Origin of the sequence: Prescottella agglutinans (assembly GCF_004011865.1) — a bacterium.
Classification (GTDB): domain Bacteria; phylum Actinomycetota; class Actinomycetes; order Mycobacteriales; family Mycobacteriaceae; genus Prescottella; species Prescottella agglutinans.
This window is the reverse complement of the sequence record NZ_RKLP01000010.1, coordinates 227,445-277,192: the sequence shown is the minus strand read 5'-3', so window position 1 is coordinate 277,192 and position 49,748 is coordinate 227,445. Positions and strand designations below refer to the sequence as shown.

The window sequence follows — 49,748 nt, the reverse complement described above, 5'->3', positions numbered from 1 at the left end:
CAGCCAAATACAACTCCCCCACCACCCCCACCGGAACCGGCCGCAACCACCCATCCAACACACACTCCCCCACACCACGAATCGGACCACCAACCGTCACCCGATCACCCGGCGTCATGCGCGCACTGACATTCGCCCAGATCGTCGTCTCGGTCGGCCCGTACAGATTCAACATCGACCGACCCCGGGCCCATCGGGTCACCAACTCTGGAGGGCAGGCTTCGCCGGCCACCATCAGATTTCGCAGCGACTCCAAACCCGTTGCATCCGTGGAGCTCGGGGTCGTCGCGGGCACGTCCAACGATGCCAGCAAAGTGGGGGTGAGCACGGCGTGAGTCACGCCCTCGGCGTCGAGCAACTGCACCAGCCCCTCGCCTCCGTACAGGGTCGGCGGGGAGATCACCAGCCGCGCGCCCGAACCGAAGGCCATCATCTGCTCGAACACCGCCGCATCGAAACTCGGCGACGCAGCGTGCAGTATCCGCGCATCGGGGCCCGCCGCGAGCCGTGCGCACTGCTCCGTCACCAGATTGGCCAACCCTCGATGCGTCACCATCACACCCTTCGGGACTCCCGTCGACCCCGACGTGTAGATGACGTACGCCGGATGGTCAGGAGACAGCGCAGCGGTCCGTTCGCCGGCGGTCACCGCGGCCGCGGAACACCCCGCCACTTCCGCCTCGACCGCCGGATCATCGAGTACAAGCCAGCGCGCGGACCCCGGCAAGCGGTCCCGCCACTCTGCGACCGTGACACCCACCGTCACAGCCGAATCCGACAACATGTGCTCGATCCGGCCAACCGGATACAACGGATCCACCGGCACGAACGCCGCACCGGACTTCGCGACCGCCCACGCCGTCGACACCGACTCCAGCGACCGCGGCAGTGCCGCCGCCACCCCCGACTCCGGACCCACTCCGTGACGGATCAGCCACCGCGCCAATCGGTTCGACTGCTCGTCCAGCTCCTGATACGTCCAACGCCGGTCGCCGCACACCACCGCCACCGCGCCCGGATCGCGTGCCGCCCACGCCGCCAACAACTCCGGCAGCACCCGCCCCGCAACCCCCGGCCCACCTGACACCGACAGCAACTCCCGGCGCTCGCCAGGGGACAGAAGCTCGATCTCCCCGACCCGTGTCGAAGGCGAGGAGACGACTTCCTCGGCAATGCGGAGGAAGCGGTCCGCGAGAAGCTGCACCGTGGCCGAGTCGAAGATGTCGGTCGCGAAGCCGAAGGAGGCCGCCATCCCGTGAGGCGCGTCGTCGACGGGGTCGAACTCCTCCGAAAGGCTCAGGTGCAGGTCGTAACGGGCGACGTCGAGGCCGACATCGATGGGCTCGACCGTGAGCCCCGGCAGGGCCAGGTCGGGCGGCTCTACGTTCCGGAACTCCAGCATCACCTGGAAGAGCGGTGAGTACGCCGTCGACCGAACGGGCGCAACGGCTTCGACGACTCGTTCGAACGGGACCTCCGCGTGGACGAGGGCGTCGAGATCACACGTGCCGACCTCACCGAGCAGGTCGGTGAACGAACCCCCGGGCGCCACCGGCGTCCACAGCACGACGGTGTTGACGAACATGCCCACCACGTCGTCGAGCGCGGCCTCGCCGCGTCCCGCCGTCGGTGTGCCCACCGCAATGTCGGTGCTCCCACTCAACCGGCTCAGCAGCACGGCGAGCAGCGCGTGCACGACCATGAACATAGTCGAATGAAGTTCGCGGGCAAGGTCGTGTAGTCGTCGATGTAGATCCGCGCCGATCTCGAACCGAACGCTGCCTCCCTGCGTCGACCGCCACACCGGACGTGGTCGGTCCGTCGGCAGTTCGATGCACGGCGGCATCCCCGCAAGCGTCGACCGCCAGTACGTCAACTCGCGCGCGAACAGCGAATCGGGCGCGGACTCGCTGCCGAGAATCCGACGCTGCCACAGGCTGTAGTCGGCATAGTCCACCGGCAAAGGCGCCCAGTCCGGTGCCCGTCCGTGCAGGCGGGCGGCGTATGCCACCGCCGCGTCCCTGGCGAGCGGCACCATCGACGAACCGTCAACCGCGATGTGGTGCATCACGATCGCCAGCACGTGCTCATCCGGACCGATCCGGAACAGCCCGGTCCGCATGGGTATCTCGTCGGTGACATCGAAGCCGGCGGCGGCACGCCGCACAAGGTGCGCACGCAATTCCGCCTCCCCGAAGACCGATACCGGCGTCAGGTCAGGATGCACCCGTTCCATCGGAACCACTACCTGGCGGGGTCCGTCAGCAGACTCGGGGTAGACGGTCCGGAGCGTGGCATGCCGATCCATGATGTCGGCGAGCGCCAACCGCAGAGCATCGATGTCCAAGGCGCCCGACAGCCGGAGCGCCAGGGGAATGTTGTATGCCGGCGAGGACGTGTCCAGCTGGTTGACGACCCACATACGTTGCTGCGCGATGGAGATCGGTACTTTGTCGGCCCGCGCGCCGGCGGTCAGGGCCGGCCGGGTCGACGATTGACCATCGATGCCGTCGAGTCGGGCCGCGAGCGCCGCGACGGTGGGCGCCTCGAACAGGTCACGGATATCGATGTTCCGATCCAACGCCGAGTTGATCCGCGCGACCGCTTTGGTCGCGACCAGGGAGTTTCCGCCGAGGTCGAAGAAGTGCGCATCGACACCGAGGCGGTCGACTGCGAGCACCTCGGCGAAGACGCCTGCGATTGCCTCCTCGGTCGGCGTGCGCGGTGGCCGGGACTCGGTGCGCCTCGTCCCGAAGTCAGGTGCGGGCAGTGCGGCGCGGTCGAGCTTGCCGACCGGGGTCAGCGGAATCTCGTCGAGCATCGTGATCGCCGCGGGCACCATGTGGTTCGGTACCGCCGCGCGAACTCGTTCCGTCAGCTCGGCGGGATCGGGGACCTGCCCGGCGGCGGGGAGCACGTAGGACACCAGGACCGGGTCGCCGGCCGGTCCCGCACGGCTGAGTGTGGCCGCGAATCGCACATACGGGTGGGCCATCAGAGCCGCATCCACCTCGCCGGGTTCGGTCCGGACGCCGCGGATCTTGACCTGGAAGTCGGTGCGGCCCACGTACTCGAGCTCCAGGTCTCCCTTCCGATCGCGCCGCCATCTGACCACATCACCGGTGCGGTAAAGACGTTGTCCCCGTGGACCGAACGGATCCGCGACGAAGCGAGCAGCCGTAAGCCCCGCCTGATTCCGATACCCACGTGCCAGCGCCGCACCGGTGAGATACAACTCCCCCGCCACACCGACCGGCACCGGCTGCAGACGCCCGTCGAGTACGAACTCCTCGACACCCCGGATCGGGCCGCCGACGGTCACCGGCTCCCCCGGCGGCCCGATATCTCCGAGGTTCGCCATGATGGTCGCCTCCGTCGGGCCGTAGCCGTCGAACATCGAGCGCCCAGGTGCCCACCGCGCCAACAGCTCCGGAGAACACGCCTCACCTGCCACCTCGAGATACCGCAGGCAGGCGTGCCCCCGGGGATCGACTGACGACAACGTCGACGGTGTCAGAACCGCATGGGTGACGCGGCCACGATCGAGCAGGGCGGCCAGTTCGTCGCCGCCGTAGACCGTCGGTGGTGTGATGACCAGGCACCCGCCGGACGCGAACGCCCACACCAGCTCGAAGACCGACGCATCGAAGCTGGGAGAGGCGAAGTGCAGGACCCGCGCACCAGGTCCCGCGGCGTAACGGTCGCGTTGTTCGGCGGCCATGTTCGCCATTCCCCGATGGGTCACTACCACCCCCTTCGGCACCCCCGTCGACCCCGACGTGTAGATCACATACGCCGGATGATCCGGATACAAGGCAACGGCCCGTTCACCATCGGACACCACCCCCGCAGCACACCCCGCCACCTCCGCCTCGACCGACTCGTCATCGAGTACCACCCACGGCACAATCCCCGGCAACTCACCCGCCAAGCCCCCCACCGTCAACCCCAGCACCGCACCCGAATCGGTCAACATGTGCTCGAGCCGAACCGACGGATACCCCGGATCCAACGGAACGAACGCCGCACCAGCCTTCGTCACCGCCCACACCGCCAACACCGACTCCAACGACCGCCGCAAACCCACCGCCACACACGACTCCGGCCCCACACCACGACCGATCAACCACCGCGCCAACCGATTCGACCGCTCGTCCAACTCCCCGTACGTCCAACTCCGGTCTCCGTACACCACCGCGATCGCATGCGGGTCCGTGCCCACCGATGCGGCGAACAGTCCCGGCAAAGTCGTCGCGGGCAACGCCTCCGCGCCGGACACCGGCACCAGCTGATCGCGCTCCTCGGGGGCAAGCACATCGACGTCGCCGACCGGGGCGGACGGATCTGCTGCCGCGTACTCGAGAATGCGCACCAGCCGATCCGCGAAGGCCTGCAGTGTCGCCGGATCGAACAGATCGGGGGCAAACGCCAGATCGACCGACACCCCGGCCGGTCGACCGGAGTCGGTGAAACTCTCGCCGACGGTCACCTGCACGTCGCAGAGTTCGGGACAACAGGCTTCGGGCGACGTCACCGATACGTCGGTCACTGCGGTCGGCTCTCGGCGATCTGGTCCGAGGATCACCTGCACCAGCGGCGGGCCGTCCGGGGCGCGTTCCGGGGCGACGGCCTCGACCACGCGTCCGAACGACACCCCCGCATGGGCGAAGGCGTCGTGTTGGCACTGCTTCACCCGGTCCAGGAGAGCCGCGAACGACCGTCCTGGATTCACGTGGGTCCGCAACACCACGGTGTCGATGACCGCCTCCGCCCCATGGTCCAGCGCGGCATCCCGTCGGGCAATCGGCGCACCCACCGCAATGTCGTCGGATCCGCTCACCCGGGCCAGCAGTGCCGCCAGCGCCGCATGCATCGCCATGAACATCGTCGAGTCGTGCTCGTGGGCGCGCAGCTGAAGCATGCGATGTCGTTCTGCACCGAGAGCGATCCGCAAGCTTCCGGGTTCTGCGGACCGCGGTGTCGGAGACGGCTCTGTCTGCCGCCGCCGATCCGTCGGCAGCCCGCCCCGGACCGGCATCCCCGCCAGCGTGTGTCGCCAGTAGTCCAGGCAAAGCACTTCGGCACGCCGACGCTCTCCTTCCCTCGCACTCTCGCGGTGGATCGTCGTCAGCGGCGACGCTGGACCGGACATCAGGAAGCCCTCGATCACACCGACGAACCGCTGCTGGTGGATCTTCAGCTCGTCGAGACGGTAGCGGGCCGGGTTCCCCCGGAACTCGACGAATATCTTTGCGGGGGAACCTCTTTGGTAGACATTGATCAGCAGGTCCTCGATGGGACCGGAGGTGAGCACATGAAATTCGCCGGTCACCGAGCCGAACTCGAGTTCCTGACGGAAGAGCATCACGTTGACAATCGGCGCAGCGGCCAGGTGAGCGTCGGCACCGACACTCGCCTCTCGCGCAATCTCGGCGAGGTTGGCGCGCTGGTGTCGCAACGCGCCCATCAGTTCCAGACTGACCCGCTCGACCAGATCGCCCACGGTGTCGCCGGGACCGACCCGGATTCGCAGCGGAACGACGTTGACGAACATCCCACCCGAACGCCGCAACACCGCAGTGGTCCGCCCGGAGACGGGGACATCCACCCGAACCTCCGGCCGGCCCGCCATCCGCGAGAGGTAGCAGGCGAACGCCGCGATGATCACCGCAGCGGACGTGCGGCTCGTCCGCCCCTCGGAGTCCTCGAGCCGAGCGGCTGTGTCCTCGTCGAGCGATCGGGTCACCAGCATGTCGCGGGCCACGGCAGCCCGGTCTCGGTCTGCCAGACTCACGGGTTCCGCCAGCGCCCGGAACCGCTCGATCCAGTACGCGCGGTCCGCCTCGAAACGGCTCGAGGCACGATACCGACAGTCGAGTTCGTACAGCGTTCGCAGATCAGCAGCCCCGCTGGGTTCCGGTTCCCGGCCCGACACGGCAGACGAGTACAGAGCTGCTACGCGGTTGACCAACGTCATCGCGGCGTACCCGTCCAACGCGACATGGTGAGCGCGGCTGTACCACAGGTACCGTGCATCACCGACCTGCAATATCGTCGACACGCCCAGGTCGCGCATCGGGTCCACCGGGTTCGACCGGTCCTCGCGCATCCACGCATCCGCAGCCGCCACCGGATCGTCCTCGCCGCGAAAATCAATGAACCCCACTGAGTTGTCCAATGACGGGTCAACGACTTGCCTTGGCTCCCCGTCGACCTCGATCAACCGGAGGAAGGCGCACTGAACCTCACGCCCCGCGGTCACCGCCGTCGATCGGAGCAGGGCGAGATCGAGGTCTCCCTGGAACTCCACGTACTGCGCGATGCAGTACGGAAGGTGTGGGGCCAGTTGCTGCGCGAGCCAGACCTCGTACTGCGCCGATGACAACGGAAAAGGTTCCGATGCAGCAACTTCCATAGGAATGGCTACCAATCCGGTTCACGTCGACTCCGCGTGCTCGGCCAGCGGAGCAATCTGGTCGTGTTGCGTCAGGCGGCACGTCCCGAGGGACGAACCGCACGATGCTGCCGACGTGCTCGGCGAGTGCCCGATAACGGAGCAGCGGTGGATTCTTCTCGCTCGAACATGCCGACCGCGCCACCGGGTCCGGGGTGGTGGAATGACGCCTACGGCGTCCTGGGCCACTCGGTGGCCGCTCATCCATCCTGCCAGAGCGACTCGAAGGGTGCCAACCGACCGAAGTGCTCCGTGCCGACGACGCCCGACGTGGCTAACCTGGAAGCGACTGGTGCGGCGACAAGCCGTTGGAGAGACCTGAAGCCCATGAGCGAACGACGATTGGTCCATGTGTTCGAGGAGCTGGCGGACGCCCTCGTACCCGGCTTCGACACCGTCGACTTTCTACGCACCCTGACCGATCGAACCGTGGAAATGGTTGCGATCGACGCCGCAGGCATCCTGCTGGCCGACGAACACGGGCACCTCGATTCGGTGGCGTCCACCACCGAGCCGGTGCACACCCTCGAACAGTTGGAGATCACGAACGCGCGCGGCCCCTGCCACGACTGTTTCACCACCGGGCGTCCGATCGTCAACCTCGGCCGCGACGCGGCCTCGGCGCGCTGGCCACGGTTTCAGCACGCGTCCGGACAGATGGGTTTCGGGGCCGTCCATGCCGTTCCGTTGCAGCTGGCAACCCACGTGATCGGGTCGCTGAACATGTTCTGCGTCGCCCCCGGCAGCCTCCCAGCGGAGGACATCGATACCAGCCGGGCGCTGGCACGGATCGCCACCATCGGTCTGCTGCACAAGCGCGCCACGCGCATCGCGCAGGAAGAGGCCGCTCAACTGAGACAGGCGCTGACCAGCCGGGTCATCATCGAGCAAGCCAAGGGAATGCTCGCCGAATCTGCCGGATTCACCCCGGCCGTGGCATTCGAAGCCCTCCGCCATTACGCCCGAACCCATGGACGCCCGCTCCACGACGTTGCCGCCGAAGTCGTCGACGGCACCCTGACTCCGACGTCCGACTGAGCTGCGCGGCGCGTGCGCCGCCGTTCCGGCCGCTACCGGGCCGGCGATGCCGTAGCGTACGCGAGCACCTACGCCTAGATGCCGTTGATCATCGGCGGCAACCGCATGACGGTGCCCTGCCGCCCTCGGGCTGCGCCAGGTGCGCGGTCGAGGCGTTGCCCGCGAGGTCCGCGCCTCGACCGCAAATCCGTTGTTACAGAATCGAACCCGGGGTGTAACGAGCGGCGTCGGGATTGGCGTCGACGAGCTTCTGCACCTCGGCGACCACCGAGTCGACCTGGGCGCCGGCGGCACCGACGAACGCGGTGCGGTCGGCGAGGGCCTCGTCGAGCGCGGCACGGTCGAGCGGCAGGCGCTCGTCGGCGGCCAGACGATCGAGCAGGTCGGGCTCCTTGCCCTCCTCGCGCATCGCGAGCGCGACGGCGACGGCGTGCTCCTTGATGGCCTCGTGCGCGGTCTCGCGTCCGACGCCCGCACGCACCGCGGCCATGAGGACCTTGGTGGTGGCCAGGAACGGCAGGTAGCGGGCCAGCTCGTTCTCGATGACGGCCGGGTAGGCGCCGAACTCGGCGAGCACCGTCAGGAACGTCTCCATCTGACCGTCGATCGCGAAGAACGCGTCCGGCAGCGCGACCCGGCGGACCACGGAGCAGAACACGTCGCCCTCGTTCCACTGCGCACCGGCCAGTTCGGCGGCCATCGACGCGTAGCCGCGCAGCACCACCTGCAGGCCGTTGACGCGCTCGCACGAGCGGGTGTTCATCTTGTGCGGCATCGCCGACGAGCCCACCTGGCCGGGCTGGAAGCCCTCGGTGACCAGCTCGTGGCCGGCCATCAGGCGGATGGTGTGCGCCATCGACGACGACGCGGCACCGACCTGGACCAGCGCGGACAGGACGTCGTGGTCGAGCGAGCGCGGGTACACCTGGCCGACGCTGGTGAACACGTGCGCGAAGCCGAGGTGCTCGGCGACCTTGGCCTCGAGCTGCTCGAGCTTGGCGGCGTCACCGTCGAGGAGGTCGAGCATGTCCTGCGAGGTGCCCATCGGGCCCTTGATGCCGCGCAGCGGGTAGCGGTCGATGAGCTCACGCACGCGGGTGAGCGCGACCAGCAGCTCGTCGGCGGCCGACGCGAAGCGCTTGCCGAGGGTGGTGGCCTGCGCGGCGACGTTGTGGGAGCGTCCGGCCATCACGATGCCGGTGTACTCGGCGGCCCGCTCGCCCAGACGGGCGGCGATCGCGACGCCGTGGTTGTAGACGTGCTCGAGCGAACGCAGCACCTGCAGCTGCTCGACGTTCTCGGTGAGGTCGCGGCTGGTCATGCCCTTGTGGACGTGCTCGTGACCGGCGAGGGCGTTGAACTCCTCGATGCGGGCCTTCACGTCGTGACGGGTGACCCGCTCCCGCTCGGCGATCGAGTCGAGGTCGACCTGCTCGAGGACCCGCTCGTAGTCGGCGACGGCCTCGGCCGGGACGTCGATTCCGAGCTCGGCCTGGGCGCGCAGCACCGCCAACCACAGCTGGCGCTCGAGCACGATCTTGTACTCCGGCGACCACAGCGCCTTCAGCTCGGGGCTGGCGTAACGGTTGGCAAGGACATTCGGGATGCGGCTCACGAGACCCCAGTTTACGGCCGGACCCGAACGCCCTCGTCAGCGCATAGTCGGCGGTGCCAGGTCGTCGATCAGGTCGAGCAGCATCGCCCGGGCCATGGCCCGCGGATCGGGGTCGACCTCGCTGAGCGCCCCCACGACGACCCCGTCCACGACGGCCACCAGCCGGCGCAGCTGCTGCTCCCGCACGGCGCGCCCGGACCGGCGCAGCACCTCCACGAGCAGGTCGTCGAGCTGGGCGCGCAGCCGCAACTGGACGTCGCGCAGTTCGGGGTGGCGGGCCGACGCCACGAACCGCTCGTACCGTGCGATCAGCCGCTCCCGGGAGCCGTCGCCCGCTTCGTCCGGACCCACCAGCAGGTCGACGATCAGGTCCACCGTCGCCTCGACGCCGCGTCGGCGCTGTGTCACGTCGTCGATGCGCTCCCGCATCGCGTCCAACTCACGGTTGCCGTTGTGCTCGACGGCAAGTGCCACCAACTCGTCCAGCGAGCCGAAATAGTAGGTGGTCGACGCCAGCGGAAGACCCGCCCGGGATGCCACGGCACGATGCCGGACCGCGTCGAAACCGCCCTCGAGCAACAGATCCGCCGCCGCGGTGACCAGTGCCTGCCGACGCCTCTCGCCCTTGGGGGTCGCGGCAGAAGTCATCCCCTCATCGTGCCAGCCGGACGCCGCGAACCAGGCCGAATTCGGCGAAGATCGCAAAGCCACCCGGAAGGCCGGCAGCCGACTAACGACCGACTAGCGGGGCAGCCACCGCTCCAGACGGGTGAGGGCGTCCTGGATCTCCGCCGTCGATCCGGCGAACGACAGTCGCACGGTGTGGTCGCCGTGCGCGGTGTCGAAGTCGATGCCCGGCGCCAGCGCGAGGCCGGTGTCGGCGAGCAGCCGCGCGCACCACGACGTCGAGTCGTCGGTGAGGTGCGCGATGTCGGCGTACACGTAGAACGCGCCGTCGGCGGGTGCCAGCTCGGTGAGCCCGAGCTTCGGCAGGCCCGTGAGGAGCAGCTCCCGGTTCACGGCGTAGCGCTGGACGTGGCCGTCGAGCTCGGCGCGGGACTCGTCGCAGAACGCCGCGACGGCCGCGTACTGCGAGATCGCGGGCGGACACACCGTCATGTTCGACGCCAGCCGCTGCAGCGCCCGCCGCAGGTGCTCGGGCACCAGCATCCAACCCAGCCGCCACCCGGTCATCGAGAAGTACTTCGACACCGAGCCGATCACGACCGCCTCGCGCGACGTCTCCCACGCACACGCAGTCACCTGCCCGCGATCGCGATTCTCGGCACCGCCGAGGCCGAACTCGATGCCGTGGTAGATCTCGTCCGAGATCAACAGCGTGTCGTGCTGCTCGCACCAGCGGGCCAGCGCCGCGAGTTCGGCCGGGTCGATCACCGTGCCGGTCGGGTTGGCGGGGCTCGCGACGATCAGCCCGGCGGGCGGCGTCTCCAGCGCCTCGAGCATCGCGACGGTCGGCTGGAAGCGGGTCTCGGGACCGCAGTCGATCTCGACGACATTGCAGCCCAGCGCCGTCAGCGTGTTCCGGTAGGCCGGGTAACCGGGCCGGGCGACCACGACCGTGTCACCGGCGTCGAACGCGGCGAGGAACAGCAGCGTGAAGGCCCCGGACGACCCGGTGGTGACGACGACCTCGTCGGCGTGGACGGAGATCCCGGACCGGCGCGAGTGGTAGTCGGCGACGGCCTCGCGCAGCGGTTCGATCCCGAACGTCTCGGTGTAGCCGAGCAGGTGGCTGTCCAGCGATTCCCGCGCCGCGCGCAGCACCGGCCCCGGCGCCGGGGTCGACGGCTGCCCGGCCGCGAGCGACAGCACGTCACCGTGGGTGCGCTGCCGCTCGTTGGCGGCCTTCCACACGTCCATGACGTGGAAGCCGGGGATGGTCGATCGCTGGGATTCGGTACGCACGTATTCGACGCTAGCAATGCCGTCGACGTACCGGCACCCGGTGCCCCGGGTCAGTCGTCGAGCAGGACACGACGACTCGCGGCGATCGGACTCTGCGCCGTCAGACCACCGTCGAGCACCAGGGTCTGGCCGCTCATGTACCGGGACTCGTCGGAGGCCAGATAGACCATCGCCCAACCGATGTCCTCGGGATCCCCGATCATGTCGAGGGCGTTGTGGTGGCGGATGTCGGCGATCACGTCCGCGGGCAGGTTGTCGCGCAGCGCGGGCGTCATGATCGCTCCCGGCGCGACCGCGTTGCAACGCACACCGCTGCGGCCGTACTGGGTGGCGATGTACTGGGTGAGCCGGACGACGGCGGCCTTCGCGGCGCCGTAGGCGCACTGCAGGGTGTCGCCGGCCAGGCCGGCCACCGAGACGGTGTTGATGATCGATCCGCCGCCGGCGGAGATCATGTGCGGCAGGGCCAGGCGGGAGGCGACGACCGTGCTGCGGGCGTTGAGGACCATCGTCCGGTCCCACTCGTCGAGGTCGAGACGCAACAGGTCGAGATCCTTGCGCGGATTGCTGCCACCGACGTGATTGCAGAGCACGTCGATGCCGCCGAACTCCGTGGCCGCGCGGTCGATCATCGCGGCGACCGATTCCTCGTTCATCACGTCGACCGCCATACCGATGGCCCGCCCCGCCGAAGCACCACCGCTGATCTCGGCCGCGGCACCCGCGGCGGCGTCCTGATCGAGGTCGGCGATGAGCACCTGTGCCCCCTCGTCGACCATGAGTTGGGCCGCGGCACGGCCGATGCCGCTGGCCGCTCCGGTAATGATGATCTTCTTTTCCGAGAGACGATTCATGCCAATCCCTTCGCCTGCGGCCGATCGCCGCATTGATTACTGATCGCCCGGTTCGTGCCCTGTGACGTTCGACGAAACAATCCCTCTGGTCGCTACTGCGGCGAACACCGGTTCTGCACCGAGAAGAAGGCCTTCCGTCACGTTATCGAGAATATGAGCGGGCCTGAAGAAGAATACGACCGGAATAATCCGGTAAACGCAGCCCCCCAATGCAATCCGCCGAAACAGTGCTGCTAATCGAATTGGCACAATTGTCCGAGAAATACGACGACGCCGCGTCCCCGAGCGGGAACGCGGCGTCGTACGAGGAGGGTGCGTCGGGTCAGATGGAGATCCGACCCTCGACCGCGGCCAGGCCGATGTCGCTGCGGAAGTGCCCGCCCGGCAGCTTGATCTCGGCCAGACGCGCGTACGCGTCCTCGCGGGCCTCGGTCAGGTCGGCGCCGACACCGACGACGCTCAGGACGCGGCCGCCGGCGGAGACGACGGCGCCGTCCTCGCGGGCGGCGGTACCGGCGTGCAGGACGCGCTCGGCCTCGGACCCGGTGATGACGTCGCCGGTGCGCGGGGTGGCCGGGTAGTTCTCGGCTGCCAGGACGACGGTCACCGCGGAGCCGTCGCGCCACTGCAGCGGCGGGATCGACGCGAGGGTGCCGGTCGCGGCGGCGTTCAGGACCTCACCGAGCGGGGACTCGAGCAGCGCCAGCACGGCCTGGGTCTCCGGGTCGCCGAAGCGGCAGTTGAACTCGACGACGGCCGGGCCGTTCTTCCCCATCGCCAGGCCCGCGTACAGCAGGCCGGTGAACGGGCAGCCCCGCTTCACCATCTCGGCCGCGACGGGCTTGACGACGTCGTCGACGATCTGGGTGACGGACTCGGCGGGCAGCCACGGCAGCGGCGTGTAGGCGCCCATGCCACCGGTGTTGGGGCCGGTGTCGCCGTCGCCGACGCGCTTGTGGTCCTGCGCAGGCAGCAACGGGACCACGGTCTCGCCGTCGACCAGACAGAACAGCGACACCTCGGGGCCGTCGAGGAACGACTCGAGCAGCACGGGGTGCCCGATCTCGAGGCACTCGGCGGCGTGGTCGCGCGCGGCGCTGCGGTCGGTGGTGACGACGACGCCCTTGCCGGCGGCCAGCCCGTCGTCCTTGACGACCCAGTTGGGGCCGAAGCGGTCGAGGGCGGCGTCGAGGTCGGCCGGGGTGTCGACGACCTCGCTGTGCGCGGTGCGGACACCGGCAGCGGCCATGACGTCCTTGGCGAACGCCTTGGAGCCCTCGATGCGGGCGGCCTCGGCGGACGGGCCGAAGCACGCGATGCCCGCGGCACGAACGGCGTCGGCGACGCCGAGCACCAGCGGGACCTCGGGGCCGATGACGACCAGGTCGGCGGCCTGCGACTTCGCGAGCGCGACGACGGCGTCACCCGACGCGACGTCGACCGCGTGGGTCTCGGCGATGCGGGCGATACCGGCATTGCCGGGGGCACACATCAGCTTGTCGACGCCCGGGTCACGGGCGAGGGCCAACAGGAGGGCATGTTCACGGGCTCCGGAGCCGATCACGAGTACGCGCACAGGTGTCAGCCTACGGCCCGGCCCGAGCCGTCTCGACCACGACCTCGGCCGCCTATTGCCGGTAGGACTCGACCTCGTCGACGGGCCGTGGCGTCGCCGTATCGGCGTCCCCGCCGAACTCGGCGCGCGCTCGCCGCTGCCGCAGCAGATCCCAGCACTGGTCGAGGCGTTCCTCGACGAGCGTCAGGCGGGCCCGGTCCTCGTCGCCGAGACCGCCGCCCGCCGCGCGGGCACGGAGTTCCTTCTCTTCGCGAACCAGTTCGTCGATGTGGTCGATGACGTCGTGATCGGTCATGATGCCTCCCTTCCTGGAGGGTAGGCCCGTCCGGCACGGTCCGTCACCGTTCCGCCGTGAGGTCGTAGATCGTGACCCCGTCGACCGTGGTCGACGTGAAGTTGGCCTGAACCCATTCGGAGATCTGCGACGCAGTGCCCTCGCCTCCCCCACGACCCCCGCCCATGCCACCGGCGATGAAGTAGTGGATCCGGCCGTCCTCGACGTACTGCTGGAACTGCTCGAGGGTCGGCGACGGATCACTGCCGTTGAACCCGCCGATCGGCATCACCGGACGTTCGGTCGCCAACTGGTAGCCCGACGCACTGTTGGAACCGATCGCGGCGGCCACCCACGTGAAATCGTCGGCCCGCTGGCGCAGCAGCGCCGTCAACTCGTCGCCCGGACTGCTGGCGTCCAGCAGTCCCCCGCCCGCGCCGCCGCCGAAGCCACCCGGCAGGCCCGGCATCTCGAACGCGCCGCCACCGCCGTCGCCGCCACCGCCGTCGCCGCGACCACCCGGTCCGCGCGTCCCGTTCGCCGCACCCGGCATCCCCGCCACGCGCGGTACCCCGGCACCGTCGCCCGGCATCTGCATGCCGTTCTGCTGCTCCCACATGCCGCGCATGCCGCCGGGCCCGCCCCGACCCATCTCACCCTCGACGCGCGGGCCGGCCGACGGGATGGATCCGGCGTGCCCGGTGCCGATGGTGTCCGCCGCGTACGCGACGGGTCCGGCGAGGCCGGTGAAGATCGTCGCCGCGATCACGACGACGGCGGCCCGTGCCCGCAGGACGGCCGGCACCAGCATCGCGACGGCCGCGAGGGCCCCTACCGCGACGACGACCCAGCGCAGCCACGCCACGAAGTCGGGGCTGCGCCCCAACAGGATCCACGCTGTCGTCGCCGTCGCGGCGACGGTCACCGCCGCGACGATCCGCACCCAGAGCAGGTCACGGCGGCGCCACAGCGTCACCGCTCCGGCTCCGACGACTGCCGCGACCGCGGGCGCCAGCGCCACCGTGTAGTACGCGTGGAAGATGCCCGCCATGAAGCTGAACACCAGGGCGGTGACCAGCAGCCACGCCCCGAACGCGATGAAGGCCGCTCGACGGACATCGGTGCGGGCGGCGCGCCCGCACAGCACGATCCCCGCCACCAGCAGTATCGACGCTGCGGGCAGCAGCCACGCGATCTGACCGCCCTGGGCGGGCTCGAACAGTCGCGCGATTCCGGTGCTCCCCCACATTCCGCCGCCGGGCCCGCCGCCCGGCATCCCGTCACTCCCGGGGAACCCGCCCGCCACCGCGTCGGTGCCGGGCATTGCGCCCCGCGGGCCGCCGCCCGGGACGACACTCCCCCGCTCGTTGCCGTTGAGTCGACCGAAACCGTTGTAGCCCAGCGTCAGTTCCAGGATCGAGTTGTTCTGCGAGCCGCCGATCCACGGCCGCGAGTCGGCCGGCCACAGCTCGACGGTGAGCAGCCACCATCCGGCGGAGACGATCAGCCCGCCGAGGGCCGCGAACAACTGGAGGATCCGCTTGCCGAGCTTCGGCGGCCCGGCGATCAGGTACGTCAGCGCCAGCGGCGGCACGACGAGCATCACCTGCAACTGCTTGGTGAGGAACCCGAGACCCACGAACACGCCGGTCAGCACCATCCATCGGGTGCGGCCGTCCTCGACACCGCGCAGCGTGGCCCACACGGCCGCGATCATCAGCAACACCAGCAGCGCATCGGGGTTGTTGAACCGGAACATCAGCACCGCGACCGGAGTCAGTGCCAGAACGAGGCCCGCGAGGAGTCCCGCCGCGGCGCCGAAGTACCGCCGCACGGTCGCCCACAGCAACGCGACCGACGCCACCCCGATGAGCACCTGCGGTACCAGGATGCTCCACGAGTTCAGCCCGAACACCCGCGCCGACAGCTCCATCACCCACAGCGACGCCGGCGGCTTGTCGACGGTGATCGAGTTGGCCGCATCCGACGACCCGAAGAAGAATGCCTTCCACGACACCGACCCCGCCTGGACCGCGGCCGAGTAGAACGAGTTGGCCCATCCGGAGGCGCTCAGGTTCCACAGGTAGGCGACCGCGGTCCCGACGAGCAGCGCCGCCAGCGCCCAGTACTCGCGTGTGCGCTTCGGTGCGGCGGCCGGTTGCGGCGCCTGCACCGGGCGGTCGATGGTGACGCTCACGGGGTGACTCCTTCCGCGGCACCGTGCCGGAACACCCAGCGCAGGCCGATGAAACGGGAAAGCGTGGCAATGAGATTCGCGACCACGAGAACTGCAAGTTCGAGATGCGGCGAGGCCCCCGGCGAGAACCGGTGCAGGGCGGCGAGCGATCCGCTCGTGACGCCGAGCCCGAAGCCGAACACGATCAGGCCCTGGAGTTGGTGGCGCCCCGCGTCCCGACGGCCCCGGACACCGAACGTGAACGCCCGGTTAGCCGCGGTGTTCGCGACCGCCGTGACGAGCAGTGCGATCGCGTTGGCCCACTGGGCCCCGAGGCCACCCTGCAGTGCGAGGTACAGCAGCGCGTAGGCCGCGGTGCTGGCGACTCCGACGACCGCGAAGCGCACCAGTTGGCCCAGCATCGCCGGCGACGGTCCCGCGGCGAGGTCGCCGCGCCCGAGGCTGTCCCGCAGCGCCGCGAGCGGCAGCGCACCGGTCACCAGTGCACGCCCCACCCGCGCGACGCCACGCAGGTCCGCGAGCGCGGTCGCGACGATGTCGACACGGCTGTCCGGGTCGTCGACCCAGTCGACGGGAACCTCGTGGATGCGCATGCCGGCCCGTTCCGCGAGCACCAACAGCTCGGTGTCGAAGAACCAGCCACCGTCCTCTACGAGCGGCAGCAGTGCGCGGGCCACGTCGGCACGGACCGCCTTGAACCCGCACTGCGCGTCCGAGAACCGCGCATGCAACGCACTTTTCAAGATCAAGTTGTAACTGCGGGAGATGAATTCACGCTTCGGCCCGCGCACCACGCGCGACGACCGGGCGAGGCGGGACCCGATCGCGACGTCCGAGTGCCCCGACAGGAGTGGGGCGACGAGCGGCATCAGCGCGTCGAGCCCGGTCGACAGGTCGACGTCCATGTAGACCAGGACCCTGGCGTCGGATCGTCCCCACGCCGCGTGCAACGCGCGTCCGCGCCCCTTCTCGTCGAGATGCAGAACCCTCACGTCGGCACACTCGTCCGCGAGCGCCCGCGCGACCTCGAGGGTGCGGTCGGTGCTGGCGTTGTCCGCGATCGTGATCCGCGCGGTGTACGGGACCTCGGAGGACAGGTACTCGTGCAGGCGTCGCACGCATCCCGCCAGCGCCGCCTGCTCGTTGTACACGGGCACGACGATGTCGAGGGCGGGCGCGGCGGGCACCGTCTCGACCCGCTGCGCGCCGACCGAGGGTTCGGGTCCGGTCGTCATGCACCCCAGAGTGTGGGGCTCGTCTTCGAGCCGGCTGCGGTCCCGCTGTGAGGTTCCTGTCAGAGTTACCGGACGCCGCCGGAAATGTCCGGTAACGATGGAAGGCGTTCGGCAACGCGCGTGTTCGCGATCAGAACGGCGCGACCACACCCGCGATCGGGATACGGCCGGCGACGGCGACACGGAAGTCGACCATCGCCCGCTGCAGGTGGTCGGGGCTGGTCACGACGACCGCGCCGCTCGCGCCGCGCTGCGCGAGGATCGCATTGGTGTTCCGGGCGTTCTCGACCGTCGACCGCGACGTGTTCTCCTCGGTGATGCGGAACGGCGGGATCCCGTTGGCGACGAGCCACTGCCGCATTGCCTGCGCCTCGGTGACCCCGGACTGGGGCACACCACCGGTCACGATGATCGGGGCAGTCGGAAAACGCTGCGCCAGTTGGAGAGCCGCCTGCAGCCGAGAAACGAGCAACGGTCGCATCGTCCCGTCCGGGTACAGGCCGGCACCGAGCACGACGATGTTCGTGGTGAACGGATTGAAGGCCAGCATCACGGGAACCTGCGTGGTGAGCGTCTCCTGCCGGGTGCAGTTCAGGATCCGGTCCCGGTCCGGGCTCTGGCATCCGCCGACCACGGAAAGCGCACCGTTGACCAGGGTGGTCGGCGACAGCGCATCGACCACGTCGAGCGAGGATTGGGCGCCGGCCTGGCCGGGGATCGCCAATCCGACTGCGGCGGCGGCCAGGACGGCCGAAAAAAGGATCCGTCGGGGTGACGGGAACACGGACATACAACTCCCCCTCGAGTAACGGTCCCCCGACCGAATGCTGCGATAGTCAATCAGTGTGGACTACCGAGCGTGATCTCGCCGTCCGTTCCGTGATTTTCCGCGGTCACGACGCGCCCCCGTCAGAGAGCACGGGCGCGGCACCGGCCGCCGCCCGTGGCACTATCCTCGCGGTATGCCTTCAGTGTTCAGCGCCATCATCGCCGGAGACCTGCCCGGACGTTTCGTGTGGGAGGACGAGGACGTCGTCGCCTTCCTCACCATCGCGCCCGTGACCCAGGGTCACACGCTCGTCGTCCCCCGCAAGGAGGTCGACCAGTGGCAGGACGTCGACGGTGAACTGTTCGACAAGTGCACCACCGTCTCCCGCAAGATCGCCCAGGCCGTCCGCCAGGCGTTCGACGCGCCCCGCGCCGGCTTCCTGATCGCCGGCCTCGAGGTGCCGCACCTGCACATGCACGTGTTCCCCGCGTACACCATGGGTAACTTCGACATCAGCGGCGCCGACCCCAACCCCTCGGCGGAGTCCCTGGACGAGGCCGCGACCAAGATCAAGGCTGCGCTGCGCGAACTCGGCAACGGCGAGTTCGTTCCCGCCTGACGGCGTCATCCCCGCGGCAGTCGCACCCGGAAGGTCGCCCCCTGGCCGGGTGCGCTGTCGACGGTGACGGTGCCACCGTGTGCGGCGACGATCGCCGCGACGATCGACAGGCCCAGCCCGCTGCCACCGCTCGCCCGCGTCCGGGATTCGTCGGCGCGGTAGAACCGCTCGAACACCCGCGCCGCATCCGCCTCACCGAGCCCCGGCCCGGTGTCGGCCACCTCCAGGACCGCGGCGTCGCCCGCGGTCCCCACCCGCACCGTCACCGACGCCGCGGCCGGGGTGTGTTCGAGCGCGTTCCCGATCAGGTTCCCGGCCACCTGACGCAGCCGGGCGTCGTCACCCATCACCTCGGCGGGACCCGAATCGGGCAGGAACTCCAACGTGATTCGCCGCTGCGGCGCGATGGCCCGTGCGTCGTGAACGGCGTCGGCGGCCACCGTGAGCAGGTCCACGGGATGGCGCTCGAAGGGACGTTGGGCATCCATGCGGGCGAGCATCAGCAGGTCCTCGACCAGCAGCCCCATCCGCGTGGCCGTGTCCTCGATGCGGCTCATCACCATCCCCGTGTCCGTCGACGCACCCTGTCGATAGAGTTCGGCGAAGCCTCGGATCGTCGCGAGTGGCGTGCGAAGTTCGTGGCTGGCATCGGCGACGAAACGCCGCATGCGTTCCTCCGACCGGCGCGCCGACTCCTCCGACGCGCCCGTGGCGGCGAAGGCCGACTGGATCTGCGCGAGCATGCCGTTCAACGCCGACGACAACCTGCCCACCTCGGTCCGCTGGTCCCACTCGGGTACTCGGCGGTGCAGATCGCCGGCCGCGATGCCGGCCGCGGTCTCCTCGACCTCGCGCAGCGGTCGCAGGCTACGCCGCACCACGAAATAGGCTCCGAAGCCGAGGACGACGAGGACCACCGCACCGATCCCGACCTGCAGCACCACCAACCGGTCCACCGTCGCGTCGATGTCGGTGAGCTTCACCGCGACGGTCGTCGCGCCCGAAGGCGTCGTCACCGTCATCTCCCGCCACCGGGTACCGCTCCCGTCGGCCGACCCGACCGTCACCGGACCGGGATCGTCCACGATTTCCGGAGTGGCGTAGGTACTTTCGTCGTTCAGCTCCATTCGCACGGTTCCGTCGGGTGCGGTGATCCGGACGTAGAAGGGACTGGGCGGACGATTCGGCCCGGGTTCGGTCAGCGGGGGCACGATCCGTGGATCCCGCGGCTTCGCCCATCCGTGGGCGGCATCGAACAGTTGGCGGTCGGTCCGCTCCAGGAGCGAACGCTCCATCGCGGACGTCACCGCGAGCCCGGACGCCAGCAGACCCGCGGCCGCCAGCAGCAACAGCGCGGCGACCAGGGTGATCCGCAGCGGCAACGCACGCAGGCGACTCATGGTCGGCTACCTCGGTTCACGCATCACGTAGCCGACGCCCCGCAGCGTGTGGATGAGGCGAGGTTCGGTGGTGTCGATCTTTCGACGCAGGTACGAGACGTACGACTCGACCACCCCGACCTCGCCGCCGAAGTCGTAGTTCCACACGTGATCGAGGATCCGCGGCTTGCTCAGCACCGTGCCGGCGTTCACCATGAAATACCGCAGCAGCGTGAACTCGGTCGGCGACAACGGCACCAACTCGCCGTCCTTCCACACCTCCCGGGTGTCGTCGTCGAGTTCGATGTCCGCGAAGCGGATGCGAGACGACTGCTTGTCCTGACCGCCGTGGCCGGCCCGGCGCAGGATCACCCGCAGCCTCGCGACCACCTCCTCGAGACTGAACGGCTTGGTGACGTAGTCGTCGGCGCCGATCGTCAAACCGGTCACCTTGTCCTCCAAGGCATCCCGCGCCGTAAGAAACAGGACCGGCGCGTCGATGCCGTCGGCCCGCAGGCGCCGCAACATCCCGAACCCGTCCATGCCCGGCATCATGACGTCGAGGATGAGGGCATCCGGCCGGAAGGTCCGAGCCCGGTCCAACCCTTCCGCGCCGTTCGTCGCGGTCTCCACCTCGAAACCCTGGAAGCGGAGGCTGACCGACAGCAGTTCGACCAGCGTCGGCTCGTCGTCGACGATCAGCACCCGGACCTGCGGCGTTTCGTTCACACCACCAGAGTCTTCCACCGAACTGGAGGCAGGCTGGGCATCCGCTGGGAAGTTCCTGTGAATGGCCTGATGGTGATCCTGGCAACCATTGCGGGATCTGCGACACGATTTCGGTACCCTGGTACCAGTCAAGTGACATCCGGACGAGCACACCGTACCCGGCCAGCGACAAGACGGTGTTTGGAGAGTTGAAACACCATGGCTTGGATCGTGCTAGTAATCTCCGGCGTCCTGGAAGCGGTGTGGGCCACCGCCCTCGGCAAGTCGGAAGGCTTCACCCGGCTCGGCCCGACGATCGTATTCGGCATCGGCATCGTGCTCAGCATGGCCGGCCTCGCCTACGCGATGCGCACCCTGCCGATCGGCACCTCGTATGCGGTGTGGGTCGGCATCGGCGCGTCGCTCACGGTCGGCTATGCGATGGTCACCGGCACCGAGAGTGCCTCGCTGGTGAAGATCCTGCTCATCCTCGGCATCGTCGGTTGCGTGATCGGACTCAAGGCGCTGCACTGACCGCCGCACCACCGACCGAACGCCCCGTTTGACTGTGTGGCGGGGGTTACAGTAATCGGATGAATCTGGTGTCAGCGATCACGTTTCCGGTGCGGGCCGGGCTCGCCATCGCGGATTCGGCGCTCGGGGTGGCCGAGACCGCGCTCGCGACGACACGGATGGCGCTGGCCAGCCCGACCGTGACCGGCGTGAGTGCCGCGACGTTCGCCAACCCGCGCGGGCCGCTGCAACTGGTGCAGCAGATCGCGGCGCTCGCGTCCGACGACCGCCCACTCGGTCAGGCGCTGCGCCCCGGCGGCCCGCTCGACCGACTGCTGGCGCCCGGCGGCGTCGTCGACCGTCTCACGTCCGACGGCGGCACCCTCGAGCGCCTGTTCGAACCGGGCGGACCGCTCGAACGGGTGCTCGCGCCGGGCGGTCCGCTGGATCGGGTGCTGGCCGAGGACGGGCCGTTGGACCGGGTCCTGTCGGAGGACGGGCCGCTCGAACGACTCCTCGCACCGGGGGGCCTGCTCGATCGCCTCACCGCCGAGGACGGTCCGCTCGAGCGCCTCACCGCCGAGGACGGGGCCGTCGAGAGGCTCACGAAGAAGGACGGGATCGTCGACAAGGCCCTCGCCGAGAACGGCATCCTCGAGACGCTGCTCGCGGAGGACGGTGCGTTCGAGCGGCTCATCGCGGAGGGCGGTCCGCTCGATCAGATCGTCGCCCTGTCCGAGACGCTGACGGCCCTGGCGCCGAACCTGCAGCGGATGAGCGCGAGCATCGACCTGCTGCAGGAGACCGTCGGGGTCCTCAGCGCGGCGGTCGGCCCCCTCGGCGACCTGGCCGGACGCCTCCCCGGACGCTGGCTCAAAGGCGGACGCGGCGGCGATCTAACCCTCGGACCCGCCTGACAGGTGCTCTCCGAAGAACGCGAACACGCGGCGCCACGCGTCCTCCGACGCCGCGTGGTCGTAGCCCATCCCGGCGATGCGCAGCAGCCGTCCCGCCTTCTCGCCGGTGACCAGGCGGTTCGCAAAACTATGTCCCACACCGGGATACGTCTCGACGTCGTGCTCGACGCCGATCCGGGTGAGCGCAGCGTCCAGCCGTCGGCCGGCGTTCCGCAGCACCGGATCCCGCGACCCGTAGCTTCCGACGATCGGACACGCGCCGCGTAACGCCTCGTCGACGTGACGCGGCAGCGCGCCGTAGAACGGCGCCGAGGCCGCAAACCCCTCGGGTGCGAGGACGAGCGCGAACCCGCCGCCCATGCAGAAGCCGATGACGCCGACCCGCCCGGTGCAGTCGGGTCGCGCCGCGAGCAGGTCCCGGGCGGCGAGCAGATCGTCGACGGCCCGACCGTGCCCGCCGATCAATTCGCGGAAGACCCGCACGATGCAGCGAGCGCGCCCGCCGCGCGAGTACAGGTCCGGGGTGAGCGCCAGATACCCGTTCGACGCGACCCGCGCGGTGATGTCGCGGATGTCGCGTCCGACGCCGAGCGCGTCGTGCACCACCACCACACCCGGCCACGGCGCCGTGCCGGTGTCGTCCGGAATGTCGAGAACCGCGCCGACCGGGCCGTCAGGGGTGGGAACGAGGACAGCCGCCATCACCCGAGACTAGGGACTTCGGTCCCGACCGAACCGGGAATTCGTAACGATTACACCGGTGTTCGGAGGCGTTGATTCCGTTTGTATAACCACTTCCCACAGACGCTCCCGAAGTTCCTTCGCATCGCTAGCCTTGCCAATGGCGCGGTTGCTCCACCCCGGAGGCCGCACCGCCGGTTACATCGGCGTCGACGACGCCGGACGGCAACGGACGTACCTGGAAGGCACGGAAGAAGTCGAATGAACCACATCTCGAACAACCGTCAGACCACCGCGAACGGCCTCGGCACCGGAGCGATCAGCACCGAGGAGATCAAGTCCCGCATCGCGGCAATGTTCGGAGACGCACCCGCCGCCACCCAGGACAAGTGAGGCCCCGCCTCTCCCTTCCGATTCACTCCCCCGTCTCGTCCCCGGCCGGACGCGCGCGGATGTGCGCTCGTTCGCCCTGGCGGCCGAAGAGTCCGAGGAACTCGACCGGTTCGGCGCCGGCGGCGCCGAACCAGTGCGGAACTCGGGTGTCGAACTCGGCGGCCTCGCCGGGCTGCAGCACGAGATCCCGGTCGCCGAGAACCAACCGCAGGCGGCCGTTGAGCACGTACAGCCATTCGTAGCCCTCGTGCACGCGCAGGTCGGGCTCCTGCGCCCCTGTCGCCCCAGGAATCACGTGCTTGTATGCCTGGATTCCGCCGGGCCGCCGCGTCAGCGGCACGATCGTCCGGTCGCCCCGCTGGATCGGCCGCATGTGGATCCGCGGATCTCCGGTCGGCGGCGCCCCCACCAGTTCGTCGAGCGGCACCCCGTACGCCCTGGCCAGCGGCAGTAACAGTTCCAGGTTCGGCTTCCGCTGACCCGATTCGAGCCGCGAGAGCGTGCTGACCGAGATCCCGGTGTCGGCGGACAGGTCCACCAGCGTCACCCCCCTCTGCTGCCGCAGCGCGCGAAGCCGCGGCCCGACCGCTTCGAGGATCCGATCCATGTCGTCCATGCCTACAGATTGCCACTTCGGCAAATTAACTTGCTCGATTTCGGCGAGCGTCTGCATGGTGGTGTCCTGAACGAGAGCGGGGAGACGGAAATGAACGATCGGATATCGGACGCGTACGACGTGCTGGTGATCGGCGGGGGCGCCGCCGGGCTCGAGGGCGCCCTGATGCTGGCCCGGGCGCGGCGAACGGTCCTGGTGGTCGACGCGGGCGATCCGCGCAACGCACCGGCCGCCGGGGTGCACGGGTTCCTGTCGCGCGACGGCATCCCGCCCGCCGAGCTGGTCGCGACCGGACGCGACGAGGTTCGCCGCTACGGCGGCCACGTCACCCGGGGCACCGTCACCGACGCCCGCCGGACCGACGACGGATTCACGGTGACGATCGACGGCGACCGGCAGGTGCGCGCTCGACGACTGCTCGTGACCACCGGCCTCGTCGACGAACTGCCCGACGTTCCCGGGATCCGGGAACGCTGGGGACGCGACGTCCTGCACTGCCCGTACTGCCACGGCTGGGAGATCGGCGACCAACCGGTCGGCGTGCTCGGCACGGGACCGATGTCGGTGCACCAGGCGTTGCTGTTCCGGCAGTGGACCGACGACGTCGTCCTCTTCCGACACACCGCCCCGGAGCCGACGGTCGAGGAGCACGAGCAGTTCGAGGCGCGCGGCATCCGCGTCGTCGAGGGATCGGTGGATTCGCTCGTGATCGCCGGCGACCGCCTCACCGGTGTCCGGCTCGCGGACGGCACGGTCGTCGCGCGACAAGCCCTGGTGGTGGCGCCGCGCTTCGTGGCCCGCGTCGACGCGCTCGTCTCGCTGGGCCTCGAGACCGAGACCGATCCGATGTCCGGCGGGCGGTTCGTGCCGTCCGACTGGTCCGGGCTGACCAAGGTGCCCGGGGTGTGGGTCGCGGGCAACGTCACCGACCTCAAGGCGCAGGTGCTGGGGGCCGCCGCGGGGGCCGCGCTGGCCGCGACCGCCCTCAACAACGATCTCGTCGCCGAGGACACGAACCGTGCCGTCGCCGAACTTCGCGCGCGGCAGCAGAAGGGAGCCTGACAATGACCGACATGACCGAGGTGTTCGACGAGCAGTTCTGGAACGAGCGCTACCGCTCGAGCCACCGACTGTGGAGCGGCAACCCGAATCCCAATCTGGTGAACGAGGTTTCGGACCTCACCGCCGCCACCGCCCTGGACGTCGGCTGCGGCGAGGGCGCCGACGCCATCTGGCTCGCCCGGCGGGGGTGGACGGTGACCGCGATCGACCTCTCCAGCGTCGCGATCGATCGCGCCGCCGGTCACGCGGCCGACTCCGGCAGCGACATCGCCGAGCGGATCACCTGGCAGCAGGCGGACCTACTCGAGTGGAATCCCGGCGTCCCGGGGTTCGACCTGGTGACCTCGCAGTACGTCCACCTGCCGTCCGGACAACGCGAGGTGCTGTTCCAGCACCTCGCGGACCTCGTCGCCCCCGGCGGCACGCTGCTGATCGTCGGCCACCACCCGTCCGACCTGGAGACCAGCATCCCGCGCCCGCCCCGGCCGGAGCTGTTCTTCACACCGGAAGAGGTTGTGGCACTGCTCGATCCGAAGGAATGGACGGTCGACACCGCGGCCGCGTCGTCGCGGACCGTCACCCACGGCGATCACGAGGTCACCATCCACGACACGGTCCTGCGGGCGCACCGGGCGGGCTGACCCGAGGGGCCGCGCCGCGCGCCGATCAGCGCGCGGCGCGGCCGTACCGAAAACAGGTAGTGGCGGGGGGCCGAACAGGTAGTTCAGACGGTGCACTGGGGGCCCGAGCGAGGCAATCTGGAGTAGGTCGGTTCGAAACCCGAGGAGAACTACTCATGATGCGGCGCGGACGTAAGACGCTGATCGCCCTCGACAGCGGCGACTGGTGCTTCGGCAGGATCATCGGACGACGCCGCGGCGGGTCCGGTATCCGCGTGCAGCTCCTGAAACACGACGCGGGCGAGAAGTACCCGACCTTCACAATCGCCGACGCGAAATCGGGGGACGGCTTCGCCCTCTGAAGTAATACACGGTGGTGAACCGGCGCAATTCATTTCGTCCGGCCGGGAAATGTGCTTTCCATTGCGGCGTGGCCGGTAACGTGCGGGGATGGCCGTCGGACATTTGGGCTCGATAACAATGGATTGCGCGGATGCGCCCGCTCTCGCCCGCTTCTGGTGCGACGTCCTGGGTGGCAGCATCACCAACTCCAACGAGAAGTTCGTGAGCGTGAAGACCCCCGACACGATGCTGACGATGATCCGGGTGCCGGACTACCGGGCGCCGTCCTGGCCCGACAATGCCGTGCCGACGCAAATCCATCTCGACCTCGTCGTCGACGACCTCGACGCCGCCGTAACCGAGGCGGTGCGCCTGGGTGCCCGCCTCGCCGCGGAGCAGTACGCCCTCGAGAAGTGCCGCGTTCTTCTCGATCCCGCGGGGCATCCGTTCTGTGTCTGCCGCCCGCCGGGAGGGCGACCCCTGGGCGCGTGACGCGAACTCGTCGGGAAGAAAAGGACCCTCGTCGGCGTACCACCGGCGAGGGTCCTTCCGTGGAGCCCCCTGTCAGGATTGAACTGACGACCGCTCGCTTACAAGGCGAGTGCTCTACCACTGAGCTAAGGAGGCAAATCGAGCGCGCTCATCATATCCATACCCGACAGTGGCGCGCGTAACCGTGCCACGACCGCCCGTTTTGGTTAGCGTTGTCCCATGCGCATCTCGGAGATCGCCACCGTTCTCGCGTGGCATGACGCCCTCAACTCGTCCGACATCGACACGCTCCTGGCGGTCTCGAGCGACGACATCGAACTGGGAGGTTCGGAAGGCGCCGCGCAGGGCCTGACCGCGCTGCGGGAATGGGCCGAGTCCTCGGGAATTACACTGGTCCCCGGCCGGATGTTCATGCACGACGGTGTCGTCGTGGTCGAGGAGCAGGCCACCTGGACGGCGAAGCCGGACGAGTCTCGGACCGTGGGTACCGCTTTCCGTGTCGTGAACGACCAGGTGACCGCCGTCTTCCGGCACGACACGCTCGAATCGGCACTGGAGGCCACCGATCTCACCGAGAAGGATCTCGTCACAGACATCTGACGTGCGCAGGTTCGCGGCGTCGATCGGCAGTCTCGTCAAGGACCGCCGGGCGACGGTCGACACGGTCACAGCGGCGCCCACGCCGCTGCAGCCGATCGACCTCACCGACGACGCCCGCGTCGCCGAGGTACTCGACCTGGCGGTGCGCATCGGGGACCTGCTGCTGGCGTCGGGCACCTCAGCGGTGGACACGGCCACGCAGGTCCGGTTCGTGGCCGCGACGTACGGGTTGGCGCAGTGCGACGTCGACGTCACGTACAACTCGATCGTCGTCTCCGCGCACCGCGGTCCGCTGATCCCGCCGGCGAGCACGATGCGCATCGTGCACTACCGGTCGATGGACTTCACCCGCCTCGCCGCCGCGGATCGCCTCACCCGGCGGATCCGACTCGAGGCGATCACCCCGGCACAGGCGCACGCCGCCCTCGACGCCATCGTCTCCGCGCCGCACCCCTACAACCGCTGGATCGCGACGCTCGGCTGGGCCGGCCTGGCGGCCGCGGTCGCCGTCCTGCTCGGTGCCGGGCCGTTCATCACGGTCGTCGCGTTCCTGACCACGGTGGTCATCGACCGCGTCAATCGGGTCCTCAACCGCTTCGGGCTGCCCTACTTCTTCCAGCAGATGATGGGTGGGCTGATCGCGGCCGCCCCCGCGACGGCGCTGTACACGGTCCAGGATCACCTCGGTGTCGTGGTCCGTCCGTCACTGATCATCGCGGCGGGGGTCGTCGTGCTGCTGTCGGGGCTGTCGCTGGTCGGTTCGGTGCAGGACGCGATCACCGGTGCACCGATCACCGCGTCGGCACGGTTCTTCGAGGTCGTGATGATGACCGGCGGCATCATCGCCGGTGTCGCGCTGTCCCTGCGGGTCGCGGGCGCGCTCGGTGCGGACCTGCCGCTGATCAGCAACGCCGCGCCGCCGGACATCACGCAGCTTCCGGTCAAGGTGATCGCGGGGGCGCTGGCGTCGATGTTCTACGCGCTCGCGTGCTACGCCGAGCGGCGCGCGCTGACGGCGGCCGGCCTGGGCGGCGCCGCGGGCCTGCTGTTCTTCGTGCTCGCGCAGAGCATGGGCATCGGCCCGGTGATCTCGTCGGCGATCGCGGCGACCGTGGTCGGTTTCGGCGGCGGACTGATGGCCCGGCGGGCCCTGACCCCGCCGCTCGTCGTGGCGGTCGCGGGCATCACGCCGCTGCTGCCGGGCCTGTCTCTGTACCGCGGCCTGTACGCGATGCTGAACGACGAGGTGATCGTCGGCCTCACCGCGCTGCTGGGTGCGTTCGGTATCGGGTGCGCGCTGGCGGCGGGCGTCACGCTCGGCGAGTGGGGCGCCCGGACGTTGCGCCGCCCGCCGCGGCGACGCAATGCGACATTGCGCCGAAACACGACGCTGCGCCGCCCGAGGTTCGGGCGACGCAGCGTGGTGATGAGCAATTCCATGTCCGACTCCGTGACCCGGAACGTCACGTAGCCGGCAGCGGACGGATTACTTCTCGGCGTTCTTCTGATCCTGCTCCATGGCCTCGCGCAGGCTCTTCGGCCGCATGTCGGTCCAGTTCTTCTCGACGTATTCGACGCACGCCTGACGCGAATCCTCACCGAAGACGATCCTCCAGCCCTGCGGGACCTCGGAGAACGTCGGCCACAGGGAATGCTGGTCTTCATCGTTGACCAGCACGTAGAAGCGGCCGTCTTCGTCGTCGAACGGATTGGTGCTCATCTGACCTCGCTTGTCGCGTACGGGTTGTCTTCGCTCAGCCTAGCAAGGCGTCCGCCGATATCTCGATGAGCGAGAATCGAATTGAGGATTTCCCCCGCGCGCACCGCGACATTGGACAGCAATGACGCCGTCAAACCGTGCGTTTTCTCCGTTCCGCCCTGCATGTAGATGCCCGCCCGGACCTCCGGTCCGACATCGAGTCGGTAATCGCGGCCGATGCCGCGGTCCGGGCCGATGCCGGGAAACGACTCGCCGAACAGCGAGTCCAGCGGGGTCGCCGAGAATCCGGTGGCCAACACCAGTGCGTCGCACGCCAACGTGTCGGTGAGGCCGTCGAGAGTGCTGTGCACCGAGACCTCGATGCCGTCGGAGTCCTCGCGCACCGCGCTGACCTCGGACGCGCGTCGCATGAACAGCCGCCGCTCGCCGCGGACCAGCTCCTGGTACTCGGTGGCGTACAGCTCGTTGATCAGCTCGATGTCGACCACCGAGTAGTTGGTGCCGCGGTGCAGCTCGAGCAGTCGTGCCCGCTCGGCCGCGGGCGCGGCATGCAGCTCGTCCACGGTGCCGGGATCGAAGATCCGGTTCGCGTACGGGCTGTCGTCGGCCGGGCTGAACCCGAACCGCGAGAAGACGCTGTGGACCTCGGCCTCGGGGTAGTTGCTGTGCAGGTACTGCACCACCTCGGCCGCACTCTGGCCGGCGCCGAGGACGACGAACCGCTGATGCACCGGCTCCGGCATCTCCGCGATGCGGAAGAGGAACTGGTGGTTGTGGAAGCACCGCGCCGACGGAGTAGCCCACTCCGGTAGTCGTTCCCGCAATCCCGCACCCACCACGACATTTCGGGCGTGGACGACGGTGCCGTCCGCGAGCGAGATCGCGAACCGGTCCACCGCGCCCGCGTCCTCGATCCCCTCGACCGCGCTGACCGTGGTGCCGTACCGGACGTCCGCGGTGACGCGCGCGGCCGCCCACTGCAGGTAGTCCTGGAACTCGACCCGCGTGGGGAAGAACGTCTGGTGGTTCACGAAGTCGACCAGCCGCCCGTGATCGTGCAGGTACGAGAAGAAGCTGTATCCGCTGCGCGGGTTGCGGAACGTGACCAGATCCTTCGGGAACGCGATCTGCATGGTCGCGCCGTCGAGGAGCATGCCCCGGTGCCAGCCGAACTCCTCCTGCTTCTCGAAGAAGCGAGCGGTGATCCGCTCGTCGGGAGGACACTCCGCGTTGTGCTCCTCGATCGCGATCGCGAGCGCGAGGTTCGAGGGACCGAACCCGATCCCGACCACGTCGAGCGTTTCCGCACCGCCGACTCGTTGACTGTCAGTCATCGCTCATGTCCGTCCTGTAGCTCCGACCGCCGCCGGGTCCCCGCATCTTCCGTTGCAGAAGATAGCAAAGGCTACCCTCATTAGGGGAGCCTACCGATACCGGGGTCGGCGTGTGACTCGTCACAGCCGATCCGCCGCGGGCCACACCTCCCCGTTCACGACCGACGCCACCAGCGACGACAGCTCCCGCGCCCACCCCACGACCGCGTCGCGGTCGAGCGCACCGGTGGAGAACTCGAAGTAGGCGTGCACCGGACCCGACCCGACCGGCTCGTAGAAGCTGAGGGTCAGCTCCGCCGACGGCAGCCCGACCGGCACCGGCAGGAAGCCGTCGAGCACCCCCTCGAGCGCATCGAAGCGCGCCTGCTCGTGGTGGACCAGCATCACCTGCGGATAGCGGACGCCGCCGCCGAGTTCGGCTGCGACATAGGCGAATCCGACGTCCTGGTGATCGAGCGCCTCCAGATTGGAGGTGCGGATGCGGGCGAGCAGTTCCTCGAAGTCCGGGTCCCCGCTCGTGTCGGTCCGCATCACGACGACGTTGAAGAAGCACCCGATCATCGGGGCGAGCGCGTCCTCGGTCCGGCCCGCGACGAGCGAACCGATCGGGATGTCGGTGCCCGCACCGCTCCGCGTCAGCAGCGTGGCCAACGCCGCCTGCAGGATCATGAACATGCTCGTCCCGGTACGGACGGCGAGCCGGTCGATCCCGTCGTGCAGGTCGGCGTCGATCACGATCGGCACCATCTCGCGCCGCGGCTCCCGCACCCCCGCCGGGGCGGGAAGGTGCAGCCGGGAGGGCATGTTGGACAGCCTGTTCCGCCAGTACTCGAGCTGGTGGGTGTGCCGGCTCGACGAATCGGCCGGGTCGCCGAGCAACTGCTGCTGCCAGCGCACGTAGTCCGGGTACTCCACCGCGAGCGGCTCCCACGACGGCTCGCTACCCCCGGTGCGGGACGCGTAGGCCGACAACAGGTCTCCGAGCAGGGGCACGACCGACCATTCGTCCACCGCGAGGTAGTGCATCGTGAGCAGCAGCACCTGACGTCCGGCGTCGTCGCTCACCAGGTGCACGCGCAGCGGAGCCTCCCCGGTGAGGTCGATCCGCAACTGCGCCAACTCGTAGGCCCGCCGGTGCAGATCGTCGTCGCCGACGTCGATCACGTCGACGCCCGGCCGCGGACCATCGGAGGCGAACACCTCGGAACCGTCCGGGGCGAACACGGTCCGCAGCGGCACGTGCCGGTCGACGACGTCGTCGAGCGCCCGCGCCAGCACCTCGGGATCGATGCGCTCGCGCAGTTGCAGCGCCAGCGCGTGGTCGGCGCGCGCGGACGCCCCGGCGGCGCGGTGACGCAGCCAGTGCAGTCGCTGGACCGGGGCCTGCGGAACGGGAGCGGTGGCCGCGGTCGCCACCAGCGCCGGCCGCGCCGGGTTCTCGGCGCGCCGGACGACGTCGGCCAGTTCGGCCACCGTCGGGGCGTCGAACACGTCGCGGATCGTGATGTCGCACCCGAACACGGCGCGGACCCGTCCGACGAGCTTCATCGACGCCATCGAGTGCCCACCCAGGTCGAAGAAACCGTCGTGGATGCCGACCGCCGGCAGGTGCAGGATCTCCGAGAAGAGCTCGCACAGTTCGGTTTCGACGTCGTCGCGCGGGCTGCCGTCGCCGGCGAGCGCCGACCAGTCCGGCGCGGGCAACGCCTTGCGGTCGAGCTTGCCGTTCGGGGTGAGCGGCAGCGCGCCGGGCAGCACCACGACCATCGTCGGCACCATGTAGTCCGGCAGCGTCTGCGCGGCGTGCGCGCGGACCTCCGCCGCATCCACGGTGTGGGTGGCGTCCGCTCTGTCGACGAACTCCGGCGACACGTAACCGACCAGGCGGGTGATGCCGCCCTCGCGGTCGGCCACCACCGCGGCGTGGCTGACCTGCGGGTGGCCGGCGAGGGCGGCGATGATCTCGCCGAGTTCGATGCGGAATCCGCGGATCTTCACCTGGTCGTCGACGCGACCCAGGAAGTCGATGTTCCCGTCGGTGCGCCACCGCGCACGGTCACCGGTGCGGTACATGCGTCCGGGGCCGAACGGATTGGCGACGAACCGGCCCGCCGTGAGCGCCGGCCTGCCGAGGTAGCCGCGGGCCAGACCGCGCCCGGCGATGTACAACTCGCCCGGCACGCCCGGAGGCACCGGGCGCAGGAGGTCGTCGAGCACGAACGCCTGCTCGTTGGGGTCGGGGATGCCGATGGGCACCGACTGCGTCCACCCCGGCTGTGCCTGCCACAGGGTGTTGTTGACGGTCGCCTCGGTCAATCCGTACGCGGCCAGCAGATTCAGCCGCTCGGCCCACCGCCCGATCAGGTCCGGCGGCACCGTCTCGGTGCCGACGAGGACCGTGCAGCCCTCCGGCACCAGGCATCCCGGCGGCAGCGCGGCCATGAGCGACGGCGGCAGGATCGCGTGCGTGACGTTCCGTTCGTGCATGAAGTCGGTGAGTTCCGGACCGGCGACCCGCGCCTCCTCCGGGATGATCACCAGCGTCGAACCGGTGCACAGCGCCATCGACAACTCGAACACCGCGACGTCGAAGCCGACGGACGCGAACTGCATGACCACCGATCCGGTCGTCAGCTTCATCCGGTCCTCGGCCGTGGCGACCAGGCTCATGATGCCCTCGTGCGGCAGCACCGCGCCCTTGGGCCGTCCCGTCGAGCCCGAGGTGTAGATCACGTACGCGGCGTGGTCGAGTCCGGCCGGCGGCGTCGGCAGTCCGTCGGTTGCGCGACCGTAGGTTTCGGCGATCACGAGGGGATCGTCGAGCAGGACCCGCTCGAGGCCCGCCGCGGCGATGCGCGCCGACTCCGACGACGTCGTCAGCAGGATCCCGGCACCGGAGTCCTCGAGCATGTACGAGATGCGGTCCTCGGGGTGGGTCAGGTCGAGCGGCAGGTACGCCGCGCCCAGGCGCAGCACTGCGAGCACCGACGCCACCATGTCGATCGAACGCGGAACGGCCAGGCCCACCACGCTTTCGGTGCGGACCCCGCGCGCCGCGAGCACCGCCGAGATCCGACGGGAACGCTTGTCGAGTTCGGCGAACGTCGCCTCACCGTCCCGGTCCGCGACGGCCACCGCGTCGGGCGTCTCCCGCGCCCACCGGTCGAACGCCTGTGGCAGCGTCAGCTCCTCGACCGGACGTGCGGTGTCGTTGAACTCGCGCAGCACCGCGTCGCGCTCGCCGGAGAGGAACACGTCGACGTCGGACACCCGTGTCGCGGGATCCGCGGCGACGGCCCCGAGGACCGCGATCTGGCGGCGGGCCATGCGGTCGGCGGAGTCCCCGTCGAACAGGTCGGCGCTGTACTCGAGGCGCAACTGCACGCGGTCCTCGTCCAGGAACTCCGTCCAGTTGAACACCAGGTCGAACTTGGCGGTGCGCTCCTCGATCGACACCGGTGCGAGCGCCAGGTCGGCCGACGGCGCCGGGTCTGCGGTACGGCTGTGGTAGCCGACCATCACCTGGAACAGCGGATTCCGGGCCAGCGTGCGCGCCGGGTTGAGGCGCTCGACGACAGCCTCGAACGGCACGTCGGCGTGCGAGAACGCCGCCAGGTCGAGCTCCCTGACCCGCGCCAGCAGATCCGCGAACGTCGGGTCACCGGAGACGTCGGTGCGGAGCACCACGGTGTTGACGAAGAAGCCGACCAACTCGTCGAGCCCCGGCTCCGCCCGCCCGGCCACCGGCGCACCCAGCGGCAGATCGTCGCCGGCACCGAGCCGCTGCAGCAGGGTGGCCGACGCGGCATGCAGGACCATGAACATGCTCGCGCCGTGCTCGCGGGCCAGCGCCCGCAGCGCCACGGTGGTCTCGGTGTCGAGATCGAGTTCGATTGCGCCACCGACGAAGCTGGGTCGCGCGGGTCGAGTGCGGTCGGCCGGCAGCACCAGTTCCTCGGGCGCGTCGTCGAGCACGCCGGCCCAGTAGTCGAGCTGGCGGCTGATCAGCGAGTCGCCGTCGGACGAGTCACCGAGCAGCGCCCGCTGCCACAACGTGAAGTCGGCGTACTGCACCGGCAACGGAGTCCATTGCGGCTCCGCACCCTGCGTGCGTGCCCCGTACGCGACCATCAGGTCACGCAGGAACGGCCGGTCCGACCACTCGTCGGTGGCGATGTGGTGCAGGACCAGGGCGAGCACCTGCTCGCGATCACCGACGCGGATCACCGTGGCGCGCACGGGAATCTCGGTGGCCAGGTCGAACGGGCGTCCGACCGCGGCGGCCACCAGCGCGGCCGCCTCCTCCGGAGCCGCCTCGACGACGGTCACCTCGGGACGTGCGTCGGCGAGGATCACCTGGACCGGTTCGCCGTCGTGGTCACCGAACACGGTGCGCAGCACCTCGTGCCGCGCGACGACGTCGGCGAGGGCCTCGGTGAACGCGGCCGGGTCGAGGTCGCCGCGCAGGCGCAGCACGATCGGGAAGTTGTACGAACTGGCGGACTCGGCCGTGTCCTTCTCGATCTGCTGGATCAGCCAGAGCCGCTGCTGCGCCGGCGAGAGCGGCAATTGCTCGGGCCGCTCCCCCGCGACCAGGAGCGGGCGGATCGAGTCGGATCGGCCCGCGACTCGCTCCGCGAGTTCGGCGACGGTGGGCGCCTCGAACAGGTCGCGCATCGTCAGTTCTGTGGACAGTTCCGCACGTGCCCGGCTGATCAGCCGGGTCGCGAGCAGCGAGTGGCCGCCGAGGTCGAAGAAGTTGTCGTCGATCCCGAGGTCGACGGCCAACTCGAGCACCTCGCCGAACAGGCGGCACAGGGTCTCCTCGACGGCGTCCCGCGGCGCGCGGGACTCACCGCTGCCCTGCCCGAGCACCGTGTCCACCGACGGCAGCGCCCGGACGTCGAGCTTGCCGTTGACGGTCATCGGCAACGAGTCGACCGCCAGGAACGCAACCGGAACCATGTAGTCCGGCAACACCTTCCGGGCGTGGGCTGCAACGTCGTCGGCCGCGCCCTCGCGCCCCGGCACGACGTAGGCGACCAGACGCTTGATTCCGCCCGGACCGGCGTCCGCGATCACGGCGGCCTGCCGCACCGCGTCGTGCGCGGCCAGCACGGATTCCACCTCGCCCAGTTCCACGCGGTGACCACGGATCTTCACCTGATCGTCGGTGCGGCCGAGGAAGTCGATGTTGCCGTCGACGCCGCGGCGGACGAGGTCGCCGGTGCGGTACATCCGCGCACCCCCGCCCACGATCGGGTCGGCGACGAACCGCTCGGCGGTCAGTCCGAACCGGTCGAGGTAGCCGCGTGCGAGCCCGACACCGGAGATGTACAGCTCGCCGGGCACCCCGTCGGCGACGGGCCGGAGCCAGCCGTCGAGGATGTGGGCGACGGTGTTCCAGATCGGGCGCCCCACCGTCGGGGTCGCGCTGTCCATCGTCCCGCCGCCGAGCGTGTTGATCGTGTACTCGGTGGGCCCGTACAGGTTGTAGCCGCACGTGCCGTCGGTGTCGCGCAACGTGTCCCACACGTGATCGGAGACGGCCTCGCCGCCGAGCAGGACCAGCGGCGGCCGGTGCCGGCCGGGACCGTCGTCGAGCAGGCCCTCCTCGATGAGGTGCCGCGCGTACGTGGGCGTCACGTTCACGACGTCGATCTCGTGTTCGTCGCCGTACGCGACCAGTGCCCGCGCGTCCCGCCGCAGCGTCTCGTCGCAGATGTGCACCTCGTGGCCCTCCACGAGCCACAGCAACTCCTCCCACGACATGTCGAACGCGAACGACACGGTGTGCGCGATGCGCAGCGTGCGGCCGTCCTCCCCGCGCACGACCGGGTCGAAGATCGCCTCGCGGTGGTTGTACTGCATGTTCGTCAGGCCGCGGTACGGCGTCACGACACCCTTGGGTCGGCCGGTGGAGCCGGACGTGTAGATCACGTAGGCGGGATGGTCCATGCGGCCCGGGGTGCCGGGCGCGAAGCCGCCGAGTTCGGCGCCGGGGAGCGCGGACCCGTCGGCGGCGCCGAGCGTGTCGCGAACCGTCGCGTCGTCGAGGACGATCGCGTCGACCGTTGCCGCCGAGAGGCTTTCGGCGACCGCCGCGGTGGTCACCATCGTGACCGGGCGGGCGTCGTCGAGCATCCCCACCAGACGCTCGGCCGGGTGGTCCAGCTCGAGCGGCAGATACGCGGCACCGGTCCGCAGCACCGCGAACAGCGCGACGACGGTCTCCACCGACCGCGGCAGCGCGAGCGCGACGATCCTCTCCGGACCGGCGCCGTGCGCGAGCAACACCCGCGCCATCCGGTTGATCCGGGCGTCGAGATCGGCGTAGGCGACGGAGACGTCGCCGAACACCAGCGCGGTGGCGTCCGGGATCCGCTGCGCGGTCTCGGCGAACAGGTCCGCGATCGTCCGCTCCGGCACCGGGTGATCGGTCTCGACCTGCCGGACCGCGAGCAGGGCGCGGTCGGCGGGGGTGAGCGTGTTCGTCCGGCCGACGAGCACGTCGAGGTCCCCGGCGAACTGTTCGAGGAGTCCGACGAAGGACTCGAGCATCCGTTCGGCGTCCGACGCCGCCACCTTGTCGGGGTGGAACTCGAACTTCACCTTGGTCTCGGCGCCGGGCGTGACGACCACCGTGAGCGGGTAGTGCGTGTGGTCGATGCTGTCGCCGCCGCTGATGTCGTGCGCGGAGTGCAGCGCGGACACCTGGTTCTCGTCGACGAAGTTCTGCAGCACGTACAGCACGTCGAACAGTTCCCGGTGCTCGCTCGTCCGCTGGATCGCGGCGAGGCCGAGATAGTCGTGCGGCATCAGTTCGAGCCGCTCGGACTGGGTGCGGCGCATGAGATCGGCGACGGACTCGTTCGGCTGCAGCGACATCCGCACCGGCACGGTGTTGAGGAACATGCCGACCACGGAATCGATTCCCGGCACCTCCGGCGGCCGGCCGGCGACCGTCGTGCCGAACACGACATCGCCCCGACCGGTGGCACCGGCGAGCACCAGCCCGAGCGCCGCGTTCAGGATCGCGTTGAACGTGACACCCGCCCGTGTCGCCTGGGCACGCAGGCGCTCGCCGAGTTCGCGGGAGAGCACCGCATCACGGCGGTCGGGCAGGCCGGCGGGTGCGCCGGTCCGCCGCGCCAGCAACGTCGGTTCGGCGAGCCCGGAGAGCGTCCGCTCCCACGCGGCGCGGGCGGCGTCACCGTCGCGGCCGGCGAGCCAGGACAGGTAGTCGTCGAATCCGCCGTCGGGCGTGACGAATCCGGTGTCGTCGCCACCGGTCTCGTACAGCGCGAGGAGTTGGCTGACGACGAGGCCGTTGGACCAGCCGTCCCACAGCAGGAACTGGCGGTTGATCACCAGGCGGTCGCGGTCCTCGCCGAGGCGCAGCACCAGCGCGCGCCACAGCGGCGGCGCCGCGAGGTCGAACGGGGTGAGCCGATCCGCGAGCATCAACTGCGCGGCCCGGTCCTCCCGGGCGGCGTCGTCGAGGTCGCGCAGGTCCACCTCGGTGATCGGGACGTCGAGTCCGGCGGTGACGAACTGCACCGGCGCGCTCAGTCCGGCACTGGCGAATCCGGCACGCAGCGTCGGGTTGCGGCGCTGCAGGGTGCGGATCGCGGCGGCCAGTCGCTCCAGGTCGAGGTGCCGGTCGAAGTCCAGCGAGAACTGGGCGGTGTAGATGTCGGCGCCGTCGGCGATTCCGGCCTGGAAGTACAGGCCCTCCTGCAGCGGCGACAGCGGCCAGATGGTCTCGACGGCCGTGGGAGCGGCGTCGACGACGGTGTCGATCTCGCCCTGGGTGAGGGCGGTCAGCGGAACGTCGGACGGGGTGAGCGCGGCGGGCCCGTCGTGCTGCGAGGCGAGGACGGCCAGTTCGCTCAGCGCCGCCGCCCAACCGTCGCTCAGGGCGCGGGCATCCGCGGCGGACAGGTCCGGCTCGGACCAGCCGAACACCGCGCTCAGCACGGGCCCGTCCGGGGTGTCCTCGCACAGCGCGTTGACGAGCAGCCGGTACGGACCGCCCATGTCGGCGTCGGGTTCGGTTGCCAGGACGTCGGTTTCGGGCGCCGTGCTCCACGGCCCGACGAGGCCGGCGGGCATCCGGCCCAGGTAGTTGAACAGCACCTGCGCCGATGCACCCGCGGCCAGCATCCCGGCGGTGCGGGCGTTGGTGTACCGCAGCATGCCGTAGCCGATGCCGCCGTTCGGCGCGGCGCGCAGCGCCTCCTTGACCGACTTGAGTGCCTGGACGCCGTCGCTGCCGCCGGGCAGGCGCACCGGGGTGATGTTGGTGAACCAGCCGACGGTGCGGGACAGGTCGACACCGGCCGACAACTCCTCGCGACCGTGCCGTTCGAGATCGACCAGCAGGTCCGACGCGCGTCCCTGCTCGGCGAACCAACGAGTCACGGCGATGCGCAGCGCGGTCACCAGGACGTCGGTGACGTCGGCGTGCGCGAGCGCGGGCACGGCGGTCAGCACGGCCTCGGTGTCGGCGACAGTCAGTCGCACGGTGCGGCTCGATCCGGTGCCGATCGTGGCGTCACCCTGCGCCGACGGCACGAGTTCGGCTCCGGAAGAGGTGATCTCACGCCAGTGCGCCAGTTCACCCAGCCGGGCGGGCTGCTGGGCGTGCGCGGTGACGATCTCCGCGTACTCCTTCAGCGAGGTGCCGACGGGGTCGAGCGCGGCGGGTAGATCGGACCGGGCCGCCACCCACGCCATCGGCAGGTCCTCGAGCAGCACCCGCCACGAGACGCCGTCGACGACGAGGTGGTGGGCGACCAGCAGCAGGCGTCCGAGATCGTGCTCGCCGGCGTCGAACCACACGGCCTCGACGACCGCGCCGGACGCAGGATCGAGGCGGTCGGCCGCGGCCGCCGACTCGGTCCCGATCACCGCACGCAACTGCGCTTCGTCGTGACCGCTGACGTCCACGCGGCGCAGCGACGGCGCGACGGTGCCGCGCTCGGCGATGTGCAGCGACCACACCCCCGGCGCGTGCCGGGTCAGGCACTGCCGCAGCCCGTCGTGGTGGTCGAGGACGGACTGCAGTGCGGTCGTGATGTTCTCGGCCGTCGATCCGGCGGGGCTGTGCAGCAGCACGGCCTGGTTGAAGCGGTCCGTTCCACCGCTCCACTCCGAGAGCCGGTGTACGACCGGCATGGGCAGGGTGTCGCCGGTGGTGGTGATCGGTGCGCGGGTCGGCGCGCTCTCGTCGGCCGATGTCCCGGTGTCGCCGATCAGCCGCGCCAGTTCCCGCGCGGTGCGCTGCTCGAAGATCTGCCGCGGGGTGATCGAGATGCCCTCGCGGCGAGCGAGGTTCACCAGGCGGATCGCGAGGATGCTGTCGCCGCCGAGCGCGAAGAAGTCGTCGTCCTCCCCGACCGTGTCGCGGCCGAGGACCTCGGCAACCAGACCGGCGACCACGGCGGAGCGGCCGCTCGGAGCCGAACCGTCCGTGCTCGTGCGGTTCTGGACGGTCGGCGCGGGCAGCGCCCGTCGGTCGAGCTTGCCACTCGGGCTGAGCGGCAGCGCCTCGACCACGACCAGCGCGGTCGGCACCATGAACTCCGGCAACGCCCTTCCGACGTGTCGGCGGACAGCCTCGGTGTCGAGCGCGGGGTCGGCGACGAGGTAGCCGACGAGCTGCTGGTGGCCGGGGATATCCTCCCGGATCACCGCCGCCGCGTGGGCCACCTCGGGGTGCGAGGCCAGCTGGGCCTCGATCTCCCCCAGCTCGATGCGGAAGCCGCGCAGCTTCACCTGGTCGTCGGCCCGACCCAGGTACTCGATCGCGCCGTTTGCGCCCCGGCGCACGATGTCGCCGGTGCGGTACATGCGCTCGCCGGGCGCGCCGAACGGATCGGCGACGAAGCGGTCGGCGGTGACGTCGGGCCGACCGAGGTATCCGCGCGCCAGCTGCGGGCCCGCGAGATAGAGCTCTCCCGTGCCGCCGTCGACGACGGACTGCAGGTACGGATCCAGCACGTACAGACCGGTGTTCGAGACCGGGAGGCCGATCGGGACGGCCGCGGCGGTGGTCGGCAGGTCCTGCACGGCCGCCGCGAAGCTGACCTCCACCGACGCCTCGGTGGGGCCGTAGAGGTTGTCGAGCAGAGCCCCGGGCAGCACGTCCGCGAACCGGCGTGCCACCGACAGCGGCAGCGCCTCCCCGCTGGCGGCGACCACGCGCAGCCCCGCGCAGGCGCGGGCCTTGGGCTCGGCGAGGAACAGTTCGAGCATCGACGGCACGAAGTGGGCCCGGGTGATCCGCTCGTCGACGATCAACTCGGCCAGGTACTCCGGATCGCGGTGGCCGTCGGGGCGCGCGAGGACGAGCGTGGCACCGGCCAGGAGCGGCCCGAAGAACTCGGGTACCGAGACGTCGAAGCTCGACGGGGTCTTCTGCAGCACGCGGTCGGTGCCGAGGATCGGCCGGAACGTCTGCATCCACAGCAGGCGGTTTACCAAACCCACGTGCGGGACGACGACACCCTTGGGCCGTCCGGTGGAGCCGGACGTGTAGATCACGTACGCCGGGTGCTGCGGCGACGGTGCGACCTCCGGGCGCTCGACTGGGTAGCCGTCCAGGTCGATCTCGTCGACCCGGATCGTCTCGGCACCGCCCTGCGGGAGGGCCGCGGCGACCGCAGCGGTCGTCAGCACGCACACCGGGGCCGAGTCGTCGAGCATGTACGCGAGCCGCTCGGCCGGGTAGCCGGTGTCGAGGGGCACGTAGGCGCCGCCGGCCTTGCCGACCGCGAGCAGCGCCACCATCAGCTCGAGCGACCGCGGCAGCGCGACGGCCACCTTCGCCTCCGGCCGGACACCGAGGTCGATCAGCATGTGCGCCAGCCGGTTCGCCCGCTCGTGCAGCTGCCGGTAGGTGAGCGACCGACCCTCGAACACCACCGCCGTGGCCTCGGGGGTGCGCGCTGCCTGCTCCTCGAGCAGCGCGGTCACGGTCGTCGACGGGAACTCGGTGCGCGGCGCCGGCGCGGGACGTCCGGCGAGCGCGAGCGCCGCGACCGGGCGGTCGATCGCCTCCGGCAGCGCCGACAGCAGGGCGGCGAGTCCGTCGGCCATCTGCGCGGCGGTGGCACCGCCGACGCGGGCGGCGTCGTACTTGACCTCGAACCGCAACCGGTCGCCGGGCACGGCGATGAGCGTGAGCGGGTACGGCGGATGTTCGTCGAACCGGATGCCGGTCAGCCGCACGGTGCCGGACGGGTCCGCGATGGCCGTGCTCCCGATCGGGTAGTTCTCGACCACGACGAGCGTCTCGAAGAGTTCCTGCAGACCGGTGAGGCGACGCAGTTCACCGAGCCCCACGTACTGGTGCTCGAGCAGCGCCGACTGTTCGGACTGCCAGCGCGCCAGGACGTCCGCGGCCGTCTCGTCGGGGCGCAGGCGCAGCCGGGCGGGCACCGTGTTGATGAACAGTCCGACCATGGATTCGATGCCGGGTAGGTCGCCGCCGCGGCCCGACACGGTCGACCCGAACAGCACGTCGCGGCGTCCGGTGAGGCGCGCCAGCAGCAGACCCCACGCGCCGTGGACGAGCGTGCTGACGGTCAGCCCGCGGTCCCGGCCCAGCCGATCCAGCGCCGCGGTCGCGGTGTCCGACAGCGAGACCTCCACGCTGCGCACGCCCTTCGCTCCCGCGGCGGGGGCGAAGGGCAGGGTGGGCGGCTCGTCCGCGAAGGCGAGCGCCTGGCGCCACACCTCGAGCGACGCGTCGCGGTCACGCGACGCCAGCCATCCCAGGTAGTTCCGGTACGGCGCCGGCGCGGGCAACGCGAGCGGGGTGCCGGACGGGCTGTAGAGCGCCATCAGCTCCCGCAGCATCACCGGCACCGACCAGCCGTCGGCGACCACGTGGTGGATCGACTGCAGCAGCAGGAACTTCGCCGGTTCGGTCCGGACGAGCGTGTAGCGCACGAGCGGTGGACGCTCGAAGTCGAAGCCGCGCAGCCGATCCGCGGCAAGCATGCGGTCGACGGTGCCCGACCGGTCCGGGTCGCCGGACAGGTCGAGCACGGTCATCGGGACGTCCGCTCTCGCCGAGACCACCTGCACCACACGGCCGTCGGAGAGCGGGCGCAGCGCCGCCCGGAGCACGGCGTGCCGGTCGACGACGCCCTGCAGCGCCCGGTGCAGCGCGACCGCGTCCACCTCGCCGGTCAGTTCGACGATCTGCTGGACCACGTACGGGTCGGGTTCGGTGTCGGCGACACCGTCGCGCTCGTAGACGCTGTGGAAGTAGATGCCGTCCTGCAGCGGGGTGGTCGGCAGGATGTCGGCCAACGTCGGCGTGGCCTCCGCGACGTGGTCGACGTCGACCTGCGCCAGCGGCACCAGCGGGAAGTCGGACGGGGTGTGGCCGCCGTCGGCGACGGCGGCGGCGATCTGGCGCAGCGCGGCGCGCCAGCGGTCGGCGAACTCGTCGACCTCGGCCCGCGACAGCACGCCGTCGGCCCAGCTGAGCGTGGTGTGCAGGGTCGGCCCGTCGGGTCCGTCGGTCGCGATGACGTCGACGGTGAGGGCGTGTCCGATCGGCATCGCCGGGTCGCTGGCACCGCCGGTCGCGGTGGGAAGCCAGTCGACGCCGGCGCCGGACGCGACCCGGCCGAGGTAGTTGAACAGCACCGGCGGCGTGGTACCGGTCGCCAGGTCACCACCGGAGTTGTTCAGGTATCGCAGTGCGCCGTAACCGAATCCGTTGTTCGGGACGCGGCGGAGCTGTTCCTTGACGGACTTGAGCGCCGACGGGACGTCGTCCGGTGCGACATCGAGTCGCACCGGGTAGACAGTGGTGAACCAACCGGCCGTGCGCGAGACGTCCAGGGCGGTGCCCGCCCGGCGCACGAGGTGTTCCTCGCGACCGTGGCCCTCGAGGTCCACCAGTACGTCGAGGTCACTGCCGTCACCGCCCCGCCAGCGGCGCAGCGCCAGCGCCAGCGCGGCGACGAGGACGTCGCCCGCGCCAGCGTGGTACGCGGCGGGCACCTCGGTGAGCAGCGGCGCGGCGACCTCCGCGGTCGTCTCGACCGTCGCGGTGTCCGCGGTGGCCCACGTGTCGGTGGCGGGATCGAGTGCACGCGAGCCGATCTCGAGCGTGCCGGGGGCCGTCACCGACCGCCAGTAGCCGAGTTCGTCGTCGAACGCGCCCGACCGGGCGCGCTCGTCCGACAGTTGCGCCCACCGGCGCAGCGACGTCCCGACCGGCGGCAGGTCGACACCAGCCGAGCCGGTCGTCGGCTCGGCGGCGCCGGCGAGGATCGCGGTCGCGGCACGTGCGAAGTCCTCCAGCAGGATCCGCCACGACACCCCGTCCACGACGAGGTGGTGCGCGACGAGCAGCAGCCGGCCCGGGGCGTCAGCGCAGTGGAACAGGGCGGCCTGCAGCATGATCCCGGACTCGGGATCGAGCAGGTCGACCACGATCTCCCGGTCGGCGGCCACCGCGGCGTCGACGTCGCCGGACACGTCCGACACGTGGATCGTCACCGGCGCCGCCGTCTCCGGGACCACGAGCGTCCCGGTCTCCCGATTCCACCGCGCGCGCAGCGCATCGTGCCGGTCGACGACTGCTTGCAGGGCTGCCGTCGCGGTCGCCTCGTCGAGCCCGGCCGGGGTCTGCACCGATACCCACTGGTGGAAGGTGCGGACGTCGGTGCCGGGGGCGCACACGCGCGCAACGACGGGCGTGGCCGGGATCTCGCCCACTGCGACGTCGTCGGTGTCCGCGGCGTCCTCGACCCGGCCGTCGACCGCGGCCGCGAGCGCAGCAGCGGTCCGGAGCTGGAAGATGTCGCGCGCGCTGATCGAGAAGCCCTCGCGCCGCGCCTGGTTGACGAGTGCGATCGCGACGATGCTGTCGCCGCCGAGGGCGAAGAAGTCGTCGGTGACACCGACCTGCTCGAGCCCGAGCACCTCCGCGATCATCGCGCACAGCGCAGACTCGAGCGCGGTGCGCGGCGCGACGTGCTCGCTCGCCGCGGCCAGGTCGGGCTCCGGCAGCGCCCGGCGATCCAGCTTCCCGTTCGGGGTGAGCGGGAACGCGTCCAGGACGACGAAGGCCGACGGCACCATGTACTCCGGCAGCTTGTCCGACGCCCACGCCCGCAGCGCGTCGACGGAGGGTTGCCCGTCGCCGTCCGCAACCACGTACGCCGCAAGGTAGTTCGCGCCGGCCGGGGTCTTGCGGACCAGGACGGCGCTGTGCCGAACGTCCGGGCTGGACGCGAGCGCGGCCTCGACGTCCTCGAGTTCGAGGCGCATGCCGCGGATCTTCACCTGGTTGTCGGCGCGGCCGAGGAAGTCGAGGGTGCCGTCGGCGCTCCAACGCGCCAGGTCGCCGGTGCGGTACAGCCGGGAACCGTCGTCGCCGAACGGGTTCGCGACGAAGCGCGCCGCGGTGAGGCCGGGCGCGCCGACGTAGCCGCGGCCCAGCAGATAGCCGCCCGCGTACAGTTCGCCGCCGATGCCCTCCGGCACCGGGCGCAACTGCGAATCCAGAACGTACAGCTGGGTGTTGGGGTTGGGGCGGCCGATGGACGTCGCGATGCGGGCGGCGTCGTCGCGGTAGATCACGTGCGAGACACCGATCGTCGCCTCGGCCGGACCGTACCCGTGATACAGCGTCGTCGACAACTGGCGACGGAACCGGTCGAACAGGTCCGGGGTGAGCACCTCGCCGCCGCACCACACGTGCCGCAGCCCGGCCAGCAGGTCGGTGCCGCGGGCCAGGTCCAGCAGGACGTCGAGCATCGACGACACCAGGTACACGAACGTGACGCGCTCGCGGGCAATGAGATCGAGCAGGTACTGCGGGTCGCGCTCGCCGCCCGGCTCGGTGACGATCAGCCGACCACCCGACACCAGCGGCAGCAGAATCTCGTTGACCGAGATGTCGAAGGACAGCGGCGCCTTGAACAGCGACGCGTCGGCGGCACCGAACCCGAGGATGCGTTCGCGCTGCCACAACAGGCGCGCACAGATCGCCTCGTGCCGGATCATCGCGCCCTTGGGCCGACCGGTGGAGCCGGACGTGAAGATCACGTAGGCGAGACGGCGGCCGTCGAGGTCACCGTCCGGCAGGTCCGTCGGCTGGTCGCCGTGTGACCAGTCGGCGAGATCGACGTGCACCGAGTCGGTTCCGGCGTCCACCCCGCCCGGGCCGGTGAGCACCAGGCGGGCCGCGGCGTCGGCGCGGACGGAGTCGCGGCGCTCCTGCGGCCACGACGGGTCCAGCGGCACGAACGCCCCGCCCGCGCACAGCACCGCGAGCAGGCCGACGACCATCTCCGCGGACCGCGGCAGACCCACGGCCACAACCTCTTCCGGCTGGAGACCGCGATCGCGCAGGTGGTGTGCCAGCTGGGCGACGCGCTCCGACAACTCCCGGTACGTCAGTCGGCGATCGCCGGCCACGAGAGCCTCGGCGTCCGGATCCAGTCGGACGGCGTCGGCGAACAGTTCCGGGACGGTGCGCGACGGCTGGGGTTCGGCGGTGTCGTTCCAGTCGACCAGAACGCGGCGGCGCTCGTCGTCGGTCATCGGCTCGAGCGCACCCACGGCGGCCATCGGGTTGCGCAGGAACTGGGACACGAAGTGCGCCAGTCGTTCCTCGTGGCGCAGCAGTTCCGCACGCTGCCCGGCCGGGGCACGCAGGTCGATGCGGATCGGTTCGCCGTCCTCGCCGCCCTGGATCGAGAAGTCGAGGTCCTGGACCGGCCCCGTGACCGAGCCGCGGATGTGGGCGGGGTGGCCGGCGAACTCGAGCACGTGCTCGAACATCATCGAGTTGATGCCCGGACCGAACACGCGCCGGTCGGGGTCGATCGCGCGCACCTCGCGGGCGAGGTCCTCGCCGCGGAAACGCCCGTGCCGCAGCGTCGCCACCAGTTGCGCGTCGATCGCGCGCGCGAGGTCGCCGACGGTGGCGCCCGGATCCACGTGGAACGTCACCGGCAGGATCGTCGACGCCATGCCGGGGGTGCGCCGCATCGCGCGGCCGACGCGCGCGGCCATCGGCACCGAGACGGTGAGGTCCCGCAGGCCCGTGACGCGGTGCATGTAGGCGACGATCAGCGCCATCGGCAGCCTGGTGCGACGGATTCCCGCGGCGGACGCGAACTCGTACAGCGCGTCCGCGATGGCGGCGTCGATCGTGACGGTCGTGGACTCGGGCGTGGCCGAGGCGTCGGCGCCGCCCGCGCAGATCTGCGGCGGCTCGGGCGCGTCGAGGATCTGGGCGAGCCAGTAGTCCCGGTCGGCCTCGAACCGCGCCGAACCGCGGTAGTCGACGTCGGCGTCGACCAGGTCGCGCAGCGCCCACGCTCCCGCCTTCGACTCGAGGTCGGGATCGTCGTAGCGCGCGACCATGTCGGCGACGATCAGCGAGATGCCGAAGCCGTCGACGATGCTGTGGTGGTAGCGCTGGTACCAGAGGGTGTGGTCGTCGGCGAGGCGGAGCAGCGCATGCGCGAACAGCGCGTCGTCGCCGGTGACGTCGACGACGGCCGCCATGTCCCGGTCCATCCACTCCTGCGCGGCGGCCTCGGGATCGGCGGCGTCGCGCACGTCGACCACCTCGAGCGGCCACGCATCGGACGGCACCGGCACCTGCCGCAGCGTCCGGTCCTCGCCGACCCGGAACCGGACGTGCAGCGCCTCCGCGTGGCCGACGGTCCGGCGGATCGCCTCGACCGCACGGTCCAGGTCGATGGGCCCGGTGGCCTCGACGACCAGGGAGAGGTTGTAGACGGTGCTCTGCGGATCCAACTGCTGCGCGACCAGGATCTCGGACTGCGCCGCGGTGATGGGTAGACCCGCGACGGACGCGTCGGGCATGGGGGCAGCCGGCAAGTGGTCCGCAGACATACAAATCCGATCGTCCGTCGTGGCGCGCCGCGCGAGACGGACGCTGTGAGTCGGACTTTAGGATAGGCTAACCCACCCCTGCTGCAGAACTCGCCCACCGCCCTCCCGCGATTGCGGGCGGGATCAGCCGGCGAGGAAGTCCAGGACCACCTTGTTGACCGCCTCGGGACGCTCCAGGTAGCCGTAGTGCCCGGTGTCGGGGATCTCCTGGTACACCGCGCCCGGGATCGCGTCCGCCACCTCCTTCGACAGGTAGGCCGGGATCATCCGGTCGTCGGCGAAGCCGACGGACAGGCACGGCCGGGTGATGCCGCGGTAGGCGTGCACCCGGTCGAATTCACGGTCCATCGCGAGCTGCGCGCGCACCCCGGGCGAGGTCTTGCCGCCGGAGAACTCGAAGACGTCGAGCCAGTCGCGGGCCGCGTGCTGGTCGGCGAGCGTGGCGGGCGACAGGTTCATCACCGCCGTGACGGCGGCACGATACTTGGCCGGCAGTTCGACGCCGGACTCCTCGAGCGCCCGCTCCCCCTCGTTGAGGGTGCGCTGGAACTGGTCCATGCGGGCGTGACCGGCGAGGAACACGGCCTTGCGGACCAACTCCGGGCGCGCGAGCGCCAACTCCTGCGCGACACGGGCACCGAGCGAGGTGCCCACGACGTGCGCCGGGCCACCGAGCAGTTCGATCAGCCCCGCGGTATCGGCCACCATCGCCTCGATCGTGATGCCGTCGACGCTCTCCCCGGACGGCGCGATGCCGCGATTGTCGAACGTGCACACCCGGTAGCCCGCGGCCTGCAGCGCCGGCACCTGGTGCAGGTCCCACACGCGGCCGGGGCTGCCGGTCCCCATAATCAGCACGACGAGGTCGCCCTCGCCCTTGACCTGGTAGTTCAGAGGAATCCCGTTGATGGTGGCGATGGGCATGTCGGCCTTCCTCGTGCTGCTCTCACTGCGTCGAATAGGGTTGGGTAACCTAATTCACCGTGGTCGTCGCGTCCGGCGGCTGAAACTGTCCAACCCCGTCCCGGAGGGATCGCGTTGAGAGTCGCCACGCTGGGCTACCAAACCTGGGGCCACCGTACCCTGCAGGCCGTCCTCGATTCGGATCACGAGGTGGTGCTCGCCATCACCCACCCCAAGAGCGACCACGCCTACGAGAAGATGTGGGCCGACTCCGTCGCCGACCTCGCCACCGAGCACGGCGTGCCGGTCCACATCGCGAACAAGCCCGACAAGGACTTCAAGGCCGCCCTGAAGGCCGCCCAGCCCGACATCATCGTCGCCAACAACTGGCGGACGTGGCTGCCGCGGGACGTGTTCGACGCGCCGCGCTACGGCACCCTCAACATCCACGACTCGCTGCTGCCCAAGTACACCGGCTTCTCGCCGCTGATCTGGGCGCTCATCAACGGCGAGCAGGAGGTGGGCCTCACCGCGCACCTCATGGACGAGGAACTCGACGCCGGCGACATCGTCCTGCAGCGCTCCACGCCGGTCGGGCCTAAGGACACCGTCACCGACCTGTTCCACCGCACCGTGGACATGATCGGCCCGATCACCCTCGACGCGCTCGCGCTCATCGAGTCCGGCCGCACCGACTGGACCCCGCAGGACCGCACACAGGCCACCTTCTTCCACAAGCGTTCCGACGAAGACAGCCGCATCGACTGGACGTGGCCGGCCGACGCCATCGAGCGTCTCGTGCGCGCCCAGTCCGACCCGTACCCCAACGCGTTCACCACGTTCAAGGGACAGCGGATCCGGGTGCTCCACTCGTCGGTGTCGAAGGGCAACTACGGCGGCACCCCCGGCCGCGTCTTCATCCACGAGGGCGACGGCATGGTCATCGTCGCCGGCCCCGACGCCCGCACCGGGCAGAACAAGGGCCTCGTCATCGAACGGGTCCGCCTCGACGACGGGACCGAGATGTCGGGCAAGGAGTTCTTCCCGCACGGCGGCGGGTACCTGGGGCGCTGAGTCCCGGTCCGGGCGGGGCGGATCCGCGGGTTCGCGCCCGCGGCTCCGCCCCGCCGCCGCACCATCTGATCCGGATCGGCTCCGATAAAGCCCGAAACCGTTCCACCGCAGCGACTTTCCTGCGATACTGGGCGCGCTTCGCCGCCCGGCGGAGGCAGCGTTCCCACGCGGGTCCGTCCCGCGAAGGAGGCCCCATGCCCGACGCCGCATCTCGCCCCGGACGTCGCACCGTGCTGCGGGCACTCGCGGCGAGCCCGCTGTTGTTCGCCCTTCCGACGCACCTCCCGGTTGCGTCGGCAGCGTCCAGCGTCGGCAGCGCCGACCTGGCGGCCGGCAGCTTCGGCCGCGGGGACCTCGACACCGCGTCGGCACCCGACTGGATGCGCCTCCTGCCCGACAGCACAGATCTTGCGGGGCTGTCGCTTCCCGGCAGCCACGACACCATGGCGCACAACTCGTCGATCGCGACCCTCACCCAGGACTTCGATCTGGCCACTCAGCTACAGGCCGGGGTGCGCGCGCTCGACATCCGCACCCGACACTTCCGGGACGTGTTCCCGATCCATCACGGCCCCGAGTACCTGCATGCCAACTTCACCGACGTCATCCGGACGGTCACCACGTTCCTGCAGTCGAATCCGAGCGAGACCGTGCTCATGCGACTGAAGAAGGAGCACACGGAGGAGGAGAACACCCGGACGTACCAGGCAACCCTGGACTGGTACATCCACGACAACCCCGAGACCCGTGATCTGCTGGGCGCGCACCTGTGGAGGCCGCCCGCCGGATACGACAAACGAATCCCGGGGCTCGGCGAGACCCGCGGCAAGATCGTCGTGCTGCAGGACTTCGTTGCCACCGCCGCGTACGGCCCCCGGTGGGCGGGTCGGGACATGGACATCCAGGACGACTTCGAACTGCCGAACCTCGCC

The 49,748-nt window shown here is 70.1% G+C and carries 31 protein-coding genes, 1 tRNA gene and 1 riboswitch (1 of these 33 only partly in view); of the genes, 13 read left to right on the top strand and 19 right to left on the bottom strand.

Going from position 1 to position 49,748, the window contains the following annotated elements; genetic code table 11:
* Positions 1-6,415, bottom strand: a 6,415-nt coding sequence (locus EGT67_RS19480; protein ID WP_127917737.1) for a non-ribosomal peptide synthetase, incomplete at its 3' end; no start/stop codon positions are given.
* A gap of 366 nt (positions 6,416-6,781) precedes the next feature.
* Between EGT67_RS19480 and EGT67_RS19475 the strand changes: the two genes are divergently transcribed.
* Positions 6,782-7,492 (top strand): GAF and ANTAR domain-containing protein, encoded by a 711-nt coding sequence (locus EGT67_RS19475; protein ID WP_164877608.1) that lies wholly within the window; start codon positions 6,782-6,784, stop codon positions 7,490-7,492.
* A gap of 193 nt (positions 7,493-7,685) precedes the next feature.
* On the opposite strand, the gene purB is transcribed toward EGT67_RS19475, so the two are convergent.
* The 9 genes from purB to EGT67_RS19430 all read right to left on the bottom strand — a co-directional run bounded on the left by purB (position 7,686) and on the right by EGT67_RS19430 (position 17,959).
* The gene (gene purB, locus EGT67_RS19470) at positions 7,686-9,107 is read right to left on the bottom strand and encodes an adenylosuccinate lyase (RefSeq protein WP_127917735.1); all 1,422 of its coding nucleotides are present in this window, start codon (positions 9,105-9,107) and stop codon (positions 7,686-7,688) included.
* 36 nt (positions 9,108-9,143) lie between these two features.
* Positions 9,144-9,755, bottom strand: a complete 612-nt coding sequence (locus EGT67_RS19465) for a TetR/AcrR family transcriptional regulator (RefSeq protein WP_127917734.1) — start codon at positions 9,753-9,755, stop codon at positions 9,144-9,146.
* A gap of 93 nt (positions 9,756-9,848) precedes the next feature.
* Positions 9,849-11,033, bottom strand: a complete 1,185-nt coding sequence (locus tag EGT67_RS19460; RefSeq protein WP_127917733.1) for a pyridoxal phosphate-dependent aminotransferase — start codon at positions 11,031-11,033, stop codon at positions 9,849-9,851.
* A gap of 50 nt (positions 11,034-11,083) precedes the next feature.
* Positions 11,084-11,887, bottom strand: a complete 804-nt coding sequence (locus tag EGT67_RS19455; protein WP_127917732.1) for an SDR family NAD(P)-dependent oxidoreductase — start codon at positions 11,885-11,887, stop codon at positions 11,084-11,086.
* Positions 11,888-12,209: 322 nt separating this feature from the next.
* A complete protein-coding gene (gene purD, locus EGT67_RS19450) occupies positions 12,210-13,463 on the bottom strand; it encodes a phosphoribosylamine--glycine ligase (protein ID WP_127917731.1) in 1,254 nt (417 codons plus the stop codon).
* 52 nt (positions 13,464-13,515) lie between these two features.
* Positions 13,516-13,758 carry a DUF2630 family protein gene (locus tag EGT67_RS19445; protein ID WP_127917730.1) on the bottom strand — a complete coding sequence of 81 codons (243 nt, stop codon included), beginning with the start codon at positions 13,756-13,758 and terminating at the stop codon, positions 13,516-13,518.
* Positions 13,759-13,801: 43 nt separating this feature from the next.
* Entirely contained in the window at positions 13,802-15,934 is a 2,133-nt protein-coding gene (locus EGT67_RS19440; RefSeq protein WP_127917729.1) for a glycosyltransferase family 39 protein, read from the bottom strand.
* On the bottom strand, positions 15,931-17,169 hold the full coding sequence (locus tag EGT67_RS19435; protein WP_127917728.1) for a bifunctional glycosyltransferase family 2/GtrA family protein: 1,239 nt from the start codon (positions 17,167-17,169) through the stop codon (positions 15,931-15,933). Before EGT67_RS19435 ends, EGT67_RS19440 begins: the two co-directional genes overlap by 4 nt.
* A gap of 130 nt (positions 17,170-17,299) precedes the next feature.
* The gene (locus EGT67_RS19430) at positions 17,300-17,959 is read right to left on the bottom strand and encodes a YdcF family protein (protein ID WP_127917727.1); all 660 of its coding nucleotides are present in this window, start codon (positions 17,957-17,959) and stop codon (positions 17,300-17,302) included.
* A 172-nt stretch (positions 17,960-18,131) separates the two neighbouring features.
* Between EGT67_RS19430 and EGT67_RS19425 the strand changes: the two genes are divergently transcribed.
* Positions 18,132-18,557 (top strand): HIT family protein, encoded by a 426-nt coding sequence (locus EGT67_RS19425; protein ID WP_127917726.1) that lies wholly within the window; start codon positions 18,132-18,134, stop codon positions 18,555-18,557.
* Positions 18,558-18,562: 5 nt separating this feature from the next.
* Here EGT67_RS19425 and EGT67_RS19420 read toward each other — a convergent pair whose 3' ends face one another.
* Both EGT67_RS19420 and EGT67_RS19415 read right to left on the bottom strand, forming a co-directional pair.
* On the bottom strand, positions 18,563-19,957 hold the full coding sequence (locus EGT67_RS19420) for a sensor histidine kinase (protein ID WP_127917725.1): 1,395 nt from the start codon (positions 19,955-19,957) through the stop codon (positions 18,563-18,565).
* Between the two features lie 6 nt (positions 19,958-19,963).
* Positions 19,964-20,665 (bottom strand): response regulator transcription factor, encoded by a 702-nt coding sequence (locus EGT67_RS19415; protein ID WP_127917724.1) that lies wholly within the window; start codon positions 20,663-20,665, stop codon positions 19,964-19,966.
* Between the two features lie 122 nt (positions 20,666-20,787).
* A riboswitch (guanidine-III (ykkC-III) riboswitch) is annotated at positions 20,788-20,848 on the top strand.
* A 15-nt stretch (positions 20,849-20,863) separates the two neighbouring features.
* On the opposite strand from EGT67_RS19415, the gene EGT67_RS19410 reads away from it, so the two are divergent.
* A complete protein-coding gene (locus EGT67_RS19410; protein WP_127917723.1) occupies positions 20,864-21,178 on the top strand; it encodes a DMT family transporter in 315 nt (104 codons plus the stop codon).
* 59 nt (positions 21,179-21,237) lie between these two features.
* Positions 21,238-22,074, top strand: coding sequence for an ABC transporter (locus EGT67_RS19405; protein WP_127917722.1), 837 nt, complete (start codon positions 21,238-21,240; stop codon positions 22,072-22,074).
* On the opposite strand, the gene EGT67_RS19400 is transcribed toward EGT67_RS19405, so the two are convergent.
* Positions 22,054-22,776: a dienelactone hydrolase family protein gene (locus EGT67_RS19400; RefSeq protein ID WP_127917721.1), complete on the bottom strand. Its 723-nt coding sequence runs from the start codon at positions 22,774-22,776 to the stop codon at positions 22,054-22,056. The two genes, EGT67_RS19405 and EGT67_RS19400, sit on opposite strands and share 21 nt — an antisense overlap.
* A 240-nt stretch (positions 22,777-23,016) precedes the next feature.
* Between EGT67_RS19400 and EGT67_RS25490 the strand changes: the two genes are divergently transcribed.
* Entirely contained in the window at positions 23,017-23,148 is a 132-nt protein-coding gene (locus tag EGT67_RS25490) for a hypothetical protein (protein ID WP_277750161.1), read from the top strand.
* Between the two features lie 22 nt (positions 23,149-23,170).
* Here EGT67_RS25490 and EGT67_RS19395 read toward each other — a convergent pair whose 3' ends face one another.
* Entirely contained in the window at positions 23,171-23,764 is a 594-nt protein-coding gene (locus EGT67_RS19395; RefSeq protein WP_127917720.1) for a helix-turn-helix domain-containing protein, read from the bottom strand.
* Between the two features lie 90 nt (positions 23,765-23,854).
* Between EGT67_RS19395 and EGT67_RS19390 the strand changes: the two genes are divergently transcribed.
* From EGT67_RS19390 to EGT67_RS19375, 4 genes are all read left to right on the top strand, one after another.
* Positions 23,855-24,826, top strand: coding sequence for an NAD(P)/FAD-dependent oxidoreductase (locus tag EGT67_RS19390; RefSeq protein WP_127917719.1), 972 nt, complete (start codon positions 23,855-23,857; stop codon positions 24,824-24,826).
* 2 nt (positions 24,827-24,828) lie between these two features.
* Complete coding sequence (locus EGT67_RS19385) at positions 24,829-25,467, top strand: class I SAM-dependent methyltransferase (RefSeq protein WP_127917718.1); 639 nt, start codon at positions 24,829-24,831, stop codon at positions 25,465-25,467.
* A 155-nt stretch (positions 25,468-25,622) separates the two neighbouring features.
* The gene (locus tag EGT67_RS19380; protein WP_127917717.1) at positions 25,623-25,808 is read left to right on the top strand and encodes an enoyl-CoA hydratase; all 186 of its coding nucleotides are present in this window, start codon (positions 25,623-25,625) and stop codon (positions 25,806-25,808) included.
* An 88-nt stretch (positions 25,809-25,896) separates the two neighbouring features.
* The gene (locus EGT67_RS19375) at positions 25,897-26,280 is read left to right on the top strand and encodes a VOC family protein (protein ID WP_127917716.1); all 384 of its coding nucleotides are present in this window, start codon (positions 25,897-25,899) and stop codon (positions 26,278-26,280) included.
* Between the two features lie 60 nt (positions 26,281-26,340).
* On the opposite strand, the gene EGT67_RS19370 is transcribed toward EGT67_RS19375, so the two are convergent.
* Positions 26,341-26,415, bottom strand: a tRNA-Thr gene (locus tag EGT67_RS19370).
* An 84-nt stretch (positions 26,416-26,499) separates the two neighbouring features.
* On the opposite strand from EGT67_RS19370, the gene EGT67_RS19365 reads away from it, so the two are divergent.
* A complete protein-coding gene (locus tag EGT67_RS19365) occupies positions 26,500-26,880 on the top strand; it encodes a nuclear transport factor 2 family protein (protein WP_127917715.1) in 381 nt (126 codons plus the stop codon).
* Position 26,881: 1 nt separating this feature from the next.
* The gene (locus tag EGT67_RS19360; RefSeq protein WP_127917714.1) at positions 26,882-28,351 is read left to right on the top strand and encodes a threonine/serine exporter family protein; all 1,470 of its coding nucleotides are present in this window, start codon (positions 26,882-26,884) and stop codon (positions 28,349-28,351) included.
* Between the two features lie 15 nt (positions 28,352-28,366).
* Here the strand turns inward: EGT67_RS19360 and EGT67_RS19355 are convergent, their stop codons facing one another.
* The 4 genes from EGT67_RS19355 to EGT67_RS19340 form a co-directional block, all read right to left on the bottom strand.
* Positions 28,367-28,600 carry an MbtH family protein gene (locus EGT67_RS19355; RefSeq protein WP_127917713.1) on the bottom strand — a complete coding sequence of 78 codons (234 nt, stop codon included), beginning with the start codon at positions 28,598-28,600 and terminating at the stop codon, positions 28,367-28,369.
* The gene (locus tag EGT67_RS19350) at positions 28,597-29,934 is read right to left on the bottom strand and encodes a lysine N(6)-hydroxylase/L-ornithine N(5)-oxygenase family protein (protein ID WP_127917712.1); all 1,338 of its coding nucleotides are present in this window, start codon (positions 29,932-29,934) and stop codon (positions 28,597-28,599) included. Before EGT67_RS19350 ends, EGT67_RS19355 begins: the two co-directional genes overlap by 4 nt.
* A gap of 120 nt (positions 29,935-30,054) precedes the next feature.
* Positions 30,055-46,839 (bottom strand): non-ribosomal peptide synthetase, encoded by a 16,785-nt coding sequence (locus EGT67_RS19345; RefSeq protein ID WP_127917711.1) that lies wholly within the window; start codon positions 46,837-46,839, stop codon positions 30,055-30,057.
* 123 nt (positions 46,840-46,962) lie between these two features.
* Entirely contained in the window at positions 46,963-47,763 is an 801-nt protein-coding gene (locus EGT67_RS19340) for an alpha/beta fold hydrolase (protein WP_127917710.1), read from the bottom strand.
* A gap of 114 nt (positions 47,764-47,877) precedes the next feature.
* On the opposite strand from EGT67_RS19340, the gene EGT67_RS19335 reads away from it, so the two are divergent.
* Together EGT67_RS19335 and EGT67_RS19330 are read left to right on the top strand one after the other, a co-directional pair.
* Complete coding sequence (locus EGT67_RS19335; RefSeq protein WP_127917709.1) at positions 47,878-48,816, top strand: methionyl-tRNA formyltransferase; 939 nt, start codon at positions 47,878-47,880, stop codon at positions 48,814-48,816.
* A 194-nt stretch (positions 48,817-49,010) separates the two neighbouring features.
* Positions 49,011-49,748, top strand: the 5' portion of a protein-coding gene (locus EGT67_RS19330; protein ID WP_164877607.1) for a phosphatidylinositol-specific phospholipase C. Its footprint extends 291 nt past the window's final position; the window shows 738 of its 1,029 coding nt (coding positions 1-738); the start codon lies at positions 49,011-49,013; its stop codon lies beyond the right edge, outside the window.

Excerpts from the sequence above, each read along its gene's own strand:
- EGT67_RS19475 (WP_164877608.1), top strand. The coding sequence starts at position 6,782 with ATGAGCGAACGACGATTGGTCCATGTGTTCGAGGAGCTGGCGGACGCC.
- EGT67_RS19465 (WP_127917734.1), bottom strand. The coding sequence starts at position 9,755 with ATGACTTCTGCCGCGACCCCCAAGGGCGAGAGGCGTCGGCAGGCACTG.
- EGT67_RS19455 (WP_127917732.1), bottom strand. The coding sequence starts at position 11,887 with ATGAATCGTCTCTCGGAAAAGAAGATCATCATTACCGGAGCGGCCAGC.
- EGT67_RS19445 (WP_127917730.1), bottom strand. The coding sequence starts at position 13,758 with ATGACCGATCACGACGTCATCGACCACATCGACGAACTGGTTCGCGAA.
- EGT67_RS19435 (WP_127917728.1), bottom strand. The coding sequence starts at position 17,169 with ATGACGACCGGACCCGAACCCTCGGTCGGCGCGCAGCGGGTCGAGACG.
- EGT67_RS19430 (WP_127917727.1), bottom strand. The coding sequence starts at position 17,959 with ATGTCCGTGTTCCCGTCACCCCGACGGATCCTTTTTTCGGCCGTCCTG.
- EGT67_RS19425 (WP_127917726.1), top strand. The coding sequence starts at position 18,132 with ATGCCTTCAGTGTTCAGCGCCATCATCGCCGGAGACCTGCCCGGACGT.
- EGT67_RS19420 (WP_127917725.1), bottom strand. The coding sequence starts at position 19,957 with ATGAGTCGCCTGCGTGCGTTGCCGCTGCGGATCACCCTGGTCGCCGCG.
- EGT67_RS19410 (WP_127917723.1), top strand. The coding sequence starts at position 20,864 with ATGGCTTGGATCGTGCTAGTAATCTCCGGCGTCCTGGAAGCGGTGTGG.
- EGT67_RS19405 (WP_127917722.1), top strand. The coding sequence starts at position 21,238 with ATGAATCTGGTGTCAGCGATCACGTTTCCGGTGCGGGCCGGGCTCGCC.
- EGT67_RS19400 (WP_127917721.1), bottom strand. The coding sequence starts at position 22,776 with ATGGCGGCTGTCCTCGTTCCCACCCCTGACGGCCCGGTCGGCGCGGTT.
- EGT67_RS25490 (WP_277750161.1), top strand. The coding sequence starts at position 23,017 with ATGAACCACATCTCGAACAACCGTCAGACCACCGCGAACGGCCTCGGC.
- EGT67_RS19395 (WP_127917720.1), bottom strand. The coding sequence starts at position 23,764 with ATGGACGACATGGATCGGATCCTCGAAGCGGTCGGGCCGCGGCTTCGC.
- EGT67_RS19390 (WP_127917719.1), top strand. The coding sequence starts at position 23,855 with ATGAACGATCGGATATCGGACGCGTACGACGTGCTGGTGATCGGCGGG.
- EGT67_RS19385 (WP_127917718.1), top strand. The coding sequence starts at position 24,829 with ATGACCGACATGACCGAGGTGTTCGACGAGCAGTTCTGGAACGAGCGC.
- EGT67_RS19380 (WP_127917717.1), top strand. The coding sequence starts at position 25,623 with ATGATGCGGCGCGGACGTAAGACGCTGATCGCCCTCGACAGCGGCGAC.
- EGT67_RS19375 (WP_127917716.1), top strand. The coding sequence starts at position 25,897 with ATGGCCGTCGGACATTTGGGCTCGATAACAATGGATTGCGCGGATGCG.
- EGT67_RS19365 (WP_127917715.1), top strand. The coding sequence starts at position 26,500 with ATGCGCATCTCGGAGATCGCCACCGTTCTCGCGTGGCATGACGCCCTC.
- EGT67_RS19355 (WP_127917713.1), bottom strand. The coding sequence starts at position 28,600 with ATGAGCACCAATCCGTTCGACGACGAAGACGGCCGCTTCTACGTGCTG.
- EGT67_RS19350 (WP_127917712.1), bottom strand. The coding sequence starts at position 29,934 with ATGACTGACAGTCAACGAGTCGGCGGTGCGGAAACGCTCGACGTGGTC.
- EGT67_RS19345 (WP_127917711.1), bottom strand. The coding sequence starts at position 46,839 with ATGTCTGCGGACCACTTGCCGGCTGCCCCCATGCCCGACGCGTCCGTC.
- EGT67_RS19340 (WP_127917710.1), bottom strand. The coding sequence starts at position 47,763 with ATGCCCATCGCCACCATCAACGGGATTCCTCTGAACTACCAGGTCAAG.